This window comes from Lentibacter sp. (assembly GCF_965657785.1).
Taxonomy (GTDB): Bacteria; Pseudomonadota; Alphaproteobacteria; order Rhodobacterales; family Rhodobacteraceae; genus Lentibacter.
The window spans coordinates 1,124-56,464 of record NZ_CBFHPP010000013.1 but is presented as its reverse complement, the minus strand read 5'-3'; the positions used below and the strand labels follow the sequence as shown (position 1 = coordinate 56,464).

57 protein-coding genes (1 of these 57 running past the window's edge) are annotated in these 55,341 nt (G+C 60.4%); 26 read left to right on the top strand and 31 right to left on the bottom strand.

The window, feature by feature from the left end; translation table 11 throughout:
- Window positions 1–301: the beginning of a prolipoprotein diacylglyceryl transferase gene (gene lgt, locus ACTF58_RS09240; protein ID WP_438991689.1), read on the bottom strand. Its footprint begins 605 nt before the window's first position; only the first 301 of its 906 coding nucleotides appear in the window; the start codon lies at window positions 299–301; the stop codon falls past the left edge of the window.
- A 100-nt stretch (window positions 302–401) separates the two neighbouring features.
- Here lgt and ACTF58_RS09235 point away from each other — a divergent pair, with 100 nt between their 5' ends.
- A complete protein-coding gene (locus ACTF58_RS09235; RefSeq protein WP_438991688.1) occupies window positions 402–674 on the top strand; it encodes an accessory factor UbiK family protein in 273 nt (90 codons plus the stop codon).
- Between the two features lie 38 nt (window positions 675–712).
- A complete protein-coding gene (locus ACTF58_RS09230; RefSeq protein ID WP_438991687.1) occupies window positions 713–1,342 on the top strand; it encodes a class I SAM-dependent DNA methyltransferase in 630 nt (209 codons plus the stop codon).
- Window positions 1,343–1,626: 284 nt separating this feature from the next.
- Here ACTF58_RS09230 and ACTF58_RS09225 read toward each other — a convergent pair whose 3' ends face one another.
- The 12 genes from ACTF58_RS09225 to folK all read right to left on the bottom strand — a co-directional run bounded on the left by ACTF58_RS09225 (window position 1,627) and on the right by folK (window position 11,977).
- Window positions 1,627–3,021, bottom strand: coding sequence for an FAD-binding oxidoreductase (locus ACTF58_RS09225; protein WP_438991686.1), 1,395 nt, complete (start codon window positions 3,019–3,021; stop codon window positions 1,627–1,629).
- Between the two features lie 27 nt (window positions 3,022–3,048).
- Window positions 3,049–3,381 (bottom strand): DUF1491 family protein, encoded by a 333-nt coding sequence (locus ACTF58_RS09220; protein WP_438991685.1) that lies wholly within the window; start codon window positions 3,379–3,381, stop codon window positions 3,049–3,051.
- Window positions 3,378–4,286 carry a GTPase Era gene (era, locus tag ACTF58_RS09215; protein WP_438991684.1) on the bottom strand — a complete coding sequence of 303 codons (909 nt, stop codon included), beginning with the start codon at window positions 4,284–4,286 and terminating at the stop codon, window positions 3,378–3,380. The genes ACTF58_RS09220 and era overlap by 4 nt, the downstream gene beginning before the upstream one ends.
- Before the next feature lie 40 nt (window positions 4,287–4,326).
- Window positions 4,327–5,199 (bottom strand): DMT family transporter, encoded by an 873-nt coding sequence (locus ACTF58_RS09210; RefSeq protein ID WP_438991683.1) that lies wholly within the window; start codon window positions 5,197–5,199, stop codon window positions 4,327–4,329.
- A complete protein-coding gene (rnc, locus tag ACTF58_RS09205; RefSeq protein WP_438991682.1) occupies window positions 5,196–5,882 on the bottom strand; it encodes a ribonuclease III in 687 nt (228 codons plus the stop codon). The genes ACTF58_RS09210 and rnc overlap by 4 nt, the downstream gene beginning before the upstream one ends.
- Window positions 5,879–6,718 carry a signal peptidase I gene (lepB, locus tag ACTF58_RS09200; protein WP_438991681.1) on the bottom strand — a complete coding sequence of 280 codons (840 nt, stop codon included), beginning with the start codon at window positions 6,716–6,718 and terminating at the stop codon, window positions 5,879–5,881. The genes rnc and lepB overlap by 4 nt, the downstream gene beginning before the upstream one ends.
- Before the next feature lie 87 nt (window positions 6,719–6,805).
- A complete protein-coding gene (gene acpS / locus ACTF58_RS09195; RefSeq protein WP_438991680.1) occupies window positions 6,806–7,213 on the bottom strand; it encodes a holo-ACP synthase in 408 nt (135 codons plus the stop codon).
- Complete coding sequence (locus tag ACTF58_RS09190; RefSeq protein WP_438991679.1) at window positions 7,210–7,959, bottom strand: pyridoxine 5'-phosphate synthase; 750 nt, start codon at window positions 7,957–7,959, stop codon at window positions 7,210–7,212. Before ACTF58_RS09190 ends, acpS begins: the two co-directional genes overlap by 4 nt.
- Window positions 7,960–8,146: 187 nt before the next feature.
- A complete protein-coding gene (locus tag ACTF58_RS09185; protein WP_438991678.1) occupies window positions 8,147–8,782 on the bottom strand; it encodes a DUF2062 domain-containing protein in 636 nt (211 codons plus the stop codon).
- A 24-nt stretch (window positions 8,783–8,806) separates the two neighbouring features.
- On the bottom strand, window positions 8,807–10,954 hold the full coding sequence (locus ACTF58_RS09180) for a RelA/SpoT family protein (protein WP_438991677.1): 2,148 nt from the start codon (window positions 10,952–10,954) through the stop codon (window positions 8,807–8,809).
- Window positions 10,955–10,977: 23 nt separating this feature from the next.
- A complete protein-coding gene (gene rpoZ, locus ACTF58_RS09175) occupies window positions 10,978–11,331 on the bottom strand; it encodes a DNA-directed RNA polymerase subunit omega (protein ID WP_438991676.1) in 354 nt (117 codons plus the stop codon).
- A gap of 76 nt (window positions 11,332–11,407) precedes the next feature.
- Window positions 11,408–11,977, bottom strand: coding sequence for a 2-amino-4-hydroxy-6-hydroxymethyldihydropteridine diphosphokinase (gene folK / locus ACTF58_RS09170; protein ID WP_438991675.1), 570 nt, complete (start codon window positions 11,975–11,977; stop codon window positions 11,408–11,410).
- Between the two features lie 126 nt (window positions 11,978–12,103).
- Here folK and ACTF58_RS09165 point away from each other — a divergent pair, with 126 nt between their 5' ends.
- From ACTF58_RS09165 to ACTF58_RS09140, 6 genes are all read left to right on the top strand, one after another.
- Entirely contained in the window at window positions 12,104–12,676 is a 573-nt protein-coding gene (locus ACTF58_RS09165) for a LabA-like NYN domain-containing protein (protein WP_438991674.1), read from the top strand.
- Between the two features lie 113 nt (window positions 12,677–12,789).
- Window positions 12,790–13,740 carry a 4-hydroxy-3-methylbut-2-enyl diphosphate reductase gene (gene ispH, locus ACTF58_RS09160; protein WP_438991673.1) on the top strand — a complete coding sequence of 317 codons (951 nt, stop codon included), beginning with the start codon at window positions 12,790–12,792 and terminating at the stop codon, window positions 13,738–13,740.
- Window positions 13,737–14,189 carry a DUF3429 domain-containing protein gene (locus tag ACTF58_RS09155; RefSeq protein WP_438991672.1) on the top strand — a complete coding sequence of 151 codons (453 nt, stop codon included), beginning with the start codon at window positions 13,737–13,739 and terminating at the stop codon, window positions 14,187–14,189. The genes ispH and ACTF58_RS09155 overlap by 4 nt, the downstream gene beginning before the upstream one ends.
- Entirely contained in the window at window positions 14,186–14,779 is a 594-nt protein-coding gene (locus ACTF58_RS09150; RefSeq protein WP_438991671.1) for a class I SAM-dependent DNA methyltransferase, read from the top strand. Before ACTF58_RS09155 ends, ACTF58_RS09150 begins: the two co-directional genes overlap by 4 nt.
- Window positions 14,772–15,239 (top strand): ribonuclease HI, encoded by a 468-nt coding sequence (gene rnhA, locus ACTF58_RS09145; protein WP_438991670.1) that lies wholly within the window; start codon window positions 14,772–14,774, stop codon window positions 15,237–15,239. Before ACTF58_RS09150 ends, rnhA begins: the two co-directional genes overlap by 8 nt.
- Window positions 15,236–15,859: a trimeric intracellular cation channel family protein gene (locus ACTF58_RS09140; protein ID WP_438991669.1), complete on the top strand. Its 624-nt coding sequence runs from the start codon at window positions 15,236–15,238 to the stop codon at window positions 15,857–15,859. The genes rnhA and ACTF58_RS09140 overlap by 4 nt, the downstream gene beginning before the upstream one ends.
- Here ACTF58_RS09140 and ACTF58_RS09135 read toward each other — a convergent pair.
- The 6 genes from ACTF58_RS09135 to def (ACTF58_RS09110) all read right to left on the bottom strand — a co-directional run bounded on the left by ACTF58_RS09135 (window position 15,856) and on the right by def (ACTF58_RS09110) (window position 18,859).
- Window positions 15,856–16,089: a GlsB/YeaQ/YmgE family stress response membrane protein gene (locus tag ACTF58_RS09135; protein WP_263764882.1), complete on the bottom strand. Its 234-nt coding sequence runs from the start codon at window positions 16,087–16,089 to the stop codon at window positions 15,856–15,858. The two genes, ACTF58_RS09140 and ACTF58_RS09135, sit on opposite strands and share 4 nt — an antisense overlap.
- On the bottom strand, window positions 16,090–16,326 hold the full coding sequence (locus tag ACTF58_RS09130; RefSeq protein ID WP_438991668.1) for a hypothetical protein: 237 nt from the start codon (window positions 16,324–16,326) through the stop codon (window positions 16,090–16,092).
- Between the two features lie 127 nt (window positions 16,327–16,453).
- Window positions 16,454–17,362, bottom strand: a complete 909-nt coding sequence (fmt, locus tag ACTF58_RS09125) for a methionyl-tRNA formyltransferase (RefSeq protein WP_438991667.1) — start codon at window positions 17,360–17,362, stop codon at window positions 16,454–16,456.
- Complete coding sequence (gene def / locus ACTF58_RS09120) at window positions 17,359–17,853, bottom strand: peptide deformylase (protein WP_438991666.1); 495 nt, start codon at window positions 17,851–17,853, stop codon at window positions 17,359–17,361. Before def (ACTF58_RS09120) ends, fmt begins: the two co-directional genes overlap by 4 nt.
- The gene (gene def, locus ACTF58_RS09115; RefSeq protein ID WP_438991665.1) at window positions 17,850–18,344 is read right to left on the bottom strand and encodes a peptide deformylase; all 495 of its coding nucleotides are present in this window, start codon (window positions 18,342–18,344) and stop codon (window positions 17,850–17,852) included. The genes def (ACTF58_RS09120) and def (ACTF58_RS09115) overlap by 4 nt, the downstream gene beginning before the upstream one ends.
- Window positions 18,341–18,859, bottom strand: a complete 519-nt coding sequence (gene def / locus ACTF58_RS09110) for a peptide deformylase (RefSeq protein WP_438991664.1) — start codon at window positions 18,857–18,859, stop codon at window positions 18,341–18,343. Before def (ACTF58_RS09110) ends, def (ACTF58_RS09115) begins: the two co-directional genes overlap by 4 nt.
- A 123-nt stretch (window positions 18,860–18,982) precedes the next feature.
- On the opposite strand from def (ACTF58_RS09110), the gene ACTF58_RS09105 reads away from it, so the two are divergent.
- Window positions 18,983–20,152, top strand: a complete 1,170-nt coding sequence (locus tag ACTF58_RS09105) for a MalY/PatB family protein (RefSeq protein ID WP_438991663.1) — start codon at window positions 18,983–18,985, stop codon at window positions 20,150–20,152.
- Here ACTF58_RS09105 and ACTF58_RS09100 read toward each other — a convergent pair whose 3' ends face one another.
- On the bottom strand, window positions 20,153–20,518 hold the full coding sequence (locus ACTF58_RS09100; RefSeq protein ID WP_438991662.1) for a hypothetical protein: 366 nt from the start codon (window positions 20,516–20,518) through the stop codon (window positions 20,153–20,155).
- 198 nt (window positions 20,519–20,716) lie between these two features.
- Here ACTF58_RS09100 and ACTF58_RS09095 point away from each other — a divergent pair, with 198 nt between their 5' ends.
- From ACTF58_RS09095 to ACTF58_RS09080, 4 genes are all read left to right on the top strand, one after another.
- Entirely contained in the window at window positions 20,717–21,691 is a 975-nt protein-coding gene (locus ACTF58_RS09095; RefSeq protein WP_438991661.1) for a glutathione S-transferase family protein, read from the top strand.
- Window positions 21,692–21,811: 120 nt separating this feature from the next.
- A complete protein-coding gene (gene smc / locus ACTF58_RS09090) occupies window positions 21,812–25,267 on the top strand; it encodes a chromosome segregation protein SMC (RefSeq protein ID WP_438991660.1) in 3,456 nt (1,151 codons plus the stop codon).
- A 444-nt stretch (window positions 25,268–25,711) separates the two neighbouring features.
- A complete protein-coding gene (locus tag ACTF58_RS09085; protein ID WP_298806457.1) occupies window positions 25,712–26,617 on the top strand; it encodes a LysR family transcriptional regulator in 906 nt (301 codons plus the stop codon).
- Window positions 26,618–26,805: 188 nt separating this feature from the next.
- Window positions 26,806–28,443: an ABC transporter substrate-binding protein gene (locus tag ACTF58_RS09080; RefSeq protein WP_438991659.1), complete on the top strand. Its 1,638-nt coding sequence runs from the start codon at window positions 26,806–26,808 to the stop codon at window positions 28,441–28,443.
- A 389-nt stretch (window positions 28,444–28,832) separates the two neighbouring features.
- Here ACTF58_RS09080 and ACTF58_RS09075 read toward each other — a convergent pair whose 3' ends face one another.
- The gene (locus tag ACTF58_RS09075; RefSeq protein WP_438991658.1) at window positions 28,833–29,711 is read right to left on the bottom strand and encodes a 3-hydroxybutyryl-CoA dehydrogenase; all 879 of its coding nucleotides are present in this window, start codon (window positions 29,709–29,711) and stop codon (window positions 28,833–28,835) included.
- A gap of 161 nt (window positions 29,712–29,872) precedes the next feature.
- On the opposite strand from ACTF58_RS09075, the gene ACTF58_RS09070 reads away from it, so the two are divergent.
- Complete coding sequence (locus ACTF58_RS09070; protein WP_438991657.1) at window positions 29,873–30,718, top strand: DUF6473 family protein; 846 nt, start codon at window positions 29,873–29,875, stop codon at window positions 30,716–30,718.
- Here the strand turns inward: ACTF58_RS09070 and ACTF58_RS09065 are convergent.
- On the bottom strand, window positions 30,696–31,466 hold the full coding sequence (locus ACTF58_RS09065; RefSeq protein WP_438991656.1) for an alpha/beta fold hydrolase: 771 nt from the start codon (window positions 31,464–31,466) through the stop codon (window positions 30,696–30,698). The genes ACTF58_RS09070 and ACTF58_RS09065 overlap by 23 nt on opposite strands.
- Before the next feature lie 6 nt (window positions 31,467–31,472).
- Between ACTF58_RS09065 and ACTF58_RS09060 the strand changes: the two genes are divergently transcribed.
- Window positions 31,473–31,901, top strand: a complete 429-nt coding sequence (locus tag ACTF58_RS09060) for a hypothetical protein (protein WP_438991655.1) — start codon at window positions 31,473–31,475, stop codon at window positions 31,899–31,901.
- Between the two features lie 73 nt (window positions 31,902–31,974).
- Here ACTF58_RS09060 and ACTF58_RS09055 read toward each other — a convergent pair whose 3' ends face one another.
- The 5 genes from ACTF58_RS09055 to ACTF58_RS09035 all read right to left on the bottom strand — a co-directional run bounded on the left by ACTF58_RS09055 (window position 31,975) and on the right by ACTF58_RS09035 (window position 37,022).
- Complete coding sequence (locus ACTF58_RS09055) at window positions 31,975–33,363, bottom strand: SPOR domain-containing protein (protein WP_438991654.1); 1,389 nt, start codon at window positions 33,361–33,363, stop codon at window positions 31,975–31,977.
- A 77-nt stretch (window positions 33,364–33,440) separates the two neighbouring features.
- Window positions 33,441–34,073, bottom strand: a complete 633-nt coding sequence (upp, locus tag ACTF58_RS09050; RefSeq protein ID WP_438991653.1) for a uracil phosphoribosyltransferase — start codon at window positions 34,071–34,073, stop codon at window positions 33,441–33,443.
- Complete coding sequence (locus ACTF58_RS09045) at window positions 34,070–35,272, bottom strand: phosphopentomutase (protein WP_438991652.1); 1,203 nt, start codon at window positions 35,270–35,272, stop codon at window positions 34,070–34,072. The genes upp and ACTF58_RS09045 overlap by 4 nt, the downstream gene beginning before the upstream one ends.
- On the bottom strand, window positions 35,269–36,576 hold the full coding sequence (locus tag ACTF58_RS09040) for a thymidine phosphorylase (RefSeq protein WP_438991651.1): 1,308 nt from the start codon (window positions 36,574–36,576) through the stop codon (window positions 35,269–35,271). Before ACTF58_RS09040 ends, ACTF58_RS09045 begins: the two co-directional genes overlap by 4 nt.
- Window positions 36,573–37,022 carry a cytidine deaminase gene (locus ACTF58_RS09035; RefSeq protein ID WP_438991650.1) on the bottom strand — a complete coding sequence of 150 codons (450 nt, stop codon included), beginning with the start codon at window positions 37,020–37,022 and terminating at the stop codon, window positions 36,573–36,575. Before ACTF58_RS09035 ends, ACTF58_RS09040 begins: the two co-directional genes overlap by 4 nt.
- Before the next feature lie 104 nt (window positions 37,023–37,126).
- On the opposite strand from ACTF58_RS09035, the gene ACTF58_RS09030 reads away from it, so the two are divergent.
- The 4 genes from ACTF58_RS09030 (at window position 37,127) to ACTF58_RS09015 (ending at window position 43,155) form a co-directional block, all read left to right on the top strand.
- On the top strand, window positions 37,127–39,406 hold the full coding sequence (locus tag ACTF58_RS09030; protein WP_438991649.1) for an NADP-dependent malic enzyme: 2,280 nt from the start codon (window positions 37,127–37,129) through the stop codon (window positions 39,404–39,406).
- Between the two features lie 195 nt (window positions 39,407–39,601).
- Entirely contained in the window at window positions 39,602–41,503 is a 1,902-nt protein-coding gene (prpE, locus tag ACTF58_RS09025; RefSeq protein ID WP_438991648.1) for a propionate-CoA ligase PrpE, read from the top strand.
- Between the two features lie 100 nt (window positions 41,504–41,603).
- A complete protein-coding gene (locus tag ACTF58_RS09020; RefSeq protein ID WP_438991647.1) occupies window positions 41,604–42,854 on the top strand; it encodes a hydroxymethylglutaryl-CoA reductase, degradative in 1,251 nt (416 codons plus the stop codon).
- 121 nt (window positions 42,855–42,975) lie between these two features.
- Window positions 42,976–43,155: a hypothetical protein gene (locus ACTF58_RS09015; RefSeq protein WP_438991646.1), complete on the top strand. Its 180-nt coding sequence runs from the start codon at window positions 42,976–42,978 to the stop codon at window positions 43,153–43,155.
- Window positions 43,156–43,216: 61 nt separating this feature from the next.
- Here ACTF58_RS09015 and ACTF58_RS09010 read toward each other — a convergent pair whose 3' ends face one another.
- A complete protein-coding gene (locus ACTF58_RS09010) occupies window positions 43,217–43,978 on the bottom strand; it encodes an NAD kinase (RefSeq protein WP_438991645.1) in 762 nt (253 codons plus the stop codon).
- Window positions 43,979–44,155: 177 nt separating this feature from the next.
- Between ACTF58_RS09010 and glyA the strand changes: the two genes are divergently transcribed.
- The 5 genes from glyA (at window position 44,156) to ACTF58_RS08985 (ending at window position 50,601) form a co-directional block, all read left to right on the top strand.
- The gene (glyA, locus tag ACTF58_RS09005; RefSeq protein ID WP_438991644.1) at window positions 44,156–45,439 is read left to right on the top strand and encodes a serine hydroxymethyltransferase; all 1,284 of its coding nucleotides are present in this window, start codon (window positions 44,156–44,158) and stop codon (window positions 45,437–45,439) included.
- A gap of 168 nt (window positions 45,440–45,607) precedes the next feature.
- The gene (locus tag ACTF58_RS09000) at window positions 45,608–46,867 is read left to right on the top strand and encodes an aminotransferase class V-fold PLP-dependent enzyme (protein WP_438991643.1); all 1,260 of its coding nucleotides are present in this window, start codon (window positions 45,608–45,610) and stop codon (window positions 46,865–46,867) included.
- Between the two features lie 266 nt (window positions 46,868–47,133).
- Window positions 47,134–47,592, top strand: a complete 459-nt coding sequence (locus ACTF58_RS08995; protein WP_438991642.1) for a (2Fe-2S)-binding protein — start codon at window positions 47,134–47,136, stop codon at window positions 47,590–47,592.
- Between the two features lie 3 nt (window positions 47,593–47,595).
- A complete protein-coding gene (locus ACTF58_RS08990) occupies window positions 47,596–49,842 on the top strand; it encodes a molybdopterin cofactor-binding domain-containing protein (RefSeq protein WP_438991641.1) in 2,247 nt (748 codons plus the stop codon).
- Between the two features lie 246 nt (window positions 49,843–50,088).
- Window positions 50,089–50,601, top strand: a complete 513-nt coding sequence (locus ACTF58_RS08985; protein WP_438991640.1) for a flavin reductase family protein — start codon at window positions 50,089–50,091, stop codon at window positions 50,599–50,601.
- Between the two features lie 57 nt (window positions 50,602–50,658).
- On the opposite strand, the gene ACTF58_RS08980 is transcribed toward ACTF58_RS08985, so the two are convergent.
- On the bottom strand, window positions 50,659–51,744 hold the full coding sequence (locus ACTF58_RS08980) for a sodium-dependent bicarbonate transport family permease (RefSeq protein ID WP_438991639.1): 1,086 nt from the start codon (window positions 51,742–51,744) through the stop codon (window positions 50,659–50,661).
- Window positions 51,745–51,839: 95 nt separating this feature from the next.
- Between ACTF58_RS08980 and ACTF58_RS08975 the strand changes: the two genes are divergently transcribed.
- Window positions 51,840–52,724 (top strand): LysR family transcriptional regulator, encoded by an 885-nt coding sequence (locus ACTF58_RS08975; protein WP_438991638.1) that lies wholly within the window; start codon window positions 51,840–51,842, stop codon window positions 52,722–52,724.
- A 6-nt stretch (window positions 52,725–52,730) separates the two neighbouring features.
- Here ACTF58_RS08975 and ACTF58_RS08970 read toward each other — a convergent pair whose 3' ends face one another.
- The gene (locus tag ACTF58_RS08970; protein WP_438991637.1) at window positions 52,731–53,189 is read right to left on the bottom strand and encodes a hypothetical protein; all 459 of its coding nucleotides are present in this window, start codon (window positions 53,187–53,189) and stop codon (window positions 52,731–52,733) included.
- Window positions 53,190–53,588: 399 nt separating this feature from the next.
- Between ACTF58_RS08970 and ACTF58_RS08965 the strand changes: the two genes are divergently transcribed.
- Window positions 53,589–54,170, top strand: coding sequence for a thymidine kinase (locus tag ACTF58_RS08965; RefSeq protein ID WP_438991636.1), 582 nt, complete (start codon window positions 53,589–53,591; stop codon window positions 54,168–54,170).
- Window positions 54,171–54,313: 143 nt separating this feature from the next.
- Here ACTF58_RS08965 and ACTF58_RS08960 read toward each other — a convergent pair.
- Window positions 54,314–55,341 (bottom strand): beta-ketoacyl-ACP synthase III (locus ACTF58_RS08960; RefSeq protein WP_438991635.1); only part of this gene is annotated, 1,028 nt, incomplete at its 5' end.

The window sequence follows — 55,341 nt, the reverse complement described above, 5'->3', positions numbered from 1 at the left end:
GGATCTGGGAAGGGTTGGCGAGGTAATAGGCCGGCTCGTAAAACAGCACAAAGCCGAGGCGTCCGCCAAGAATGATCCCGAGGATGATCCATGTGAGCAAGTCTTCGAGCTGTGGCTTGGTGAGCGGGGCTGTGCCGCTCCAGAGCGCGGGGCGGCTCACGGCGCGCACACTGACTTGCCATGCAATGATGATCCCGACGATATAGGCGAGCGCATACCAGCGCAGGGCAAACTCCATGCCTGCGATTGGAAGGGTGAATATCTCGGGCGAGATTTCGGGGAAGGGAATTTGTGCCAACATATCTCACCTTGTTGCCTGCCTTGAGGGCGCGGTCAAGCTTGAGAATATGCGCGCGCTGCCCCATATAGGGGATAAGCAATGCGCCAAGGAGGCAAACCCCGTGCAAACACGCAATAAAGTTCTGGATGATATTTCCCAGCTGATGACAAACGCTATGGGCGTGGCCCAAGGCGCAAAGACCGAGGCCGAGACGGCCATGAAGTCGATGATGGACCGCTGGCTGGCGGACCGTGATTTTGTCACGCGCGAAGAGTTCGACGCGGTGCGGGCCATGGCGCAGAAGGCGCGCGAAGAGAACGAAGCGCTGAAAGCGCGGCTGGACGCTTTGGAAGCGGCCAAGCCTGCGGCGAAGAAGGCGGCTGCGAAGAAGTAAGGCTTGCCTGATAGAACAGGGGCTGGTTCACTTCGCGCATGAGTGATGATGAACCAGACCTCGATGCAGCCTACGGGCTAAAAACCCCAGAAGACAGCAAGCGGCTCTATGCGGCTTGGGCCAAGAGCTATGATGCGGGCTTTGCGGCAAGGATGGAGTATTGTCTGCCCGAGCGGGTTGTGCAGGCCTTTGTGGCGCGCGGGCCGCGTGGGCCTGTGCTTGATATTGGCGCGGGCACGGGGCTTGTCGGGACGCATCTTGCGGCGGCGGGGCTTGGGCCAGTGGATGGCGTCGACATCAGCCAAGAGATGCTGGATGTGGCCCGCGTGCGCGGCGTTTATCGGCGGCTTTTTACGGGCGATATGACCGCGCGGCTTGATGTGGCCGACGGGGCGTATGGCAGCATTGTTTCGTCAGGGACATTTACCACGGGGCACGTGGGGCCAGAGGCTTTGGACGAAGTTTTGCGTGTGGCGGCGCGCGGTGCGCAGATCGCGATTTCTGTGAGCCGCGCCCATTGGGAGGCGGCAGGGTTTGCCGCGAAGTTTGAGGCATTGGCAGGGCAGATTGCAGGTTTGGAGCTGAAAACCGTGCGGATTTATGGCGACAAGGCAGAAGGCGACCACGCGAATGACGTGGGGTATGTTGCGGTGTTTGGGAAGGTTTAGGGGCGGTCTGCTCTTCGGACGAAGCCGTCAGTCGCGACGGAGGCTAACGTCAGCCCCTGGGGTGGCGATCCAACGCCGGTTGCAAAGCGCTTTATGTCTGCAAAATACATCCTCAGACCGAATGGCGCGCCTGCATCTGCCAAATCGCCAGCCCAAGGGAGGGGCTGACGATGGCCGGGCCGCTATTGCGGCTGTTAACCGGCTGGGTGCTCCCAATCGAAGGTCTGCTCTGGGCTCAAACTCGCCGTTAACGGATAGCAGCCCGTTCGGATATGACGCCTCTGTCAGTCAGGAATAACTTTCCCGGGATTCATGATGTTTTGCGGGTCGAGCGCCAGTTTGATGGCGCGCATGGCTTCGACAGCCACTTTGTTTTTGCGCCGTGCCATGGAGGGGAGTTTGTAGGTTCCGATGCCGTGTTCGGCGGAGAAGCTGCCGCCGAAGTGAAGCACGCAGTCTTCGATGATTTCTGTCACCTCGTCTTTGCGCGCGGGTGTCATATCAGCGGTTTTGACCGCATAATGCGCGTTGCCGTCGCCGAGGTGGGCGACGATAATGGTGAAAGGGTCGGGGTCGAGTTTGCGGATTTCGCCATCAATCATCTCAAGCGCCGCTTCCATCTTGTCGGTCGGCACGGCGATATCGGCGCTGACCATGGGCATGAAGGGCATACAGATTTCGGCGGCGGCCTCGCGGCGCGCCCACATTTCGCGGCGCTGGGTCTCGTTTTGGGCGATTACGGCGTCAAGCACCTCGCCACTGTCCAGAAGGGTGCCGAGGGTGTCTTCGAGCGTGGCAGAAACGGCGGCGCGACCATCTGCGGCGCGGGCGTCAGAGCTTGCGCCGACTTCGACGAGGATGTTGACATCATAGCTTTCCTCAAACGGGGCGCGCGCGCCCTCAACCACTTTGAGGTGGGTGTCGATAAAGCCGCGCGGCATATATTCAAACGCCTCTACACTGCCGCCTGTGGCGGATTGTAGCGCGGCGAGCAGATCAAGTGCGACAGGCAGGCTTTTGACGGCGACCATGGCTGTGGCGTAGGCGCGGGGCTTGGGTGCGAGCTTGAGCACGGCGCCTGTGATGATCCCGAGGGTGCCTTCGGCGCCGATGAAGAGGTGCTTGAGGTTGTAGCCCGAGTTGTCTTTGTGCAGTTCGCTCATGATATTCATGATCTCGCCATTGGGCAGCACGACTTCGAGGCCGAGGCAGAGATCACGCGTATTGCCATAGCGCAGGACGTTGGAGCCGCCCGCATTGGTCGAGAGGTTTCCGCCGATCATGGCGGAGCCTTGCGCGCCGAAGGTGAGCGGAAAGATGAGATCATGCGCATCAGCGGCCTCGCGCAGGGTCGAGAGCACCACGCCGGCCTCTACCACAGCGATGCGCGCCTCGGGGCGAATTTCGCGGATTGTGTTCATCCGCTCCAGCGAGATCATGAGAGCGCCCTCGGCACTTGTGCCAGCGCAAAGGCCTGTGTTGCCAGAGACAGGGACAATCGCGGTGTGATGCGCGCTGGCGAGCTTTACAACGGCTGCGACCTCTTCTGTGGACGCGGGGCGGACCACGGCGAGGGGGGTCCAGCTTTCGGTGTTCATCCAGTCGTGGCTGTATTTGGCCATATCGGTTGCGGTCAGGACGTTGGCGTCTCCGACTATGGATTTGAGTTCTGTCAGCATAATTGCGCTCCCCTGTTAAAGCGGAGGTTAGTCGGACAATCCTACCTCATCAAGACAATGTCTGCCTTGGCGGTCTTCCACTTCGATGATCCAGAGATCAGGGTCCATGTTGCGCTGTTTGGCGAGAGACGCATCCACCACGGCCTCTTCGCCTTCGGCGAGAAGCTCCCACGCGCGGCTGTCTGTCATGAAGTCAAAGCGGCGCTGAAAGGCCTGTGCGCGGCCATCAAGGGTGTTGAGTTTTATCAGCACGGCGCCTGCGGTATCGTCGCCATGACGCACAACAAAGGCGGGGATATCATAAAGGCGCAGGCGTGTGAGGTAGGCGGAGACCCAGAACTCAGATGTCAGCCGTGTCACGTGTTGCCGTCCTTGAAATCAAGGCCCATCTCGGAGTAGCGCTCGGCTTCGTCCAGCCAGTTGGGCCGCACTTTAACCTGCAAGAACAGGTGAACCTTGCGGCCCAAGAACTCTTCCAGCTCTTCGCGCGAGGCTTTGGAGACAGCTTTGATTGTCTCGCCGCGCTTGCCGAGCAGGATGCCTTTGTGGCCGTCGCGCATCACGTAGATGATCTGGTCAACGCGACAGGAGCCGTCTTTGCGCTCTTCCCAAGCTTCTGTCTCGACGGTGAGCTGGTAGGGCAGCTCTTGGTGCAGACGAAGGGTCAGCTTTTCGCGGGTCATTTCGGCGGCGATCATGCGCATAGGCAGATCGGCGATCTGGTCTTCAGGGTAGAGCCAAGGCCCTTCGGGCAGCTCGGAGGCGAGCCATTCGCGCAGGGCGGGGACGCCATGGCCGCGCTCGGCAGAGATCATGAAGGTTTGCAGGAAGGGATGCAGCGAGTTCATTTGCTCGGTCAGCTGGAGCAGGGAGTCAGACTTAACTTTATCAATCTTGTTGATCGCGAGGGCGACTTTCTGATCAGGGTTGAGGCCTTTGAGGCTTTCAAGGATGTGCTTTACGCCTTCCGAAATCCCGCGGTGCGCCTCGATCAGCAGCACGACGATATCGGCATCAGCGGCACCGCCCCATGCGGCGGCGACCATGGCACGGTCAAGGCGGCGGCGGGGTTTGAAGAGGCCAGGTGTGTCAACAAAGACGATTTGGGCCTCGCCCTCAAGCGCAACGCCACGGATGCGGGCGCGGGTGGTTTGCACCTTGTGGGTGACAATACTCACCTTCGCTCCAACCATGCGGTTGGTCAGGGTGGATTTGCCAGCGTTCGGTTCTCCGATGAGGGCAACAAAGCCTGCGCGTGTGGTCATGTGATCGGCTCCAATAGGGTTGGGCGCTCTTTAACGGGTTTCAGCGCCCGCTGCCAGCACTGCGTGCGCGCGCAAAGCTATAAAGACCTGCGAGCACGATAAGGGCCGCGCCAAGCAGCGTCAGGGGATCGGGGCGCTCGCCAAACACCGTGAAGGCGATCAGGAGCGCAAAGACCAGCCGCGTGTAGCGGTAGGGCGCAACAAAGCCCACATCGCCCGAGCGCATGGCGCGGGTGAGCGCGGCATAGGCCAGCACGCCCACGAGGGCTGCCCCTGCCGTCAGGAGCAGGCTTTGGCCTGTTGGCAAGGTCGGGACTCTGCCCTCAAGGGCTGTGAGCAACAGGCCCGCAGCGCTCAGAACTGCGAAGCCAAGGCTGCCGAGCTGGGCTGTGGACATGGCGGGCGGGCTGGCGCGCGTGGCCAGATCGCGGCCCGCAAAGCCGATTGTCGCGAGAAGGGCATAGAGCGATGTGATCTGAAAGCTCTCAAAGCCCGGACGGATCACCACAAGCACACCGAGAAAGCCCAAGGCCATGGCCAGCCAGCGCCGCCAGCCGACGGCCTCACCAAAGACCAAGATTGCACCCAGTGTCACAACGATGGGCGCGGCCTGGAGGATAGCAGATGTGCTGGAGAGCGGTGCATGGGCAAGGGCGAGGCCGAAGAAGAGCCGCCCCATCAGCTCGAAGGCCGAGCGGATTAGCATGGTGCGCTTGAGGCAGGCGGGATGCCAAACAGGCTCTCCCACACGCAGGGACTGGCTCGCAAAGACCAGAAGCCCGATGAGGCCAAAGGAGATCAGCGCTGTGCCGACCGATGTCAGCTCTGTGGCGGCCTTAAAAAAGCTGTCCTCAAGCGCAAAGGCGGCCATGGCGAGGATCATAAAGCCTGCGCCCGATTGATTGGCGCTCATGAAGCGCTTTCGATCTGGGCCAGCAGGAGGGCGGCGGCGGCTTGCTCGGCGGCACGCTTGGAGTTTGCTGTGGAGGCGGCGGTTTCGCCGCTGGCGAGGCGCACCTCAATTGTGAACTCGGGCGCATGGTCAGGGCCTTGGCGCGCGGTTTCAACATATTTGGGCGGATTTTGCTTGCGGGCCTGCGCCCATTCTTGCAGCGCGGTCTTCGGGTCGCGGGCATCGCTTTCGACTGTTGTGATGCGTTTGGCCCAGAGCCGCAGGATCAGGGCCTTGGCGGCGTCAAACCCGCCGTCGAGATAAACCGCAGCGATCACGGCTTCCATGGCGTCGCCAAGCAGCGCAGTTTTGCGCCGCCCGCCTGACATCATCTCGGAGCGGCCGAGCTTGAGCACGGCGCCGATGTCTATGTCGCGGGCAATATCGGCGCAGGTTTCTTTGCGCACGAGAGCGTTGTAGCGCGGCGCAAGCTGGCCTTCACTTGCGCTCATGTCGTCTTTGAGCAGGGCTTCGGAAATCACGAGGCCAAGCACGCGATCCCCGAGAAACTCGAGGCGCTGGTTATCGGGCCGTGTGGGGGACGACATGGAGCTATGCGTGAGCGCACGGTTGAGCAGCTCGGGGCGCGCAAAGCTATGCCCCAATACGCCCTCAAAGGCTTGAAGATCGGCGGAAAGTTTCACTCTATTCTCTTGAAAAAGCGGTCGCTGCGCCATGTCCAGAAATAGAGCATAGAGCTGCCACCGGATGAAAACATCACACGGTCGGCGCGGCCGATCAGGTTTTCAAACGGAACAAAGCCGACGCCGCCAACGCGCTGGTCAAAGCGGCTGTCGGTGGAGTTGTCGCGGTTGTCGCCGAGGAAGAAGAAATGCCCCGCAGGGACCGTAAACACAGGGGTATTGTCGGCGCGCTGATCGCCAATATTGAGGATCGCGTGCGAGCGCCCGTTGGGCAGGGTTTCGATCTGGCGCGATTTGGTGCATTCGGCGCCCATGCCGACAGAGCCGTTTTCACAGCGCGGGCGCATCCGCTGTGGGCCTTGCAGCTCAAATGTCTCGCTAAAGACGCCGCCATCTTGAAGCTGAACAGGGCTGCCATTGAGGATCAGCACGCCATTGCTGAGCTGCACCGTGTCGCCTGGCAGGCCAATGAGACGCTTGATGAAATCAGAGCCATTGACGGGATGGCGGAAGACCACGACATCGCCGCGCTCGGGCTGACCGGCAAACAGGCGGTTGTTTTCGCCGCGCGACCAGCCGCAGACATCCTCGGCGTCAATATTAATGCCGATCGCGGGGAGGCGCACAGACGGGCAGGAGGCGTAGGAGTAGCCATAGGCCATTTTGTTGACGAAGAGAAAATCGCCAATCAGCAGCGTGTCTTTCATGGAGCCTGACGGGATCCAGAAGGGCTGGAAAAACAGCGAGCGAAACACCCCTGCGATGAGCAGAGCATAGACGATTGTCTTGATCGTTTCGACAAATCCGCCGCTGCGTTTTTTCTCTTCTGTGGTCATTGAGATTATCCCTAAAAGCTAGGGGCTTCATGAGCCGCGCAGGCGGGTCTGTCAACCCAGAGGGGAGGTGAGCGGGCTATTGAGCCATCATATGGCGGCAATCGGGCGCGCTTCAATCACCACAAAGGCCTGCGCCCAGGGGTGATCATCTGTCAGGGTCAGATGAATGATGGCCTCATGCCCTGCGGGGGTCATGGCGTCGAGCCGCTCTTTGGCCCAGCCGGTCACTTCCATGACGGGTTGGCCTGTGGACAGGTTGCTCACGCGCATATCGCGCCAGGCGATGCCCATGCGCAGACCTGTGCCCAAGGCTTTGGAGCAGGCTTCTTTGGCGGCCCAACGTTTGGCGTAGGTTCCGGGTGTATCAAGGCGGCGCTCGGCTTTGGCCTGTTCTGTCTCGGTGAAGACACGGGTGCGGAACCTGTCGCCAAAGCGCTCCAGCGTGGCGGCGATCCGCTCGATATTGGCAAGATCGGTTCCGATACCAAGGATCAAGCGCGCGCCTCATCCATCAGGCGCCGCATCTCTGCAATCGCGGCGTCCATGCCGATAAAGAGCGACTCCGCCATCAGGAAATGCCCGATGTTGAGCTCCATCACCTCGGGAATGGCGGCGATGGGCTTTACGGTTTCAAAGGTGAGGCCGTGGCCTGCATGAACCTCAAGACCGAGCGAATGGGCCAAGGCTGCACCCTCCCTCAGAGCGGCGAGTTCAGCGTCACGTTTGGCGAAAGCGCCGTCGTAATGATAGTCGCAATAAGCGCCTGTGTGAAGCTCGACGACGGCGGCACCGATGCGGGCGGCGGCTTTGATCTGGCTTGGCTCATGGCCGATAAAGAGCGACACGCGGCAGCCGGCGTCTCGCAGTGGCGCGATAAAGCTTGCGATCCTGTTGTCATCCCCCCCCACATCAAGGCCCCCCTCGGTTGTGCGCTCTTCGCGCTTTTCAGGGACGATACAGACGGCGTGGGGCTTGTGGGCGAGCGCGATCGACTGCATCTCGAGTGTTGCGGCCATCTCGAAGTTGAGCGGTGTGGTGAGCGCCGCCATCAACCCGTCAATGTCAGCGTCACGGATGTGACGGCGGTCTTCGCGCAGGTGCGCCGTGATGCCATCCGCACCCGCCGCCTCGGCGAGCTTGGCGGCGCGCACAGGGTCAGGATAAGCGCTGCCGCGCGCGTTGCGCACGGTGGCCACGTGGTCAATATTCACACCGAGACGTAATTTGGCAGCATTCACCATGACGGGTCCTATGTTTTTTTGATTCGGATGGATTGGCTTGATTTGATCAAATTCTTACGCCAAGCCCAACCTTTTTCTTTCTAGAAATATCCCAGGGGGTCTGGGGGACTGGTCCCCCAGCTTGGCTGAGGTCTGGGGGACGGGTCCCCCAGCGGGTCGGATTGCACGCAGTGCAATTCGAATGCGGTTAAGGCGCATCCTTAGCCTTCTTTTTGCGCAGGGCGGCGAGCTTTTCCTTGATCCGGCCTTTGCGACGGTTTTGGTAGGCGCGGATCAAGGGCACGGCCATGTAATAGCAGATCGAGGCCGTGATCACGCCCGGGATGATTCCGCCGACAAGATAGGGAAAAAACACCTCGTCATAAAAGATTGCCAGCCCGTGCCAATCGGCGGTTCTTGAGGTGAAGATCGCCAGAAAGTTGTGCCAGAGGTCGCCGCCCGCTTCGGAGAATTTGCCGCCGAGTTTCTGTTCGGCGACTTCAAACTCTGTTCCCAGAAGCCAGTGGCCCGTTTTGAGCGAGGCGACGCCGATCGGAATATAGGTCAGCGGATTGCCAAAAAAAGTCGCCAAGAGCGCTGCAATCAGATTGCCTTGCATCACGCGCGAGATGAGGGCCGCCACGATAAAGTGCATTCCGTAGAACGGTGTGAAGGTTGTGAACACGCCAGCCCAGATGCCGCGGGCAATCTTGTGGGGCGGGTCGGGAAGTCTGTGAAGCCGGTGGCGGACATAGTGAAAGGCGCGTGCCCATCCCCCTTTCGGGTAGAGGAATTCGGTGACAATTTGCCACCACGCCCGTTTGTCTCGCCGTTTAAAGACCAAAACTTCTGTCCTTGCCGTATTTTGTTACTGCGCCTCGGCCCCGTTTTCAACGTTGCTGGCCTCGGGGTCAACAACACGTTCGAGAAGTGCGACATCATTCTCCGCTTCCAGCACCGAGCTGAGCGTGTGCAAATGCTCGGCGTCGCTTAAGTCAGCATCAATCCGCAGTTTGTAAAAGTCTGGTTTGCGGTCCAGAAAGACCAGATTTGAGATATTGGCCCTGGCCTCGCCAATCAAGGTGCAGACCCGCCCTAAAACGCCAGCGTCATTGCCAATCGTCAATTCAAGGGTCACAGGATAGATGGCGGGGTGGTTTCCGGCCTGCCAATGGAGATCGAGCCAGCGCTCCGGCTGGTCTTCAAAATCTGTCAGCCTGTCACAATCAATGCGATGCGCGACAACCCCTTTGCCACGATAGGTGATCCCGACGATGCGTTCTCCCGGGAGCGGCTGGCAGCAGGTGCCGCGCTGGAAGTGTTGATCGGAAGAGAGGCCGATCACGGCGCGTTCGGGCGCCACGGCTTCGGCGCGGTCTTCGATCAGATCGGGGTAGACCGCCTGCACAACGCTGCGGGCCTCGATTTCGGCGCTTCCAAGGCGGGCGAGCACTTCGTCACGGCCTTCAAGGCGCAGTTTTTTGGCGGCGGTGTCGAGGACTTTGTCTGTGGCTTTTTTGCTCACGTTTTCAAAGGCGGCGCGGGCGATTTCGCGGCCCAGTTTGATGAAGCGGTCACGGTCCATTTCGCGCAGGGCGCGGCGGATGGCGCTTTTGGCTTTGCCCGTGACGGCCATATCAAGCCATGTCGGCTGGGGCGTCTGGCCTTCGGCTGTGATGATTTCGACAGATTGGCCGTTGCGGATACGGGTCCAGAGCGGCACCCGCATATGGTCGATCTTGGCGCCGACGCAGGCATCGCCAATTCGGGTGTGAATGGCATAGGCAAAATCAAGCGGCGTTGCGCCACGGGGCAGTTTGATCACATCGCCCTTGGGCGAAAAGCAGAAAACCTGATCGGCATACATTTCGAGTTTGACGATTTCGAGAAAGGCGTCGTGGTCTTCCTCGGCGTCAAACTGCTCTGTGAGGCCCGAGACCCATTTGACAGGATCAACGGCAAAGGGATTTTCTGTGCGCACACCGTCGCGGTAGGACCAATGCGCCGCCACGCCGCTTTCGGCGACATCATGCATTTGCTGGGTGCGGATCTGGACTTCGACACGTTTGCCGTCACGGCCCGAAACGGTCGTATGGATCGAGCGATAACCGTTGGATTTGGGCTGGCTGATGTAGTCTTTAAAGCGGCCCGGAATCGCGCGCCAGCGTTGATGGATCACGCCAAGGATACGGTAGCAATCGGCTTCGGTTCGGGAGATGATACGAAAGCCGTAGATGTCGGACAGGCGGGAAAAGGCGAGTTCCTTTTCCTGCATTTTGCGCCAGATCGAATAGGGCTTCTTGGCGCGGCCAATAATCTGGGCCTCGATCCCTGCTTTGTCGAGTTCTAGTGTCATATCGGCTGTGATTCGTTCGATTACATCGTCGGTTTCGTTTTGCAGCGTGATGAAGCGGCGCATAATGCTGGCGCGGCCTTCGGGATTGAGGACTTTGAAGGCGAGGTCTTCCAGCTCTTCGCGCATCCACTGCATCCCCATGCGGCCTGCGAGGGGCGCATAGATATCCATTGTTTCACGCGCTTTTTGGGCCTGTTTGTCAGGGCGCATGGCCTTGATCGTGCGCATATTGTGCAGACGGTCAGCGAGCTTGACCAGAATGACCCTGAGATCGCGGGACATGGCGATAAACAGTTTGCGAAAGTTTTCGGCCTGTTTGGTCTCGGTGGAGGAGAGCTGAAGATTGGTCAGTTTGGTGACGCCATCGACAAGATCGGCGACTTCGCGGCTGAACTTGTCGCTCACGATTTCATAAGAGGCGCCCGTGTCTTCGATTGTATCGTGCAACAGGGCGGTGATCAGCGTGCTGTCATCCAGCCGTTGGCCTGCCAGAATTTGAGCAACAGCAAACGGATGGGTGAAGTATGATTCGCCAGAATGCCGCTTCTGGCCGTCATGTGCGGCCTTGGCAAACTCGTAGGCCTCGGTGATGAGGCGTTCATTTGTTTTCGGGTTATATGCGCGGACGAGGCTTAGAAGCTCATCGACTGGAGGAATCATCCGCTAGATCACCTTCTGGCAGGTTAGCCCTGACCTTGTGCTTCCATCAACTGGCGCAAGAGCTGCTCTTCTGTCATGTCGTCATCAGACGGCTTGTCAGCCTCGGCCCCCATCAGAAGCGCCATAGCATCATCTTCAGGCTCATCAACTTCGATCTGGGTCTGGTTGCTTTCGATCAGACGCTCGCGCAGATTGTCGGCTGTCTGGGTTTCGTCAGCGATCTCGCGCAGGGCCACAACGGGGTTTTTGTCGTTGTCGCGCTCTACTGTGAGCGATGCACCAGCAGAGATTTCGCGGGCACGATGCGACGCGAGCATGACAAGCTCAAAACGGTTTGGAACTTTGTCTACGCAATCTTCAACGGTCACACGGGCCATGGGTCACTCCAGATCAGTCTTGTGAAGGCCCGTATTTAGGGGCCTTGCACCTGAAACACAAGGCCAAAAAGCCACCTTAACAGGGAAGAACCGAGTCTTTTTCTTTGGCAGGGAGCGCGGCAAGCATCTCGCGCACGGTGCGCCGCAAGACGGGGTGGGCCCAATCGGGCGCAATATCGGCGAGCGGAACGAGGACAAACGCGCGCTCTGACAGCCGGGGATGGGGCAAAATAAGCTCGGTGGGGGCGGTGGTGCGCTGCGCCTCGACGCCGAGCGTTTGCCAGTGATCATAGGTTTGCTGATCGGGCAGCACAGTTTGCCCTGCGGCGAGGATATCAAGATCAAGGCTGCGCATCCCCCAACGCTGAATGCGCTCGCGGCCAAACTCGGCCTCGATCTGGTGCAAGATATGCAAGACTTCTGCAGGCGATTTGTTAGACGACAGGCGGGCGGCGGCATTGACATAATCCGGCCCCGCCCCGACGGGAAAGCAGGGGGTCTGGAAAAAGCGGCTCACGGCCTCCAGTGTGAGGCCTGTTTCGGGCAGGCGCGCGAGCGCTGCGCGCAGGGTCACTTCGGGGCCTCCGAGGGCGGACGGCATATTGCCGCCGAGGGCGATCAGGTATGTTTGCGCTTTTGGCTCCAACGCCCTATCCTTCTCTTGATTAGATGCCTGTAACCGGTTTTTATAGTGTTACCAAAGTGTTTTGGCCCTGCTTGCCTTTCAACCATCCGACCCTGAGCAAGCCTGCGGTTTTTAGAGGGACTGTTTATGTTTTACAAGGATGAGCGCCTTGCGCTTTTTATTGATGGCTCAAATTTATACGCGGCGGCGAAGTCGCTCGGGTTTGACATTGACTACAAGCTTTTGCGGAGCGAATTTATGCGCCGTGGCAAGCTTCTGCGCGCGTTTTATTACACGGCCTTGCTTGAAAACGACGAGTATTCGCCTATTCGCCCGCTGGTCGACTGGTTGAATTACAACGGGTTCAATATGGTTACGAAGCCCGCCAAGGAATTTACCGACAGTCAAGGGCGGCGCAAAGTAAAGGGCAATATGGATATCGAACTGGCTGTCGATGCTATGGAGCTTGCGCCTCATGTGGACCATATTGTGATATTCTCAGGCGATGGCGACTTTCGCCCGCTTGTGGAGAGCCTTCAGCGTCAAGGCGTGCGGGTCTCTGTTGTCTCCACGATCCGAAGCCAGCCCCCTATGATTGCGGACGAGCTGCGCCGTCAGGCGGATAATTTCATCGAGCTAAACGATCTCAAAGACGTCATTGGACGCCCGGCGCGCGAGGATGCTCAAGGGGATGACGGCGATCTTGATGATCTTGACTAGGTTTTAGGCCAACGCGGGGCGCGGTTGTCTTGGGGCATCGCGCCCTTTTTTTGTCCGTAGGTCTGGACCTGCGCAGGCGCATCGCTTAGCTCAGGGGGACGAGGAGCGCGCCGATGACAAAACCACCTCTCAAAGTTATTCTTGCCGCCCCGCGCGGCTTTTGTGCGGGGGTTGACCGCGCCATCAAGATTGTCGAGCTGGCAATCGAGAAATGGGGCGCCCCTGTTTATGTGCGCCACGAGATTGTGCACAACAAATATGTGGTCGACGATTTGCGCGCCAAGGGGGCCGTTTTTGTCGAGGAGCTTGAAGACTGCCCTGATGATCGGCCTGTTATTTTCTCGGCGCATGGTGTGCCCAAGGCTGTGCCGGCCGAAGCGGCGCGCCGCGAGATGGTTTTTGTCGATGCGACCTGCCCGCTTGTGAGCAAGGTGCATATCGAGGCCGAGCGTCATCATGTGGCTGGCTTGCAGATCATTATGATTGGCCATGAGGGGCACCCTGAAACCGTCGGCACGATGGGCCAGCTGCCTGAGGGCGAGGTCTTGCTTGTGGAGACAGAAGCGGATGTGGTCGGCGTGACGGTGCGCGACGCGTCCAAGCTTGCCTTTGTGACGCAGACCACTCTGTCTGTTGATGACACAGCGGGGATCGTGGCGGCGCTTCAGGCGCGCTTTCCCGCGATTGTGGGGCCGCACAAAGAGGACATTTGCTATGCCACCACGAACCGTCAGGAAGCCGTGAAGGCCATGGCGGAGCGCGTGGAGGCCATGCTTGTGGTGGGGGCGCCAAATTCGTCCAATTCGCAGCGGCTTGTCGAAGTTGGCTCTAATGCGGGGTGTGGCTATTCGCAGCTTGTGCAGCGGGCAGCCAATATCGACTGGCGCGCGCTTGAGGGGATCGGCTCGATCGGGATCACCGCAGGCGCCTCGGCGCCTGAGCTTCTGGTGCAGGAGGTGATTGACGCTTTGGGCGAACGTTATGCGCTTGAGATAGAAGTGCTCGAAACGGCCAAAGAGAATGTCGAATTCAAAGTGCCGCGTGTGCTGCGGATGCCCGCATGAGGGCGGCTTTGCTGCGGGTTCCGCGTGCGCCGCTTGTCTTGGGGCTTGCCGGGCTGTTGCCCTTCCTTTGGGGGGCGCTTACGGCGCATCTGGGCAGTTTTGGGGCTGATGCGCTGTTGGGCGCGCGGCTCGTCGGGGGGGCGGCGCTTGTGTCTTATGGCACGGTGATTTTGTGTTTCATGTCGGGCGTCTTGTGGGGCTTTGCCACGCGGCTCACTGGGGCGGCAGCCCTGCGCGGCTACATTTATTCTGTTATACCTGCGCTTTGGGCGTTTTTCTGTGTCGGCGGTGCAGGATCGCTTCTGGCTTTGATGCTGGGCTTTGCGGCGCTGCTTGCGCTGGATATGTGGTTTGTGCGCGCGGGCGCTGCGCCTGACTGGTGGATGCCATTGCGTTTGGTGCTGACTTCGGTTGTGCTCGCCTGCCTTGTTTTGGGGGCGTTGGCATGACAGCGGATGCGCAAACACTGGCGATTTATGATGCGAAGGCCGAGGACTATGCAAAAATCGTTGTGAGCAAGGCCGAGCACAAGAGCCTGATCGGCTTTGTCGATGATCTTCCTGAGGGCGCTTATGTGCTCGATCTGGGCTGTGGGCCGGGGCATTACGCCGCCGAGATGCTCAAGCGGGGATGTAAAGTGGATGCAACGGATGGCTCTGCTGAAATGATCGCTCTGGCGCGGCAGGTCGAGGGGCTGAATGTTGCGCAGGCTTTGTTTGACGATCTGGAGTCTGTTGATACATACGATGGCGTATGGGCAAGCTTCTCGCTGCTTCATGCGCCGCGGAACAAGCTGCCGCAGCATCTGGGCCAAATCAAGCGCGCCTTGAAAGCGGGCGGTGTGTTTCACATTGGCATGAAGCTTGGCGACAGCGAGGCGCGGGATGCGCTGGGCCGCGCCTATACATATGTCAGCGAGGCCGAGCTTCTCGGCCTTTTGGCTGATGCGGGCTTTGAGCCTTATGATATTTTTAAAGGAGAGGGGGCCGGCTTGTCAGGATCCGTCGATAAATTCATTCTGGTGCGCGCCCATGGCTGAGCTTTTTGCCTACACGGACGGGGCCTGTTCGGGGAATCCGGGGCCTGGTGGCTGGGGGGTGCTTTTGCGCGCGGTTGAGGGCGGTGCTGTGCTCAAGGAACGTGAGTTGAAGGGCGGTGAAGCGGATACGACGAACAACCGTATGGAGCTTTTGGCCGCGATCAACGCCTTGGAACGGCTGGAAAAACCCTCACAGCTCACTGTCGTGACGGATAGCGCTTATGTGAAGAACGGGGTCACGGGGTGGATCTTTGGCTGGAAGCGCAACGGCTGGAAGACTTCAAACAAGAAGCCTGTGAAAAACGTCGATCTCTGGCAACGCCTTGACGCGGCGCAGGAGCGCCATAGCGTGACGTGGAAGTGGATCAAGGGCCATGCGGGGCACGCCGAAAACGAGCGCGCCGACGCTTTGGCGCGTGCGGGTATGGCGCCGTTCAAGCCCGCGCGGAACGAGGCATGAGCGCGCTTGCTCTGCTGGATTATGCCTCGGTTTTTATCTTTGCGCTGACGGGGGCTTTGGCGGCGTCACGGGCGCAGCTTGATATCATTGGATTTGCGTTTCTGGCCTCTTTGACAGCCGTTGGCGGCGGCACGTTGCGTGACCTTTTGCTCGACAGGAACCCTGTATTCTGGATCGCGCAGCCCGAACATATCGCGATTGCTTGCGGCGCTGCGGGGCTTATTTTCTTTACAGCACATCTGTTTGAAAGCCGTGCGCGGCTCTTGCTTTGGCTTGATGCTCTGGCGCTTGGTGTTGCGGTTGCTGCGGGTGTGGGTGTGGCGATGTCGCTTGGCCACGGCGCGCCGGTTGTGCTGATGATGGGCATTATGACGGGGACATTTGGCGGGCTGATGCGGGATGTTGTGGCCAATGAGGTTCCCTTGGTGCTCAGGCAGGGAGAGCTATATGTGTCGGCGGCCTTTGGCGGCGCGATTGTGGCGCTTTTGGCGGCGGGTATTTCGGGCGCGCCGCTGGTTGTCTTTGGGTCTTGTGTCGTCAGCACGTTTGTTTTGCGTGCGGGGTCTATCGCCTTTGGCTGGCGGCTGCCTGTCTATCGCGCGAGGCCGCCAAAACTTTAGCGCTTAAAGTATTTCTGCCAGACCCATATGACGAGCATCGCGCCCATGACTGCGCCGATGAGGCCGCCGAGCATCCCCATGACGCTGAGTAAGAAGCGCAGAAGAAACCCGCCGATCAGCGCGCCTGCGATACCGATGGCCATGGTTGTGACAATGTCGGTTTCAAGGCGCATCATGCGGGTTGCAAGGAAGCCCGCTGCCGCGCCGATGATGATCAGATAGAGCGCCATTTACCTTCTCCAGTGGGTTGGAATGATGACGAGCGCGCCGATGGAGGCGGCAATTGCGTTCATGCCGTGGCTTTTGAAGCCTATGTTGAACATAAGGCTGATGAAGTAAAAAACAAAGGCTCCGCCAACGCAGATGATGATGGATTGAAGGATGCCGTTGCGCGTGAAGCCCGAGCGTTCGCTCAGATAGCCGACGATACCAGCGATTACGACGGTTCCGATCATGGAGGGAAACATAGGGTTTGCTCCTTAAAGCGTTTCGAGTTTAAGTCGAGCCATGGCTTAGGCTCGAAACGCGCGAAACCTAATTCATGTAGAGGCCGTTTTGAATTAAATTCGAGATCCGATTTTATTTCAAAACGCTTTAGCTGAGGCGCGTTCCCTTGGGGAGGGGTGTGCCGCGTGTGAACTCTGAGATATCTTGCGCCTGACTGCCTGCTTTTTGCAAGCGAAGCAGTTCTATTGCGCCTGTTCCACAAGCAACATACGCAGGGGTATGGACCACTTCGCCCGCCGCGCCATGGCCCTCTGACAGACGGGAGGCCAAAATCTTGAGGCGCGTGCCGTTCAACTCGCACCATGCGCCCGGGAAGGGGGACAGGCCTCTGATCTGGCGGTCTATCTCTTCTGCGGGACGGGACCAGTCTATGCGGGCTTCGTCCTTGCTGATCTTTTCGGCATAGGTGACGCCCTCGTCGGGCTGTGTAACGGGCGTGAGGCCTGACAAACTGTCGAGCGCTTTGACAATTGCCGCAGAGCCAAGAGCGGAGAGGCGATCATGGAGCTGGAGTGTGGTTTCTTCTGGGCCGATCGCGGTCACTTCGCGCAGCAGCACAGGGCCTGTGTCAAGACCTGCCTCCATTTGCATGATGCAGACGCCTGTCTCAGCGTCGCCCGCCATGATCGCACGATGAATGGGCGCTGCGCCGCGCCAGCGCGGCAAGAGGGAGGCGTGGATATTGAGGCAACCATACGTAGGCGTACCTAAAATGGCTTGTGGCAGGATCAGCCCGTAGGCGACGACCACGGCCACTTCAGGCGCAAGGCTGGCGAAGTCTTTTTGCGCCGCCTCAGACTTGAGGCTGACGGGGTGTCGCACGTCTAAGCCCAGCTCCAAAGCGCGTGCATGAACCGCTGTGAGGCGTTCCTTTTTGCCACGCCCAGCGGGGCGCGGGGGCTGGCAGTAGACGGCCACAATCTCGTGGCCTGCTGTGACCAGCGCCTCAAGAACGGGAACGCTGAAGTCTGGAGACCCCATAAAAACAAGTCTCATGACAGCTTCCTTGCGCGGCGCAGAAGCATATCGCGCTTCACTTTTGAAAGCCGGTCAAAATACATTTGGCCGTTGAGGTGGTCGAGTTGGTGTTGGACGGAGGTGGCCCAGAGGCCGACGAAGTCGCGGCGTTCGGTGATGCCTTCGGCGTTAAGGAAGCGCACGCTGACCCCGCGGGGGCGTTTGATGACGGCGGAGACGCCGGGGAGATTCGGGCTGGCCTCGTCATGTTCGCGAAAGACGCCGCTGGCGTCGATGATCTCGGGATTGGCCATGAGAACGGCTTTGCCGCGCTCTTCGCTGGCGTCCACGACCGCAAGGCGCAGCATCACGCCGATTTGGGGCGCGGCGAGGCCGACACCGGGCATGGCTTCCATTGTGTCGACCATATCGGCCCAGATGACGCGGATCTCGTCGGTGACGGCTTCTACGGGTGCGGCCTTGGTGCGCAGGCGCTTGTCGGGCCACGGAATGCAAAGTCTGGCTGTCATGAGTGCGCTTTCAGGTAGGGCGTTTCTAGGTCTGCGCGCAGCTCGGGGGATACGCGGTCAAAGTGGAGCTTGCCATCGAGATGATCAAACTCGTGCTGGATAATGCGGGCCTCGGCGCCCTCAAAGAGGGCCTCATGCGTGCCGCCGTGCTCATCCTGCCAGCGCACAAAGACGCGAGGCGCGCGCGCGACAGGCACAGCCACATCAGGCACGGAGAGGCACGTTTCCGCGAGCGGCACCGCCGCGCCACGTGGCTCGATGTCAGGATTGATCATGACGCGCGGTGTGGGTGTGCCGTCTTTCCAGCCCGCGTCCATCACAAAGAGCCGCTCCAGCACGCCAACTTGCGGACCAGCGAGGCCACGGCCCTTGGCGGCATACATTGTGTCAAACATATCTGTCAGGCGCGTGCCAAAGTCGGGCCGATCAACAGGCGTGCAAACCGTAGAGAGGCGCGGATCAGGCCACTGAACGATAGGCAATACGCTCATGCGCGCATCATCTCGCGTTTGAGCTTTTGCATTTTGCGGGTGATCATCTGGCGGCGCATGGCCCCGAGATAATCAATGAAGAGCTTGCCATTGAGGTGGTCAATCTCGTGCTGCACGCAAGTCGCCCAGAGGCCATCGAAGGTATCGCTTTGCGCGTGTCCGTCGCGGTCGATCCAGCGCACATCAACGGTCTTGGGGCGGGTCACTTCGCCGTATTGATCGGGGATCGAAAGGCAGCCTTCTTCGTAGGTATTGGTCTCGTCGGAGGCGGCCACAATCTCGGGATTGAACATCACCATCGGTTTGGGCGTCTCGCCCTCTTCCTTGACACAATCGAGCACGATCACCCGCGAGAGAACGCCGATCTGGGGCGCGGCAAGGCCAATGCCCGGCGCGTCATACATTGTCACGAGCATATCGTCGCCAAGTTTGCGCAGATCATCCGAGAGGTCTGGCACAGGCGCGCAGACCTTTTTGAGGCGGGGGTCGGGGTGTATCAGAATGGGCCTTTTCATAAGGCTCATTTAGGCGATGCGGCGGGGCACTGCAACACGCTGTGCAACATGGCCTTGCGCTCGGTTTTTAATCGGCTAGCTTTTGCCCAGATGAAATGCGCGCCCAACATCGGAGAGCACCCCATGAATTTTGACGAGATCATTGACCGCAAGGGCACCCATTCTGCGAAATGGGACATGATGGACAAGCTTTATAATGTGCCTGCGCAAGACGGGATCGCGATGTGGGTTGCGGATATGGATTTTCGCCCGCCTGCCTGTGTGCAGGGCGCCTTGGAGAAGATGCTTTCGCACGGCATTTACGGCTATTATGGCGGCGATACGGAGTATCGTGCGGCGATTTGTTGGTGGATGAAAACCCGCCACGGCTGGGAGGTTGACCCTGCCGCGATTTTTACGACCCACGGGCTTGTCAACGGCACGGCGCTTTGTGTGGATACATGGACCGAAAAGGGCGACGGGGTCGTGCTCTTTACGCCCGTCTACCACGCGTTTGCCAAGGTGATTAAGGCCAATGGCCGCCGCGTTGTCGAGTGCCCTATGGTGCTTGAGAACGGGCGCTATGAAATGGATTTTGACAGCTATGATGCGCTGCTCGATGGCTCGGAGAAGATGGTTATTCTGTGCTCACCCCATAACCCCGGCGGGCGGGTCTGGAGCGAGGCCGAGCTGCGCGAGGTGGCTGAATTTGCCAAAAAGCATGATTTGATTTTGGTGTCAGACGAGATCCACCATGATCTTGTGATGCCTGAGGCCAAGCATACGCCGATGGCCAATATCGAGGGGATTGAGGACCGTCTTGTCATGATGACGGCGACGACCAAGACCTTTAATATCGCGGGCGGGCATTCGGGCAATGTGATCATCCCCGATGAGACGTTGCGTGCGCAGTTTGGGGTGAAGATGGCGGGTCTGGGGATTTCGGCGAACTCCTTTGGCCTTGAGATGGCCGAAGCGGCCTATAGCCCTGAGGGGGCGGAATGGGTGGATGCGCTTGTGACGTATATCAACGGCAACCGCGAGATATTTGATGCGGGGATCAACAGCATTCCGGGCCTGAAGTCTATGCCGCTTGAGGCGACCTATCTGGCGTGGGTTGATTTTGAAGGCACGGGCATGAGCCGAGAGGAAGTGACCCGCCGCGTGGAGGAAGACGCCAAGATCGCGGCGAACCACGGGCCGACATTTGGCACAGGCGGCGAGAGCTTCATGCGCTTTAATCTGGCCACGCCACGTGCCTATGTCGAGCAGGCGGTCGAGCGGCTTCAGAAGGCCTTTTCCGATCTTCAGTGATCAATGCGGTGAGGGCGCGGCCTTGCCTATGAGAGCTACGGGCGCGTTTGTATCGCGCTCGTAATCCAGCGGGGCTTTGTCATGGGCTTGGGTGACGCGTTTGAACTCGTAGTGCATCATGTCGCCCTCTTCTTCGGTGGCAATGATCAGACCGTTCATCAGATGTTTGGTGCCATCAAAGATATCGACCAGCCCGCGCAGCTTGGGCGCGCCTGAGACATCCAGCGCAAAGCCTTTGTCCCAGAGTTTGAGAACGGGATATTGGGCCTCGCCCATCTGCACGCGCAAGCGCGAGGACTTTTTCATGGCCGCTTTGCGGGCGGCTTTGAGCGCCGCCTCGATCTCGGGGGATAGATAGTCTGTCATTTTTCGCGCCTTTCCTGTGACCCATAGATTTGCACGGTTTGGTTGAGAAACAAGTAACGAATTCTTTCTAGAGGTTTAATGTTGCAGCTGTGTGACTCTCGCTCTGTGCGTCAGCGCAGGGGCGCTGCGCGGGGGCGGGTGTTTATCGTGCGGGGCTGTGGGGCTAGGTAGGGGCAACACCGAAATGAGGAGACCCCGATGGGACAGTTGGTAGACGGCACATGGCATGATGTTTGGTATGATACGGCGTCAACGGGCGGTGCGTTTGAGCGCACGACAGCCAAGTTTCGCAACTGGATCACTGCGGATGGCGCGGCGGGTCCGACAGGCGAGGGCGGATTTGAGGCCGCGAGCGGGCGCTATCATCTTTATGTCTCCTATGCCTGCCCTTGGGCGCATCGCACGCTTATTTTCAGGGCGCTGAAAGGGCTTGAGGCGCATATCAGCATATCGGCTGTGCATCCTGATATGCTCTCTGAGGGCTGGACCTTTGAGAAAGATGCGCATGGGGCCACGGGCGATACACTCTATGGGCTTGAGTTTGCGCGGGATGTTTATCTGAAGGCGGATCCGCAGATATCGGGGCGGGTGACGGTTCCGATTTTGTGGGACAAGGAGCGCGAGACGATTGTGAGCAATGAAAGCTCGGAGATCATCCGTATGCTGAACTCGGCGTTTGACGGGCTGACGGGGAACAGTGACGACTATTGGCCTGAGCCGCTGCGCGATGAGATTGAAGAGGTCAACGCGCGGATTTATGACACGCTGAACAACGGTGTTTACAGGGCGGGCTTTGCCACCACGCAGGCGGCCTATGATGCGGCGATTGATCCGTTGTTTGAGACGATGGACTGGCTTGAGGCGCGGCTTTCCCAGCGGCGCTATCTGATGGGGGATCAGCTCACCGAGGCGGATTTGCGGTTGTTTACCACGCTTGTGCGGTTTGATCCGGTCTATCATTTGCACTTTAAGTGCAACCGCGCGCGGCTGATTGATTATCCCAATCTCTGGGCTTACACACGCGCGCTTTATCAGACTGCGGGCGTCGCGGAGACGGTGAATATGGAGCATATCGTGCGCCATTATCACTACAGCCACGACACGATTAACCCCAATCGGATTCTTCCGACCAACCCTGTGCTCGACTTTATGGAGCCGCATGGGCGGGGTTAAACCCCGTTATCTTGTGGATAACTTCTGTTGAGGCCCCACATGAAGGGCTGAAACGTTGACAAGGCGCAGCTGTGCCCCTCAGACTGGCAAACAGTCAGAATCAAGGGCGCAAAACGGGCAGTGCGATTTCATAAGCTCAGACTTACGGGGTTTAAAAGCTTCGTCGATCCGACCGACCTGATTATTCAGGACGGTCTGACAGGCGTTGTCGGCCCCAATGGCTGCGGCAAGTCCAACTTGCTGGAAGCCCTGCGCTGGGTGATGGGCGAAAACCGCCCCACCGCCATGCGGGGCGGCGGGATGGAAGACGTGATCTTTGCGGGCGCATCCTCGCGGCCTGCGCGCAACTTTGCCGAAGTTTCGCTACATATCGACAACCAAGACCGCCTTGCCCCTGCGGGCTTTAACGACATGGACAACCTCGAAGTTGTCCGCCGTATCACCCGCGATGTGGGTAGCGCCTATAAGGCCAACGGCAAGGACACCCGCGCGCGTGATGTGCAGATGCTGTTTGCCGATGCTTCGACAGGTGCGCACAGCCCTGCTCTTGTGCGGCAGGGGCAGATCAGCGAGCTGATCAACGCCAAGCCCAAGAGCCGCCGCCGCATTCTGGAAGAGGCGGCAGGGATTTCGGGCCTTTATCAGCGCCGCCATGAAGCCGAACTCAAGCTCAAGGGCGCGGAAACAAATCTGACCCGTGTCGACGATGTGCTTGAGCAACTGGCGGCACAGCTGGCGCAGCTTGCGCGCCAAGCCCGCCAAGCGGCACGCTATCGCGAGATCGGGGAGGAGTTGCGGCGGGCGGAGGGGTTGCTCCTTTATCGGCGGTGGAAGGAAGCGCAAGTATCGCATCTTGAGGAGCAGAACGTCCTAAAGGAGCGCACGGTGGCGGCGGCGCAGGCCGAATCGGCGGCGCGGGAGGCGACAAAGCTGCGCCAGAGCCGCGAAGACGCCTTGCCCGCCCTGCGCGAAGAAGAAGCCATTGCAGCGGCCGTGCTTCAGCGCCTTTCAGTGCAGCGTGACACGCTGCAAGATCAAGAAACCCGCGCGCTCGCGACGATTGAAACGCTGGAGGCGCGGATCCGCCAGCTTGCGGCGGATATGGAGCGTGAGGAAGCGCTCAACCGTGACGCAGGCGAAACCATCGCGCGGCTTGAATGGGAGGCTGAAGAGCTGAAAAAGGCCGGCGCGGGCCATGAGGCCAAGCTGGCGCAAGCGGCAGAGGCGTCTCAAGAGGCCGCCCAAGTCTTGCAGGCGCGTGAGAATGCCCTCTCCGAGCTGACCGAAGATGTGGCCCGCTTGGCCGCACGGCACCAATCCGCGCAGCGCTTGCTTGAGGACAGTCGCAAGACCGAAGCCCGCTCCAGCGAAGAGGCCGAAAAGGCCAAGCGCGCCGCAGGCGAGGCCAAGGCGCTGTTGGAAAAAGCAGCGGTCGATTTTGAAGCGGCCCAGCAGGCCGAGAGCGCGGCGAACAAGCGCTCGCAGGAGGCCGAAGAGGCGCTCATCGCCGCCGAAGCGGCGCGGGCGGCGACGCAAGCGCGCGAGGCAGATGCGCGGGCCGAGCTGAGCGAAGCCGATGGCGAAGTCAACGCACTCTCCGCAGAGGCCAGCGCCTTGGCGCGGCTTGTGGAGCGCGACACCGCCGAGGGCGGGCAGATCATTGACCAGCTGCAAGTGACGCCGGGCTATGAGAAGGCGCTGGGCGCGGCGCTGGCGGATGATTTGCGCGCGCCTGAAGTGGCAGAGGACGGGCCGTCTGGCTGGGCGAGCCTGCCTGCCTATAGAGAGGCGCAAGCCCTGCCTCAGGGCGTCGAGCCGCTGTCGTCTCATGTCAATGTGCCTGCGGTTCTGACACGGCGGATGGCGCAGATCGGGCTTGTGGAGGCCGAGGCGGCCGCTGCTTTGCAGGCCGAGCTGAAGCCCGGGCAGCGGCTTGTGAGCCTTGATGGCGATTTGTGGCGCTGGGACGGATTCCGCGCTTGGGCCGAGGATGCGCCGAGCGCGGCGGCGCTGCGTCTGGAGCAGATGAACCGTCTTGAAGCGCTCAAGCAGCAGATGGAAGCGGCCACCTCAAAAGCGCAGGGCGCGCGGCTGGCGCATCAGGTTCTGACCGAGCAACTCAAGCGCGACGGCGAGGCCGATAAGGCCGCCCGCGAGGCGCGGCGCGCTGCCGATACAGCCGTGGCAGAAGCGGCGCGGGCCCTCAGCCGCGCGGAAGCGGACCGCACCTTGGCGGAGTCGCGGCTGGACTCTTTGGGCCTTGCTGTAAAGCGTCATGAGGAGGAAGCCATGGCGGCGCGGCGCTCTTTGCAGGAGGCGGAGCGCGGGCTTGCTGGGCTGGGCGACCTTGAGACGGCGCGGGCCGAAGTCGAAGATGTGAAGATGACGGTTGAGGCGGCGCGCATGACCATGATGGCCAAGCGCTCAAGCCACGACGAGCTGCGCCGCGAGGGCGAGGCGCGCACGCGGCGGGGGCAGGATGTCACCAAGGAGCTGTCGGGCTGGCGTCACCGTCTGGAGACGGCGGGCAAGCGGATCGCCGAGCTGGGCGAGCGTAAGACGGCGAGCGAAGCCGAGCTGAAAGACGCCACGGCGGCACCAGAGGAAATCGCCGCCAAGCGCGAGGAGCTGGGCCACTCGATTGCGCAGGCCGAGGCGCGCAAGGCGAAGGCCTCTGATGCGCTCTCCACCGCCGAGGGCGCAGAGCGGGACGCGACGATCGCCGAGCGCGAGGCCGAACGGGCGGCCAGCGAGGCGCGCGAGGCGCGGGCGCGCTCGGAGGCCCGCTCGGATGCGGCGGGCGAGACAGTGGCCTATGCTGCCGAGCGGATCGAGGAGGAGCAGGAGACAACGCCAGAGGCGCTTTTGGAGAGCCTTGGGGCGGACCCCGAAAAGATGCCCGCTTCGGAGATGATCGAGCAGGATGTGAACCGCCTCAAGCGCCAGCGCGATGCGCTGGGCGCGGTCAACCTGCGGGCCGAGGAAGACGCCAAGGACGTCTCGCTGGAGCATGACGGGCTATTGCTTGAAAAGACCGATCTGGAAGAGGCGATCCGCGCGCTGCGCACAGGGATTGCCAGCCTCAACCGCGAGGGGCGCGAGCGGCTTTTGACCGCATTCGAGCAAGTGAACGACAACTTCTCGATGTTGTTCAAGCATCTGTTTGGCGGCGGCGATGCCAACCTTGTTTTGGTGGAAAGCGACGATCCGCTGGATGCGGGGCTTGAGATTATGTGTCAGCCGCCGGGTAAGAAGCTGGCGACGCTTTCGCTTCTGTCGGGGGGGGAACAGACGCTGACGGCGATGGCACTGATCTTTGCGGTGTTTCTTGCGAACCCTGCGCCTATTTGTGTGCTCGACGAGGTCGATGCACCTTTGGATGACGCCAATGTCACGCGGTTTTGTGACCTGCTTGACGAGATGTGCCGCCAGACCGACACACGGTTTTTGATCATCACGCATCATGCTGTGACGATGAGCCGGATGGACCGTCTGTTTGGGGTCACGATGCAGGAGCGGGGCGTGAGCCAGCTTGTGTCTGTGGACCTGAAAAAGGCGGCGGCGATGGTCGCTTAGGGGCTGGTGGGCCGTGGTTTTGGCGGATGTTCTCAAATGCAATTGTTAACGCAGCGTCCCGATTGGTTAACGGGGCGAAAACGGCCTGATTCTAGGGGGGTGTTTTGTGTGCACCGGGCGTGCACCATGCGTGCACCGGGGGATCGCCGGCTTTGTTAAGAGAAAATTAGGTAATGGGGCGTGCGCTGGTGTGTGCAGATGGGTGTTGCCCACTCTCGGGGGCGGCGCGCGTTGGATCTGTTGGATTTGGATATTTAAGGCAAAAAGAAAGGGGCGGGGGCGTTTATGGGAACAGGGGGCGTTTTGGAAACCTCTGTTTCGTTGTTTCGCGGTCTTGAACGATCCTTGGGAAAACCCTGATATTATCTCATGAGCGCCCAGATTGTGCCTGATTGTGCGGCGATACCTTGGTTTGAGAAAAGAATAATCGAGGGATTGTCGCGCATGGACCGACTGACTGAAATGGAAGCCTTTGCTATGGTCGTGGACCAAGGCGGCTTTACCGACGCTGCGAAGAAGATGGGGATTTCCAAATCTGCGGTTTCAAAGCACGTTTCCAGCCTTGAGGCCCGTTTGGGGGCGCGGCTTTTGAACCGCACGACGCGGCGGGTCAGCCCGACCGAGATTGGCCTTGCTTACTATGACCGAGCGCGGCGCGTGCTGAATGATGCGGGGGAGGCGGATGCGCTTGTCTCTTCGATGCAGTCTGATCCTTCGGGGCTGTTGCGCATTTCTGTGGCGACGGACTTTGGCGTGAACCATCTGTCGCCTGTGCTGGGCGAGTTCCTTGCGGATTTTCCTGATATCACCGTCAATATGGTGCTTAACAACCGCTATGTGGAGCTGATTTCGGAGGGCTTTGATATGGCGATCCGGATTGGCGAGCTTGAGGACAGCTCTTTGCGGGCGCGCAAGCTCACCGAGACAAGTATGCGCATGATTGCCAGCCCGAGCTATTTCCAGCGCCACGGGCGGCCACAGAAGATTGACGATCTCAACGACCACAAGCTGTTGCATTACTCCAACCATTCGGCGGGCAATGTCTGGAAGATCACGGCACCCTCGGGCGAGAAGCGCCAAGTGCGCACGGCGGGGTGGCTGACTGTGAATGACGGGCAATCGCTTCTGAATGCGGCTGTGTCGGGCCTTGGGATCGCGTATCTGCCGAGTTTTCTCTATGCGGAGGCGCTTGAAAAGGGGCTTGTGGAAGATGCGATCCCTGATCTGCCGATGGAGACGCAGGGCATCTATGCGGTGTATCCGCCCGGGCGCTTTACGCAGCCCAAGGTGCGCGCCTTTATCGACTTTCTGGTTCATGCCTTTGGCGACAAGGGGCCGAGCGACTGGTGACATTGACGTTTTGATTTTCCCTGCGGTTGTTCCGCACCTGGCCCCGGTTGATCCGGGGCCTTTTTTTGGGCTGAGGTCAGGCTCTGGACAGCTCTGTCCAAAAAGAGTTTCTGCGAATCGGCTAAGTTGGCGTAGCCTGTGAGGACCGCCGCACGCATGACGGCGGACATCCAACGGGAGAAACCTCAATGAAAGACGATTTTCAAAATCCATCGGTACGGTCACAAGTAAAGGACTGGGCGAAAGCCACACGCGCGGGTAAAATGGAGCGCCGCGAATTTCTTGCGCTGGCAAGCACCTTTGGCGCGAGCGCAGCTGTCGCTTATGGTCTCTTGGGGCAAGCGCGCCCCGCATTGGCGGAAGGCGAAGGCAAGCCGGGCGGAATATTGAAAGTCGGGATGCGCATTTTGGCGATGAAGGATCCGCGCTCGTTTGACTGGACAGAGCATGGCAATGTGGCCCGCCAGTATCAGGAAACGCTGGTGCGCTGGAACAGCGACTTTACCTTCTCGGGCTTGCTGCTGGAAGACTGGACTGTGTCGGACGACTCCAAGACCTATACGCTCAATGTGCGCCGAGGGGCCACATGGAGCAACGGCGACACCTTCACGGCGGATGACGTTATTTTCAACCTCAACCGCTGGTGTGAAAAGAACGCCGAGGGCAACTCAATGGCGGCGCGTTTTACGCCGCTGATTGACGAGGCCACAGGCATGGCCCGCGCGGGCGCGATCCAGAAGATCGACGATATGACGGTCCAGCTCAATCTTGAGGTGGCCGATATCAGCCTGATTGCCGGTATGGCAGATTATCCTGCGATGATTGTGCCGCAAAATTATGACCCTGAGGCCGACTTTGAGAGCAATGCTGTTGGCACAGGCCCGTTTGAGCTGACCAACTTCGAGATCGGTGTGGGCGCGAGCTTCAAGCGCCGCGAGAGCGGCTGGTGGGGCGGCAAGGCGCTTTTGGACGGGATCGAATTTATCGATTATGGCACGGACCAGTCCAATATTCTGGCGGCCTTTGAGGCGGGTGAAATCCACCTCAACGATGAAACGGCGGCGGATTATATCGACATTTTGAACGGGCTTGGGCTTGAGCATAAATCACAGGCGACGGCGAGCACGATTGTGGCGCGGATGCGGGCGGACACTGCCCCTTACGACAGCAAGATGCTGCGCAATGCTGTGCAACTGGCGGTCGATAATTCTGTTGTGCTTGAGCTTGGCCGCAATGGTCAGGGGCTTCCTGCAGAGAACCATCATGTCGGCCCGATGCACCCAGAGTATGCCGCGCTTCCCAAGATTGCGCCTGATGCGGCGAAGGCGAAAGCCATGCTGGAGGAGTCGGGCCATGGGGATACGGAAATTGAACTGATTTCGATCGACGGGGATTGGCGCACTGTCACAACCGACGCCATTGGCGCGCAACTGCGCGATGCGGGCTTTAATGTAAAGCGCACGGTTATTCCAGGGAGCACCTTCTGGAACGATTGGACCAAATATCCGTTTTCGACCACCAACTGGGGCGCGCGGCCTTTGGGCGTTCAGGTGTTGACGCTGGCCTATACCTCTGGCGCGGCTTGGAACGAAAGCGGGCATGAAAACCCCGAGTTTGACGCCAAGCTTGCCGAAGCCTCGGGGGTGTTTGATCCGGATGCGCGGCGCGAGATTATGAAAGACCTGCAGGCGATGTTGCAAGACAGCGGCGCGGTTGTGCAGCCGTATTGGTATAATCTTGATTTGCACCATGTGGCGGCTGTGAAGAATGTGACGCGCCACCAGTTCCGCGAGATGCATCTGGAAAACGTCTGGATCGACGCGTAAGTTTTGAGCCGAGAAAAAGAGAGCCGCCGAGGGAGACTTCGGCGGCTTTTTTTGATCTGAAGGGTTGGTGCGCAGGGAATGCGCACCCTAGGGGATGTGAGGGGGCGGATTTGAGGCGGGAGCGAGACCTCTGTTGGAAACACCGAGCCGTTTAACAGCCGCGCAGCGGCCCGGCTATCCTTTGCCACGGCAGGCGAATTGGCTACGCCAATTCTGCTGAGAGTGGGTCAGCCCCTCCCTTGGGCTGGCGATTTGGCAAATGCAGGCGCATCATTCGTTCTGAGGTGGTATTTGGCAGACATAAAGCGCATTTTCAAAACCTTCGGATCGCCACCCCAGAGGCTGACCTTGAATCTGTTGTGAATTTACACTTCGTGCGCCTGAGTGGCTCAGCGTGTTGGGACAGGCGCGCCTTCGCCGCGATAGTCGTAAAAGCCACGGCCTGTTTTACGGCCCAACCATCCGGCGGCGACATATTTTGTGAGCAAGGGACATGGGCGATACTTGGTATCGGCGAGGCCGTCGTGCAGCACATTCATGATCGCGAGGCAGGTATCAAGGCCGATAAAATCGGCAAGCTCCAAGGGACCCATCGGATGATTGGCGCCGAGCTTCATGGCGTTGTCAATCGAGGCGACATTGCCGACGCCTTCATAGAGCGTATAGCAGGCCTCGTTGATCATGGGGATCAGGATCCGATTGACGATAAAGGCGGGGAAATCTTCGGCGCTTGCTGCTGTTTTGCCCAAGCGCTCGACCACGGCGAGGCAGCTCTGATAGGTTTCGTCATCTGTGGCGATGCCACGGATCAGCTCGACCAGCTGCATGAGCGGCACGGGGTTCATGAAGTGAAAACCCATGAATTTTTCGGGGCGGTCCGTGCGCGCGGCGAGGCGGGTGATCGAGATTGAAGAGGTGTTGGAGGTCACGATGGCATGGTCGGGGAGATGCGGCACGAGGCCCTCGAGGATCTTGATTTTGATCTCTTCGTTTTCAGTGGCGGATTCGATCACGAGATCAGCGGTGCCGAGCGCGGCGACGTCGAGCGCGGGGCTGATACGGGCGAGGCCGGCTTGCATATCGGCCTCTGTGATCAGATTGCGCGAGACTTGGCGCACCATGTTTTTCTCGATCTTGGCGAGCGCGGCTGTGAGCGCGTCTGGACTGAGATCATTGAGGGTCACGTTATAGCCTGCGAGGGCCATGACGTGCGCGATACCATTGCCCATCTGGCCTGCACCGATGACGCCGACTGTTTTGATATCCATGATGCTCTCCTTCAGGGTTAATCACGACAATAAGCCGCGCCTTGAGCGGGCTGCAAGGCGAAAGATCGGCCATTAAATCCTGCGTATTTTATCTGTTAGGGAATTCGCAACAGCTCTGGCGCATCCTCGATTTTGGGTGAACTAAAATTGTGGTGGGAACTATGTCCTATGAACGAATAGGGGGCGCAGCCCTTGACTATCGACTCTGCGAATATGACGGATCGCGGCTGAGCTTTCGCGGCCCCAAGCGGAACCTTGAGGCGCCTTATGTGGCCCTATTGGGGGGCACAGAGACGTTTGGCAAATTTGTGCCGCGTCCTTTTGCCGACCGGCTGGAGGACAAGCTCGAACTGCCCTGTGTCAATCTCGGGGTGATGAGCGCGGGGCTGGATGCGTTTGCGAGCGATCTTGGTGTCTTGAGCATGGCGGCGCGGGCCGAGGCTGTGATTGTGCAGGCGATGAGCGCGCATAATCTGTCGAACCGTTTTTACACGGTGCATCCGCGCCGCAACGACCGCTTTTTGCGGGCCTCCGAGCAGATGAGAAAGCTGTTTCGTGGTGTGGATTTTACCGAGTTTCACTTTACCAATCATCTGTTGCGCCATCTGGCGCGCTATCACCCTGAGGGGTTTATTCTGCTGATGCGGGAGTTGCAGCAGGCTTGGGTTGCGCGGATGAAGCTTTTGGCGGAGCGGGTGGGCAAGCCTGTGGTGCTGTTATGGTTTGCCGATCATGAGCCTGCGGAGAAGCGCGGATTTGTCCATGCGGCGAGCGCGCCTTTTGCTGTGACCGAGGATATGATCGAACAGCTTGGCGGGGATGTGGCGCAGGTTGTGATCTGTCGGGTCAGCCCTGCGGCTCTGGCGCATGGTCAGGAGGGCATGGTCTTTGCCGATCATGAGGCTCTGGCGGCGATGCAACTTCTGGGGCCAGCGGCGCATGAGGAGGCGGCCGATGCACTTTTGCCTGCGGTGCAGCGGGTGCTTAAGCAGTCTTGGCGGCGTTGAGCCATGTGCGCAGCGCGGCCTCAAAGGCGCGGGGGCGCTCGGCGTGAAGCCAGTGTCCCGCCTCCGGGATTTTGGCAAAGCGGGCCTCGGGGAAGAGCGCCTTGATCTGGGGGCGGTGCTCGCGCGTGACGTAGTGCGAATTGGCCCCTGTGAGAAAGAGTGTGGGGCCAGTGAAGCGGGCGTCGATCTCGGGGAAACCGAGAATCTGAGGCATATTGGCCTCAAGCGCCGCTAGATTGAGCCGCCATTCCTGCGCTTTCACATCCAGAGACTGAGTGAAAAAGGCTGCGAGGGTCGGGTCTTTGACCAGCTCGAGCAGGGCCGTTTGGGCCTCGGCGCGGCTGTGGAGCGCGGCCAGATCAAGCGCGCGCATGGCGTTGATATATTGCTGCTGGGAGTGGGTATAGCTCACGGGGGCGATGTCGGCGACAGTGAGGCGGATGACGAGATCGGGGTGGCGTAGGGCGAGCACCATGGCCGCCTTGCCGCCCATCGAGTGGCCGAGCACATCGGCGCGCCCGCCCTGCGCCGCGATCACGTCGGCCAAGTCGTCGGCGAGAGCGTGATAGCTGTGATCATCTGAGTGCAGCGAGCTGCCATGGTTGCGCATATCGACGGCAATCACCTGACGCTCGTCAGACAGGCGCTTGGCGATAACGCCCCAGTTGCGGCCTGATCCGAAGAGGCCATGGGCGATCAGCAGCGGGGGCTTGGCGGTGGCGGTGCCATGGAAGATAGTGTGTAACATAGGTGCGTGATACGCTATTTTCCAGAGGAAGGAAAAGGCGCAAGTGAGACGGGGTGTGACGTGATCGAGCCGAGCCGTTTGAGCGAGATGGAGCGTGAGCTGCGCGGGCTGATGGCGGCGCATCTGGGCGTGGAGCGCGCCAGTTTGGCCGAGAGCTTGCGCGCCGTCGGGCGGGGGCTTCCTCTGCGGCACAGACGGGACGCTGCGCGGATCACCGAGGCGCTTGAGAAGGCCACGCATCCGAAGCTTTATGCGCAGCTCGACGCGGCGGCCATCATCAAGGCGCATGGCCGCTTGAAGGCTTATCTGGAACGGATCGACCGTGGCGAAGTGAGGCGCCGCCAGTGGATAAGGGGCGGCGCGGGGCTGGCGTTCAATCTGTTGATTGTGATCACGGCTGTGATTGTTGTGCTGCGGTTGCGCGGCTTTGTTTGAGGCTTGGACCTGCCAGACAGAAAAGCCCGCGTTTGAGAAACGCGGGCTTGTGTTGTTTTGAGAGGGGCGTGGCTCAGCGCGCGTAGGCGTCAGAAAAGCCTGCGCGGCGGGCTGTGGCAACAGCGGCCTTGAGTTGATTGGACGGGAACGGCCCTGCCATCACCAAGCGGTAGGATTTGCCGCCTTTTTTCAGGGTGCCGAAGCGGGCGGGCAGGCCTGCTGCAGTGATCTGCTGTGCGGCGCGCTTTGCGTTGTTTTCATTGGCAAACATTCCAACCTGAACGTAGCGGTTGCCCGTTGCTTTGGGTGTGGCTGCGGCGGCCTGTGTGCGCGGCGCGGCCGCTTTTGCGGGCTTGCTGCGCGAGGAGGCGGTCAGGCCCATGGCGGCGTTCTGATCGGCCATGCTTGTGTAGGGGTAGCGCAGATCGGGAAAGAGGGTGTTGACCACGCGGCCTGTGTCTTTGATGTAGAGCCTGCGCGGGATCGTGCGGGTCCAGATCAGATCGGACTGGCGAATGCCCTCGACGGTCATTTGGCCGCGGTTCGGATTGAGGCGGTCATCGTCCCACGCCTTGCGATAGCCTTTGGGAATTTTGGTGCCGACTGTTGAGCGCGTTTGCTCTGTATTGGCATGGCGCGGCATGACGCGGGCTTGGCCTGTATTTTTGATCTGGGCTGTCTGGCCACTTGTCTGTGCGGCGGGCTGTTGCTTGGCTTGCGCGCGGCCTAAGGGCGACTGTGATTGCGGGCCACAGCGCACATTTTTACCGGAGCCTGCATACTTGGCGCTGATGCCTGTGAAATTGGGGCAGCTTGTGGTGCGGGTCTTGCGCTGGGCGGATTGGGCTGCCGCGGCGGGGGCAAGAGGCGCGACTTTGGCTTTTTGCGCGACAGGCTGCACAGGCATCACAGGCTTTGGTGCTGGCTTTTGCGCAGGCTGAAAGAGGCGGGCTTGCTGAACGCGCTGGGGCGCGGGGCGTGTTGTCGGGGTTGCGTCAATCACGCGGGGCTGCGCGGCTTTGGCAACGCGCGGCGCAGGGGCCACGGGCTTGGCTTTGGCAGCCACTGGCTTGGGGGCCGCCACGGGCGCTGGCGCTGGCGCGACGGCGGCAGGCGCTTCGTTGTTTGTGATCTGCACCGGAGCCTCGGCGGTCTGGGCGGAGGCGATATTGGCCTCTGCGCCTGAGAAAGTCGGCTTGAGCCCGCAGAGGAGCTTGCGGGAGCGTGACACCCGCGGAATCCAGTTGACGCGGCCATCAATGCCTGCGCGCACAAAAGCGCAGCCGTCATTGTCGACAAATTGCTTGCCCTTGTAGGAGGCGGGCGGGTAATTCACCGGCCCGTCAACATCACGCAGCGCTTGGGCCTGTGCCGTTGAAAGGGGCGCTGTTGAAAGTGACAGTGACAGAAAAAACAGCGACAGAAAAAAGGCGCCAGGCGCGATAAAACGGTTCATACTCATACATTGTCCCCACAAGTCTGCGGGAAATATGCCTGATCACCCAAGACGTGTCTAGGAGCGAATACCGAAAATATGCGCTATTTTGTGCCGAACATCCTGTCACCCGCATCCCCTAGACCCGGGACGATATAGCCTTGGGCATTTAGGCATTCATCGAGCGAGGCTGTGATGATATGCACATCGGGGTGGGCTTCTTGCATACGGGCAACGCCTTCGGGGGCGGCGAGCAGGCAGAGAAAGCGGATACGGCGCGCGCCTGCGGCTTTGAGCAGATCAATCGCGGCGACAGAGGAGTTGCCTGTGGCGAGCATCGGATCGACCACGAGCACATCGCGGGCGGCGATATCTTCGGGCACTTTGAAATAATATTGAACGGGTTTGAGCGTGGCTTCGTCGCGGTAGAGGCCGACAAAGCCGACGCGGGCCGAGGGGATGAGGTGTAGCAGGCTGTCGAGCATCCCGTTGCCAGCGCGCAGGATCGAGACAAGCGCGAGCTTTTTACCGGCAAGATAGGGCGACTGCATGGCTTGCAGCGGGGTTTCAACCTCGCGCATTTCCAGCGGCAGATCGCGGGTGGCTTCATAGGCGAGGAGCTGGGCGATTTCGCCCAAGAGCTGGCGGAAGTGCGCGGAGGGCGTGGCTTTGTCGCGCATGAAGCTGAGTTTGTGCTGGACCAGCGGGTGATCAACGACTGTCAGGTTTTGGCTCATCTTTTGTCTCGCTTTCGGTTTGCGCCTGAGAGGAAGCTCGCCCCTGATCCGCGCTCATTTAGGCCAAGATGGGCCGCGATTGTGGCGGCGACATCTTTCATTTGGACCTGTCCTATCTCACCTTGACCCGCACCTGCAACCAGAACGGGCACGCGCTCGCGGGTATGGTCAGAGCCGTGCCATGTCGGGTCATTGCCGTGATCGGCGGTGAGAATGAGCAGATCGTCGGGTTTGAGCGCAGCGAGGATCTGCCCCAGCTCGCTGTCAAACCACTCCAGATGGCGGGCATAGCCCTTGGCGTCGCGCCGATGGCCGAACTCTGTATCAAACTCGACAAAATTGGCGAAGGTGAGCGCGCCGTCGAGGGCTGTCTGGAGGCGCGCTTGGAGGTCTTTCATCAGCTCTGTGTCGCGGCCCTTGGTGGCGGTGTCTATGCCACGGCCTGAGAAAATATCGCTGATCTTGCCGATGGCGTGGGTCTGGTGGCCTGCGCTTTGGGCCCAGTCAAGCAGGGTGGGCGCGGGGGTGGCGATGGCGTAGTCGCGGCGGTTTTTGGTGCGTGTATAGCTGCCGTTTGCGCCTGTGAAGGGGCGGGCGATGACGCGGCCGACTTTGAGGGCGTGCAGATGTGGCGCGAGGTCTGTGCAGAGCTTTAGCAGGCGTTCAAGGCCGAAGTGTTCTTCGTGCGCCGCGATCTGGAAGACGGAATCAGCGGAGGTGTAACAGATCGGCCAGCCAGTTTTGATGTGCGCGTCTGCGAGCGCCTCAATGATCGCGGTGCCTGAGGCGTGGCAATTGCCGAGGATTCCGTCTGTGGCGGCGAGGCGCTGCACCAGTGCTGTGATCTCGTCGGGAAAGGCGGGCTCTGTGTCGGGGAAATAGTGCCATGCCCAAGGGACGGGCACGCCCGCAAGCTCCCAATGGCCTGAGGGGGTGTCTTTGCCGAGGCTGGTTTCTGTGGCGGCCCCAAAGCGGCCTATGAGGGGCGCGCTGGGCGGTAGGGCGAGGCCAGAGGCGAGCGTGATCGCCTGCTTGAGGCCGAGGCTTTCCAGATGGGGCAGCGCGGGGGCGCAGGCCTCATAGATATGGCCCAGCGTGTTGGCGCCTGTGTCGGGCAAGGCCCCGTTGAAGAACCGGTCGGCATCTGGCGCGCCGCCGATGCCGGCGCTGTCGAGCACGACAAGAAAGGCGCGGCTCATGCCGTGACCCTTTCCAATACGAGCGGCTTTGCGGCGGGCGCTGCGCCGATCTGTGTGGCTTTGAGGACGTCTTCTGCAGCGCGCTGGGCGGCGTCTTCGCGGCTGGCGTGGACGCGGGCTATGGGCTGGCCTTTTTCGACGCGGGTGCCGAGCGGGAGCATATCCGAGAGGCCGACGGCGTAATCAATGCTATCGCTTTCGACCTGCCGCCCGCCGCCGAGAGCGACCACGGCAAGGCCGAGCGCCTCGCCGTCATAGGCGGCGATATGGCCCGCTTCGGGGGCTTTGACTTCGCGGATGATATTGGCTTCTGGCAGGTAGCGCGCCCAATTGTCGGCAAAGCCGAGCGGGCCGCCTTGGGCTGCGCACATCCGCGCGAAGGCTTCGGCGGCGCGGCCTGAGGCGATGGCATGGCTGATCTGGGCGGTGCCGTCCTCCAGCGTTGCTGCGAGGCCAGCATCACAGAGGAGCTGGCCGCCGAGGGCCGCAGTGATTTCGGCAAGGCGCGAGGGCGCGGGAGAGGTGAGCGCGCGCATGATTTCGCAAATTTCGAGCGCATTGCCGAGCGAGGCCACCAGCGGCTCGTTCATATCGGTGATCAGGGCGGATGTTTTGCAGCCTGCGGCATTGGCTGTGGAGACGAGAGACTGCGCCAGCGCACGGGCCTCTTCAGGGGTTTTCATAAAGGCACCCGAGCCGCATTTGACATCGAGCACCAGCGCTTCAAGCCCTGCGGCGAGCTTTTTCGAAAGGATCGACGCGGTGATCAGATCGAGGCTTTCGACCGTGCTTGTGACATCGCGGATGGCGTAGAGGCGCTTGTCGGCGGGGGCGAGATTGGGCGAGGCGGAGACAATGGCGAGGCCGTTGTCGCGCACAGAGCGTTGGAACTCTTCCATACTGAGCGCGGTTTTGAAGCCGGGGATGGCGTCGAGCTTGTCGAGTGTGCCGCCGGTATGGCCAAGGCCACGGCCCGAGACCATGGGCACAAACGCCCCGCAGGCGGCGAGCGCGGGGGCGAGCAGAAGCGAGACACAGTCCCCGACCCCGCCTGTGGAATGTTTGTCAACGATGGGGGCGGGCAGATCCCAGGCCGTCACATCGCCGCTGTCGCGCATGGCGAGGGTGAGCGCGACGGAATCTTCATGCGAGAGTTTGGAAAGCACCACGCCCATGGCGAAGGCCCCTGCTTGGGCATCAGACACGGAGCCATCGGCCAGCCCCTGAGCAAAGCCGCGAAGCGCCGCCGCGCCTATGGGCTGACCACGGCGCAGCGCAGCAAGCAGAGCACGGGTGTTGCTCATGCCTTGTCCATATGGGCGTTGGCAAAGGCACCGGGGAGCAGCTCGGCCAGCGTGTAGCTGGCTTCGCGGCCCTCTGTCGTGGCGAGGGTCACGCGGGTGTCGGCCTCGCCGAACTCCATCAGCTTCTGGCGGCAGCCGCCGCAGGGCGGCACGGGCGCAGGGCTGTCGGCGATCACATAGACCTCGGTGAGGCGTGTTTGCCCCGCCGCGACCATGGCCGCAATCGCCCCTGCCTCGGCACAGGTGCCTTCGGGGTAGGCGACATTTTCGACATTGCAGCCAGAGAAGACCTCGCCCGAAACGGCGCGAATGGCGGCCCCCACTTTGAAGTTGGAATAGGGGGCATAGGCATTGGCGCGCACGGCGCGGGCGGCATCAGCGAGGGACATTGTGTGTCTTTCCGTTTGTTTTACGGTATCTTGGGAGAGGCGGGTGTCAAAGTGCAAGAGGAGATTCGCAGCGCTTTGAAAACGGGTATGAAATTTGGCTTCACATTAATTAGTTTAATGTTAAACTACTTTTGAAAAGGCTTTGGGCCGAGGGAGATATTATGTCGGTTGATAAGAATGAAACAGTCCGCGAAGCGGCGCTGAACTATCATGAATTTCCGCGCCCCGGGAAGCTGGAAATCCGCCCGACCAAGCCGATGGCAAACGGGCGCGACCTTGCGCGCGCTTACTCGCCCGGCGTGGCCGAGGCCTGTCTTGAGATTGCCAAAAACCCTGCGGATGCAAGCCGTTATACGGCGCGGGGCAATCTTGTCGCGGTGGTGACAAACGGCACCGCTGTGCTTGGGCTTGGCAATATCGGCGCGCTGGCCTCCAAGCCTGTGATGGAGGGCAAGGCTGTTTTGTTCAAGAAATTCGCTGGGATTGATTGTTTTGATATCGAAGTGAACGAGACCGACCCTGTGAAGTTGGCCGAGATTGTCTGTGCGCTGGAGCCGACCTTCGGGGCGATCAACCTTGAGGACATCAAGGCGCCTGATTGCTTTATTGTCGAGAAAATCTGCCGTGAGCGGATGGGTATCCCTGTGTTTCATGACGATCAGCACGGCACAGCTATTGTTGTTGGGGCTGCGGCGACGAATGCTTTGCACGTGGTGGGCAAGAAATTTGAAGACATCAAGATTGTCAGCACCGGCGGCGGGGCGGCGGGGATTGCCTGCCTGAATCTGCTTTTGAAGCTCGGTGTGAAGCGTGAAAATGTCTGGCTCTGTGACATTCACGGCCTTGTTTATGAGGGCCGTGAGGAGGACATGAACCCGCAGAAGGCGGCGTTTGCGCAAAAGACAGACAAGCGCACGCTTGATGAGGTTGTTGACGGCGCGGATCTGTTTTTGGGCCTGTCGGGGCCGGGGGTTCTTAAGCCTGAGCACGTGAAGCGGATGAGCCAGCGGCCTGTGATCTTTGCTTTGGCGAACCCGACCCCCGAGATTATGCCTGACGAGGTGCGCGCTGTGGCGCCTGATGCGGTGATTGCGACGGGGCGGTCCGACTATCCCAACCAAGTCAACAATGTGCTGTGCTTTCCGTTTATCTTCCGTGGCGCGCTCGACGTGGGCGCGAGCGAGATCAATGATGCGATGCAGATCGGCTGTGTCGACGGGATCGCGGCGCTGGCGCGGGCGACCACAAGTGCCGAGGCGGCAGCGGCCTATAAGGGCGAGGCGCTGACCTTTGGCGCGGACTACCTGATCCCCAAGCCGTTTGATCCGCGTCTTTCGGCTGTTGTCAGCTCGGCTGTGGCGAAAGCGGCTATGGAAACGGGCGTAGCGACCAAGCCTCTGGCCGATCTGGAGGCCTATAAAGAGCGGCTCAATGCGTCGGTCTTTAAGTCGGCGCTGTTGATGCGGCCTGTGTTTGACGCGGCGAGCCATGCTTCGCGGCGGATTATCTTTGCCGAGGGCGAAGACGAGCGCGTGCTGCGCGCGGCGCAGGCGATTTTGGAAGAGACAACGGAGCGGCCCATTCTGATCGGGCGGCCAGAGGTGATCGAAGCGCGCTGCGAACGCTTTGGCATTACTGCAAAGGCGGGCACGGACTTTGAACTGATCAACCCCGAGAACGACCCGCGCTATCGCGACTTTTGGGGCAGCTATCACGAGATCATGGCGCGCAAGGGCGTGACGCCAGACTTGGCGCGCGCGATCATGCGCACCAACACAACAGCGATCGGCGCGATTGCGGTGCATCGCGGCGAGGCGGACAGCCTGCTGTGCGGGACATTTGGCGAGTTTCGCTGGCATCTCAATTATGTGCAGCAGGTTTTGGGCGGTAAGGGGCTGCGCCCGCACGGGGCGCTGTCGATGATGATCTTGGAAGACGGGCCGCTGTTTATTGCGGATACGCACGTGCATACGCTTCCAACGCCCGAGCAGATCGCCGAGGCGGCGATCGGGGCGGCGCGCCATGCCAAGCGCTTTGGCGTTGAGCCGAAAGTGGCGCTGTGCAGCCAGAGTCAGTTTGGCAACCAGCCGCATGGGTCGGGCGAGCGGATTCGCGCGGCGATTGAGATACTGGACGCCGCCCCACGGGACTTTCAGTATGAGGGCGAAATGAATGTCGATGCGGCGCTTGACCCTGAGCTGCGCGAGCGTTTGCTTCCATCTGGCAGGCTTGAGGGCGTGGCGAATGTGCTGATCTTTGGTCATGCCGATGCGGCCTCGGCGGCGCGCAATATTCTCAAGATGAAGGCGGGCGGTCTGGAAGTTGGCCCGATCCTGATGGGGATGGGCAACCGTGCCCATGTTGTCAGCCCGGGGATCACGGCGCGGGGCCTGCTCAATATGGCGGCGATTGCGGGGACGCCTGTGAAAAGCTACGGCTGAGTATTCAGGCGGGGCTTCGCAAGTTTGCAAATGAGGCAATATTGCCTGCAAAGATTAGGCTTAACCCACGTGTTTGCAAAAATTTGCAGGTGGAATTGCAAAATATTTGCGCCAAACTGCCGCGCCACGTGACTCCTTGCTTGCCTAGAGGTCGGGCGGGCCTTTACCTCTTTTGTCAAAGTGGAGGAGAACACTATGGGTAAGACTGCGGGCTATAAAGCGCTTTATGAGGGCTGGAAGGCCGACCCCGAAGCCTTCTGGATGACGGCGGCTGAGGCGATTGACTGGGACGTGGCGCCCTCAAAGGCGCTGTTTGACAAGGGCGATAACCTCTATGAGTGGTTTGCCGACGCCAAGTGCAACACCTGCTACAACGCGGTGGACCGCCATGTGGAGGCCGGGCGCGGCGAGCAGACGGCCATTATTTATGACAGCCCGATCACCCAGACCAAGCGCGAGATTTCCTATGTCGAGCTGCGCAACCGCGTCGCGACACTGGCGGGCGCACTGCGCGCCAAGGGGATCGAGAAGGGCGACCGCGTCATTATCTATATGCCGATGGTGCCTGAAGCGCTGGAGGCGATGCTTGCCTGCGCGCGGCTGGGCGCGGTGCACTCTGTGGTGTTTGGCGGCTTTGCGGCGAGCGAGCTTGCCGTGCGGATTGATGACGCCAAGCCCAAGGCCATTATCGCGGCCTCCTGTGGCCTCGAGCCGGGGCGCGTTGTGCATTATAAGCCGCTTCTGGACGGGGCCATCGACATGGCCGAGCATAAGCCTGAGTTCACCGTTATTTTTCAGCGCGAACAAGAGGTTGCAGAGCTGAAAGAGGGGCGTGACTTTAACTGGCACGGGTTTCAATATGGCGTTGAGCCTGCCGAATGTGTGCCTGTGGAGGGCAACCACCCAGCTTATATCTTGTATACCTCGGGCACGACGGGCGCGCCCAAGGGCGTGATCCGCCACACGGCGGGCCATATGGTTGCGCTCAACTGGAGTATGAAGAATATTTACAACGTCGACCCTGGCGATGTCTTTTGGGCGGCGTCGGATGTGGGCTGGGTTGTGGGGCATAGTTATATTGCTTATGCGCCGCTCATACACGGCAACACGACGATTGTCTTTGAGGGCAAGCCCGTGGGCACGCCTGATGCGGGGACATTCTGGCGGGTTATTTCCGAGCATAAGGTAAAGAGCTTTTTCACGGCTCCCACGGCCTTCCGCGCTGTGAAACGCGTCGATCCGCAGGGCGAGTTTGTCGCGAAATACGACCTGAGCTGTCTGAAGACGGTTTATCTTGCGGGCGAGCGGGCCGACCCTGATACGATTGTCTGGGCGCAGGACCAGCTTAAGGTGCCTGTGATTGACCATTGGTGGCAGACCGAGACGGGCTGGGCCATTGCGGCGAACCCTGTTGGCGTTGAAATGTTGCCTGTGAAGCTTGGCTCTCCGTCTGTGCCGATGCCGGGGTATGATGTGCATATTCTGGATGAGGCGGGGCATGAGATGCCTGCAGGCGAGTTGGGCGCGATTGCCGTCAAGCTGCCGCTGCCGCCCGGAACGCTGCCCAACCTGTGGAACGCCGAGGCGCGCTTTCAGAAAAGCTATCTCAACACCTTCCCTGGCTATTACGAGACGGGTGATGCGGGGATGATTGATGAGGATGGCTATCTTTATATCATGGCGCGGACCGATGATGTGATCAATGTGGCGGGCCACCGTTTGAGCACGGGGGGCATGGAAGAAGTTCTTGCGTCGCACCCTGATGTGGCGGAATGCGCTGTGATCGGGGTGAGCGACGAGCTGAAGGGGCAGTTGCCTGTCGGGTTTGTCTGTCTCTCCAATGGGGTGAACCGTCCGCATGAGGAGATCGTCAAGGAATGTGTGACGCTGGTGCGCGAGAAGATCGGGCCTGTGGCGGCGTTCAAGCTGGCTTGTGTTGTCGAGCGTTTGCCAAAGACACGAAGCGGCAAGATTTTGCGGGGCACGATGGTGTCGATTGCTGATGGCAAAGAGTTCAAGATGCCGGCGACGATTGATGACCCCGTGATTTTGGACGAGATCAAGGTTGCGCTGCAAGGGATTGGCTTTGCGAAGTAGGCATCGGATTTGAGCTTGAACGAGGCCCGTCCTTTGAGGCGGGCCTTTTCTTTTGGGGCGGTGTCGGTAAGCTCTCTTGCAACAGGGTTGGGAGGCTTTGATGACAACGTCACGGATTGCAGGATTTCACAATTTGAGCCGCGCGGAGAGGCTTGAAAAGCTTGTCGCGCTTGGGCTTTTGAGCGGACGTGAGGCCGCTGAGCTTGCGCTTGAGGCGGGGCCGCTCGCGGAGCTGGCCGAGAACCTTTCGGAGAATGTGATCGGGGCTGTGGCTGTGCCGCTGGGTGTGGCGACGAACCTGACGGTGGATGGCGCGGATGTGCTTGTCGCGATGGCGACGGAGGAAAGCTCTGTTGTTGCGGCGGTGAGCAATGGCGCGCGGGCGTGCCGCGACACGGGCGGTGTGGTCACCGAGGCCGATGACCCCTGCATGATTGCGCAGGTGCAGATCACGGGGCTGGCGGACTTGGCGACGGCGAAGGCTGTTGTTGAAGGCCACGCGGACGAGATCGGTAAGCTCTGTGATGCGTGCGATCCGATGTTTGTGAAGCTTGGTGGGGGGTTTCGCGCGCTTGAGGTGCGCATTTGTGGCCCGTTTCTTGTTGTGCATCTGATTGTCGATGTGCGCGATGCGATGGGGGCGAATGCGGTGAACACCATGGCCGAGGCGCTGGCGCCCAAGCTGGAGGGCTGGACGGGCGGCAAAGTGGGCCTGCGCATTTTGAGCAATCTGGCCGACCGCCGGCTTGTGCGCGCGAGGGCTGTGTGGCGGGCCGACGTGATTGGCGCGGAGATGGTCCGCGGGATTGTCTCGGCCTATGAATTTGCGGCGCATGACCCTTACCGCGCGGCGACGCACAACAAGGGCATTATGAACGGGATTTCGGCTGTGGCGCTGGCGACGGGCAATGACACCCGCGCGCTGGAGGCGGGGGCGCACGCCTTTGCGGCAACCAAGGGCAAGGCGGGCGGCTATGGGCCTTTGAGCCGCTATGGTGTGACCGAGGCGGGCGACCTCTGGGGCGAGATCGAGCTGCCTATGGCTGTCGGCATTGTCGGCGGGGCGACGCGCGCCCACCCGACGGCGCAAAAAGCGCTCAAGATCATGGCGATCACGCAGGGGGGGCGGCTGGCGCGGGTTATGGCGTCTGTCGGGCTGATCCAGAACTTTTCGGCGCTGCGCGCTTTGGCGGGTGAGGGAATCCAGCGCGGGCATATGGGGCTTCATGCGCGCAATCTGGCGATTGTGGCAGGGGCCAAGGGCGCGGATATCGAGCGGATTGCCAAGCTGATGATCGAGCGGATGGAGATTCGCGAGGATGTGGCACGGGCGCTTTTGCAAGACAGCTGAGCGTCTGTGGCGGGCCGGCCCTTCGGGGAGGATATTTGGCGCAAAAAGAAAGAGCGGGCGGACAAAGCGAAAGGCGGCTCTGCTGTTGCAATAGGGCGCGGGGCGGCCTAGGCTTGATTTTATGAAACACGTTCCAAAAGAAACCACGGATGATGCGCTTATTCAGGAATTTCTGAACAAGGGCGGCGAAGTGAAGGTGGGCAAGACCAAGCCTGCGAACCCCGAGCTTGGCCTGAGCAACAACCAGTGGAACAACAAGCTGACCCGTGAGGAAAAAGCGGCGCGCGACAAGAAAGCGTAAGCGGCCCAGCGGCGGCGTGCGGGCGGCCTTCGGGGCGGGCGCGGCTCGATGATGTGTTGATTTAGACGAATTGCTCGCGGATCAGGCGCTCTTCGAGGCCGTGCTCTGGATCAAACAGAATGTGGTGGGTGATGTCGGGCTGGGAGCGGATCTGGACCTGCGCGACATTGAGAAACGAGTTGCTGTCGGCGTCGGCCATGACGGGGCGCTTTTCAGGCTCTGTGACTTCTATTGTGACCATGGCGGTCTTGGGCAGCAGCGCGCCGCGCCAGCGGCGGGGGCGAAACGGCGCGATGGCTGTGAGGGCGAGCACATCCGAACCGATCGGCAGGATCGGGCCATGGGCGGAGTAGTTGTAGGCTGTGGAGCCTGCGGGCGTGGCGACGAGCGCGCCGTCACAGACGAGCTCTTCCATGCGCAGGCGGCCATCCACGGTGATTTTCAGCTTTGCGGCTTGTGGGCCCATTCGCAGCACGGAGACTTCGTTGATCGCCAGTGCTTCGTGCACTGTTCCGTCTGTGCAGGTGGCGCGCATGGCGAGCGGGTTGATTGTAGTTTCTTCGGCGGCTTCAAGGCGCGCCATCAGCTCGGCTTCGTTATATTCATTCATCAAAAAGCCGACGGTGCCACGGTTCATCCCGTAGACGGGGGCGGGGAGCGCTTGTGTTCTGTGCAGGGTCTGGAGCATGAAGCCGTCGCCGCCGAGCGCCACTATGATATCGGCGTCGGCCTCGGGCGTCTCACCATAGCGGCTGATCAGGGCGGCGCGCGCCGTTTGGGCCAAGGGCGCCTCTGAGGCGGTGAAGGCAATTTTCAGGGCCATAATGGGCGCGTCCTCGTTTCCTATAGGCGGCAAGATTAGCCTATAAAAACGGCTTGTCCACCGCAGGGGGCCGCTTTTGGCGCGCTGGTGTTGGGATTGGTCGCAATTGGTGTTCCTTTTCGCAAAAGTTTCCAATAGGAAACGCTGGAATCGGAAGTCATTTCATAAGGAAGCACCATGTCTGATAAAGGTTTCTTCACCGAGGCGCTGGCCTCGCGCGACCCTGAGCTTTGGGGCGCAGTCGAAAGCGAACTGGGCCGCCAGCGCGACGAGATCGAGCTGATCGCGTCCGAGAATATTGTCTCGGCTGCCGTGATGGAAGCGCAGGGCACTGTTCTGACCAACAAATACGCCGAAGGCTATCCGGGCCGTCGCTATTATGGCGGCTGTCAGTATGTGGATGTGGCCGAAGAGCTTGCCATCGAGCGCGCTTGCAAGCTCTTTGACTGTGGCTTTGCCAACGTTCAGCCGAACTCGGGCTCGCAGGCCAACCAAGGTGTTTTCACGGCGCTGTTGCAGCCTGGTGATACGATTTTGGGCATGGACCTTGCCTCGGGCGGCCACCTGACACACGGTGCCAAGCCGAACCAGTCGGGCAAGTGGTTTAACGCTGTTCACTATGGTGTGCGCGAGAGTGACAATCTGATTGATTATGATCAGGTTGCGGCGCTGGCGAAAGAGCATCAGCCCAAGCTGATCATTGCGGGCGGTTCGGCTGTGCCACGGGTCATCGACTTTGCCCGCTTTCGCGAGATTGCCGATTCTGTGGGCGCATATCTTCATGTGGACATGGCGCATTTTGCGGGCCTTGTGGCGGCAGGCGAGCATCCGTCGCCTTTCCCTCATGCCCATGTTGCGACAACCACCACGCATAAAACCCTGCGTGGCCCGCGCGGCGGCATGATCCTGACCAATGACGAGGCTTTGGCCAAGAAGTTCAATTCGGCGATCTTCCCTGGCATTCAGGGCGGCCCGCTGATGCACGTGATTGCAGCCAAGGCTGTGGCCTTTGGCGAAGCGCTGCGCCCCGAATTTAAAGACTACATGAAGCAGGTGCGCGCCAATGCGGTGGCTCTGTCAGACCAGCTGATCAAAGGCGGGTTGGATATTGTCACGGGGGGCACCGACACCCATGTGATGCTTGTGGATCTGCGGCCCAAGAAAGTCACCGGCAATATCACCGACGCCGCTCTTGGGCGTGCGCATATCACCACAAACAAGAACGGGATCCCGTTTGACCCGGAAAAGCCGATGGTGACATCGGGGATCCGTCTTGGCACGCCTGCGGGCACGACACGCGGCTTTAAGGAAGCCGAGTTCCGCCAGATTGCCGATTGGATCGTCGAAGTGGTCGACGGGCTGGCCGCCAACGGGCCAGAGGGTAACGAGGCTGTGGAAGCCAAAGTGCGCGGCGAAGTGGCCGAGATGCTCAAGGGTTTCCCGCTGTATCCGAACCTTTGAGATTGCGCATGGTGGGTTAGCACCCACCCTACGGATTGGCCCCTCGCGGAAACGCGGGGGGCTTTTCTTTTGGCTTGAAAGCGGCGTTGCGGCGCTGTTTTGTGACGCAAAGGGCAAATTCAATCTGCGGCGTTTGGAGCAGGATGTGGGCAAGCAAGGGAGCAAATGATGCAGAACGGTTTTTCAGACGGGGTGATGGAGCAGGTGCGCGGGCGGTTTGCGCATGTGGACAGCTGTCCTTTTGAGGGGCGTCGGGTCTTCTTTGAGAACGCGGGGGGGGCATTGACGCTTAACTCTGTGGTTGAGACCAGCGCGAAGTTTGCCGCTATTCCTGACAACCAAGGCCGCGCCAACGGGGCGAGCCGTGCGCTTGTCGAGATTATTGACCGCGCCAAGGCGGATATGGCCTTGATGATGAATGCGCCTGAGGGCGGGCAGTTTTTTGTGGGCGAGAGCGGCACGGAGCTTTTGTTTCGTCTCATTATGAACGCTTGTCTGGCGCGTAAGGGGCAGGGGCAGGTTCTGAGCTCGTCTCTGGAGCATCCGGCGAGCCGCTCGGCGGCGGCGCGCTGGGCGGGAGAGGCAGAGCTGCATCATGTTGTGATCGCCCATGACGACGGGCGCGGCACGATTGAAGCGGCCGCTTACGCCGAGGCTGTGACGGAGGACACGGTTGTGGCGACGATAGTGCACACCTCGCCTGTGACGGGAATGGGGGTGGATGTGGGCGCTGTGAGCCGCGCCATTCGGGCCAAGGCGCCCGACTGTCTGATCATTGTGGATGGGATCCAGCACGCGGCGCATGGTGCGATTGATCTGGCGGCTTATGATGTTGATGGCTATGTGATCAGCCCTTACAAGATGTTTTCCCGTCATGGCTTCGGGCTTGCTTGGATGTCGGAGGCGCTGGAAAGTGTGGCGCATAATGCGCTCGATGGCGGGCCGGCGCTCAACTGGGAGATGGGCACGCGCGACACGGGGGCTTATGCGACTTTGAGCGATGTTTGCGGGTATCTGGAGTGGCTTGGGGGGGAAGTCTCGGGCGAAAGTGACCGCCGCGCGCGGATCATTGCGGCGGGGGAGGCGATCCATGCGCAGGAAAAAGCGCTCACGGATGCGATGATTGACGGGGTTGGCAACCTTGCGGGGCTGCGCGAAATGGAGCGTGTGACGATCCTTGGCGGGGCGGACAACGACGCGCGCGAGGGGCTTGTTTCGCTTGTGGTCGAGGGCGTGCCGTCTGTTGAGGTTGTCGAGCGGTTGAATGCGGCGGGGATCCGCACGCATTTGCGCAAGGCGGATCATTACTCGGGCAATATTCTGACGCCGCTTGGGCTTGAGGGCTGTGTGCGGGTGTCTTTGTGTCACTATAATTCGCGACAGGATGTGAGCCAGTTTCTGGCGGTGATGAAAGAGATTGCGGAGTAAGGGCTTTCTTTTCGAATTTTGCTTCGCAAATCCGACCGTCTTGGGGGAGTGAGCTGGGGGGCAGCGCCCAAGGCCGCAGTTAAGCTGGGGGGCTGGCCCCCCAGACCGCAACCTAGCTGGGGGGCCAGCCCCCCAGACCCCCCGGGATATTTCTGGAAAGAGGAAGACGGGGCGGCGTTTGACGCCACGGTAGGGCTGTGTTGTTTTGACCTTTTGCGAGGGATCTGACGTAATAAGACAAAAGTGATGTGCGCAAGGAGACGGATATGCAACTGACGGTGGATGGAACGACGCATGATCTCGATGTTGAGGGCGAGATGCCGCTTCTTTGGGTTTTGCGCGATGCGCTCAACATAAAGGGTGTGAAATACGGCTGTGGTATTGCGGCCTGTGGCGCTTGCACTGTGCATATTGATGGGGAAGCCGTACGCTCTTGTCAGGTGGCTGCTGAGGATGTTTGGGGCGAAGTGACGACGATCAACGGGCTGGGTCGCCCTGAGGCGATGCACGCGGTGCAGGCGGCTTGGGCGGCGCATCAGGTGGCGCAATGTGGCTATTGTCAGGGCGGGCAGATGATGCAGGCGGCGGCTTTGCTGGCCGAGGTCGCGGCGCCGAGTGATGGCGAGATCGATGCGGCGATGCGCGGGAACCTCTGTCGCTGTGGCACCTATCCACGGATCAGGGCGGCTGTGAAGACAGCGGCCAAGACGCTGGCGGAGGGCTGAGATATGGGCAAGGTCAAAACGATTGCGCGGCGCTCTTTTCTCATCGGGTCTGCGGCGCTTGCTGGCGGTGTGGCGTTTGGGGTCTGGCGCGCCAAAACGCCTTACGCAAACCCGCTTCTTGACGGGCTGGGCGCGGGGGAGGCGGCGCTGACGCCCTATGTGAAGATTGACGGCAATGGTGTGACGCTGATCACCCCGCGCGCGGACAAGGGGCAGGGCGCCTATCATGTGCAGGCGGCTTTGATTGCCGAGGAGCTGGATGTGGCGCTGGAGGCTGTGGCGATCGACCCGGGCCCACCGGATCGGGCCTATTGGAATACGGCCCTTGCGCCTGAGGCCGCCGAGTTCAGCGCGCCTGAAGACGGCTTTATGCGCGAGGCTTTGACGGGTGTTCTCGGCTCTGTGATGAAATTTGCAGGGGTGCAGATTACCGGCGGGTCAACCACTGTGCCGGACGGATTTGTGAAGCTGCGCGCGGCGGGGGCGAGTGCGCGGGAGACGCTGAAGCTTGCGGCGGCGGCGCAACTCGGTGTGGCTGTGGGCGATTTGCGCACCGAGGCGGGGCAAGTGATTGCGCCCGATGGGCGCAGGATCCGCTATGAAGCGCTGGCCGAGGCTGTTGCAGGCATGGAGCCTGTGCAGGATGTGGCGCTGCGCGATCCGAGTGCGTGGCGGTATCTTGGCAAGCCGATGCAGCGGGTGGATATGCTTGCCAAGTCCACAGGCACGCAGGCCTACGGGATCGACTTTGAGATCGAGGGTATGGTCCATGCGGCTGTGACGCTTGCACCTGCGCAGGGCGGTGGGCTTGTGGGCTATGATGCAACTGCGGCACTTGCGATGCGCGGGGTGCTCGGGGTTTATCCTGTGAGCGGCGGTGTGGCTGTTGTGGCAGACAACACGTGGCGGGCGTTTCAGGCGGCGGAGGCCATTGAGGCCGAATGGAGTGCGCCCGAGATGCCACAAAGCATGGCCGACCATTGGGCGGCGCTTGAGGCCGCATTTGTGCCCAGCCAGCAAGACAGCCGTGTGCGCGACGACGGCGATGTGGAGGCGGCTCTGGAGGAGGGCGTGGCTGTGAGTGCGGCGTATCGCGCACCCTATTTGGCGCACGCACCGCTTGAGCCTGTGAACGCGACTGTTCTGGTGGGCGAGGGGCGTGTGGATGTCTGGACGGGGACGCAGATCCCCCGATTTTTGCAGGCCTCTGTGGCCAAGATTGCCGGGGTTGAGGCGGAGGCCGTTCATGTGCACGTCTTGATGATGGGAGGCAGTTTTGGCCACCGTCTTGAGGATGATGTTGTGCGGCAGGCGGCAGAAGTCGCTGTAAAGATGCGCGGCGTGCCTGTGAAACTTACGTATAGCCGAGAGACCGATATGGCGCATGACTATACCCGCCAGATTGCGGCGGCAAAGATGCGCGGCACGGTGAAGGACGGGCGCGTGGAGGCGTATGACCTTGCGATTGCCATGCCCAGCGTGATTGTGAGCCAGATGGGGCGGCAGGGGCTGAGTGTTCCCGGGCCGGACAGCCAGATTGTGGCCGGGGCGTTTGAGCAGCCCTTTGCGATCCCGCATCATCGGGTCACGGGGTATCGCGCCGCGCCGCTGGCGCCGATCAGTTCGTGGCGCTCTGTGGGGGCTTCAACCAACGGGTTTTTCTATAACCTCGGACTGGATGAGCTGATCGAGGCAGCGGGGGCTGACCCGCTGGAAGAGCGGCTGCGGCTTGCGCGCGACCCGTTGGCGCAGAAAGTGCTTGAGGCCGTTGGCGAGATGTCGGGCTGGAGCGGGGCCAGTCTGGGGCCGCGGCGGGGGCGGGGCATTGCGATGACGCGCTCTTTCGGGGTGCATTGTGCTGAAGTGGTGGACGTAACGGATACGGACGCGGGGCTCAGGATCGACAAGGTCTATGTGGCGGCTGAAGTTGGCCGTGTGCTGGACCCTGTGAGTTTTGAAAATCAGGTGCAAGGCGGCGTTGTCTGGGCGCTGGGCCATGCGATGAATTGCGAGATCACCTATGAGGGCGGGGTGGCCGAGCAGCTCAATTTTGACAGCTTTGAGGGGATGCGGATCAGCCAATGTCCCGAGATTGTGGTGCGTGGGCTGGAGAACGGCGCGGCCGTAAGGGGCGTGGGCGAGCCGCCTGTGCCGCCTGCGGCCCCTGCGCTGGCGGGCGCGATTTATGCGGCGACGGGTGTGCGGCTGAGGGAGATGCCGTTTTCCAAGTTTGTGGCGTTTGCGGGCTAGGGATCGAATTTCGCTTGTGCGAAATCCGACCCACAGCGAGGGGCAAGATGGGGACAGACCCCAGACCGCAACCTAGCTGGGGGGCCAGCCCCCCAGACCCCCCGGGATATTTTTGGAAAGAAAAAGGCGAGCAGGGGCTATGGGTTGGGAGGTGTTTGGCTGTTCTTGAGAGGGTTGCATGGGTTGTAACCTTGCCGAGGGCGTGGCAGAGCGAAGGCGAAAAATGGAGCAGGCAGGACAGGCGCTATGAGCATTGAGGCAACGGGCGATTTGCGCGGGGATTTTCTGGAGGCGATGAGCCGTTCTGCGAATTCTGTGTATATCGTGACGACGGATGGTGTTGCGGGGTGCGGTGGCGCCACAGTGACGGCGTTTTCCAGCGTGTCTGCGGATGTGGCGGAGCCACGCTTGCTCATTTGTTTGCATCATGAGAGCAGCACTGCGCAGCTGATCCGCGCCAATGGTGTGTTTTGCGTCAATGTTTTGAGTGCGGCCCATGAGAGCCTGTCGGAGCGTTTTGCAGGGCGCAGCGGGCAGGGCGAGGACCGCTTTGCCGAAGGGCGTTGGGCGCGGTCTCGCAATGGTGTTTTGCGGCTTGAAGACGGGCTGGCGAGCTATGATTGCCGCTTGAGCGAGCAGAGCCTTGTGGGCACGCATCATGTTTTGTTCGGGGCTGTACAGCAGGTGATTTTGGGGCCGGATGCAACGCCGCTTTTGCACACCCGTCGCGGCTATGGGGCGGTGGCGGAGGGGCGCTAGGGCCCCGTTCTTGCCTCCGCCCCCGCCCCGCTTGACCGCGTGGTGAGGCCCGCGACCCTATGTGCCGATTATGATCTCGGCGAGGGCCATGAAGAGCGGGATGCTCAGTATGGCGACCGGCGTTCCGAGGCCTGTTGAGGTTCCGACATAGGCCGAAGCGTTGGCCTCGGGCAGGGAGGCGCGCAGGGTGGGCGGCCCCGAGATGTCAGAGCTGGAGGCGGCCATAACCGCGAGCAGAACAACCCCGCCTGCGGAGAAGCCTGTCAGCGCGTGGGCGGCGAGACCGACGCCAAAGCCGAGCAGGCCATGGAGGAGCGGGGCGGTCAGCCCGTAGAGGATATAGGCGTGGGCGACGCGCCTTAACTCGGAGAGGCGCGCCCAAGCCTCCATGCCCATGATCAGCATGAGGATCGACAGCAGGCCCCGAAAGAGCGGTTCATAAAAGCTAGTGTAAACGCTGTCGGGCTGGGCAAACGTGCCAATGGCGAGGCCGACGAGAAGGGCCGAGATGGCGGGGCTGCGAAACGTATCGAGCGCTATGGCTTTGACCATGCCCTGTGCAGCATCGCTCCGGGGGGCAAGGCTCGGGCCCCTGCCGCCGCCACCGAGGGCCAGGGTGCCGCCGCTGGCGGTTGTGCTATTGGCTGTGCTGGCGGCTCTGCGCGCCAGAGAGAGCTTGGCCAGCACAATCGCCGTGACAAGAGCGGCGATGTCCATGAAGGGGTAGAGCGCACCGATGAAGCCTTCATAGTAGATCCCGCTGTCATCAAGCACGGTCATACCTGCGGCGAGTGTGGAGGCGGAGACGGCGCCGAACAGCCCTGCTGTGGCGAGAGCATCAACCTCTGACACGCCGCGCCATTTGGCGAGGGTGAGCGTTCCGAGCAAGACAATAGCCACACCGACAGCGGCAGCGCCGAGGGCGGGTATGAGAAGCTCTGTCAGATTGGCGTCGCGCACCGACATACCCGCGCCGAGACCGACCTTGAGCAACAAGAGGATCACGATAAATTTGTAAACCGGCTCGGGGATTGCAAAGCGGCTGCCCAGCGCGGCGAGGAGCATACCGCCGATGAGAAAGGCGAGTGTGGGCTTTTGCAGCTGATCTGCGAGGGTGCTTGCGATGGTGAGAAGGCTGTCCATTTGGTGTCCCTTTTTTTGACTGCCTGTGTGATAGCGGGGCCAATTTGCTAATAAAAATATATCTTTTATCAGAATTTGATATATTTAGTAAAAGAATGAGCCAGTTGAACTATCATCATTTGCGCTATTTTCGCGAGGTTGCGCGCGAGGGGCATTTGGGGCGTGCGGCTGCGCGGCTCAACCTGTCGCAACCGGCGTTGTCGATCCAGATCAAGCAGCTTGAGGAGCGGCTGGGTCATGCGCTGTTTGAGCGGATCGGGCGGGGGCTTGTGCTGACCGAGGTGGGGCGGATTGCGCTCGATCATGCCGAGCAGATATTCGGGGCGGGGGAGGAGCTTGTCGCGCGTCTGGCGCAGCGATCACAGGCCAGCCTGCCGCTGCGGGTTGGGGCGCTCTCGACCTTGTCGCGCAATTTCCAGCTTCAGTTCTTGCGCCCGCTTCTGGAGAAGGGGCAGTGGGGCATTGACCTTAAATCCGGCAATATGAGCGGCCTGTTGAGCGAGCTTGAGGCGCTCTCTCTGGATGTGGTGTTGAGCACGGAGGTGCCCAAGAATGAGGGCGCTGCCCTCTTTGCAAGCCAGCGTATTGCGCAACAGCCTGTGGGGCTACACGGGGTGGCCAAGCGGCTTGGCCATCAGAGCCTGAAAGCGCTGTTGCGCTGTGAGCCGTTGATTTTGCCGCAGGAGAAGACCATCCGCACGGGTTTTGAGGGGCTTGTGGCGCGGCTGGAGATCGAGCCGCGCATCGCGGCTTATGTGGATGATATGGCGATGGTGCGTCTGCTTGCGCGCGAAGGCGTTGGTGTGGCGGTCGCCCCTGCTGTTGTGCTGGCAGACGAGATTGCGGCTGGCACTGTCACCACGGCGCCCTACGAGCTTGGAATTGTCGAGACCTTCTATGCGGTCAGCACGCCTCGCAAATTTGCCCACCCTGCCCTCGCCGGGCTGTTGCGCGAGCATGGGGAGGGCATCACGGGGTAGCGCGGCTTAGAGCGGGCCGTCTTCCAGATGAAGCTTCATCTCGATCAGAACCTGCTGCAAGGCGGTTGTTTCTTTGAGCAGGCGTTTGGCCTCGTTGACCGTGATCACCCCGTCTTGAATGGATTGCTGGTATTCGGCCATGAGCATGGCAAAGCGCTGGCTGAGCGCGATGACATCGGCGTTGATGCCGCCTTTGTCTTCAGTGTTGCGGCGGCGATCGTCGTAGGAGAGGGTGATTCCCTTGAGATCGGCCAAGGCCGAGGTGACGTGAGGAAAGCTTGCGGCCTCTTCAAGAGCGGCCACGGCGTCAATCGGCATGAAGCGGTCTGCGTGTTCGTCATTGTCTGAATAATAACGGCCCAAAGTGGCCTTGGACTTGCCTGTCAGGGTGCAGGCGGGCTCTATGCCGACATCTTTTACCAGAGCTTCTGTGTGCTTTTTTAAGTAGCTGCCAACGCCTGTCATTAACTCTTTCCCAACTTTTCCCCTGTAGACCAATCATAGGGGAATTGAACAATGGGTTTCCCATTAAACGGTTTGTTGGTAAATGTCATGGTGTATTAACCTGCGGTTTTCAGGTGTTAGTGAGTGGGCGACGTATGGTATAGTCGCCAAGCGTAGGGGCTTTGCGCAAGACTTGTATGCGTCTTGCTGAAGCCCTCGGGGTCGCGTGGTGCGTGTATGCTCCATCCCCAGTGGCCTGTCTGCACGGATAAGCCGCGCGGCCCCAGCACGTAACGAGTGCGCCCTGTTGTCTGTTTGCTCAGACAGCAGGGTTTTTTATGGGCCGTCCTAAAGCGGGGAGAGGGCTTGTTTTTCGCGCCAATCGGCTTGAAAAGCTGTGGTTTGGAGCTAAAACACCTCATGGCTAAGCTTTATTTCAATTACTCGACCATGAATGCAGGAAAATCTGCTGTGCTGTTGCAGGCGGCGCATAACTATCGCGAGCGCGGGATGGTGCCTTATCTTATGCTGGCGGCGTTTGACGAGCGTGCGGGCAAGGGGCGGATCGCAAGCCGAATCGGAATCGGCGCGGATGCGGATACGTTTTCTCAGGGCGATGATCTCTATGGGAAGATCAAATCACGTCTGGAACAAGGGCCTGTGGCCTGTGTGTTTATTGATGAAGCGCATTTTATGGAGAAAAAGCAGGTCTGGCAGCTGGCGCGGGCGGTGGATGACCTTCACATTCCTGTGATGTGCTATGGGCTGCGGGTTGATTTTCGGGGTGAGCTTTTCCCGAGTTCGGCGGCCCTGCTGGCTTGGGCCGACGAGATGCGCGAAGTGCGCACGATCTGTCATTGCGGGCGCAAGGCCACCATGGTTGTGCGCAACGGGCCAGACGGCACGCCGCTGATGGACGGGGCACAGATTCTGGTGGGCGGCAACGAGACTTATGTGAGCCTTTGCCGTCGCCATTGGCGCGAGGCCGTGGGCGACGTCTAGAGGCCAGCCGCCAGACCGCAGGACAGCGGGGGGCCAGCCCCCCGGACCACAGGCTAAGCCGGGGGGCCAGCCCCCCGGACCACAGGCTAAGCCGGGGGGCCAGCCCCCCGGACCCCCCGGGATATTTATAGAAAGAAAAAGGGTTAAAGGCGTTCGAGCAGGACCGAGCCAACCGAGTAGCCCGCGCCGAAGGAGCAGATCACGCCGATGTCGCCGCGCGCGAGGCCTGACTGGTGCTTTGAGAAGGCGATGATGCTGCCTGCGGAAGAGGTATTGGCATAGTCTTGCAGGATATTGGGCTGTTCTTCAGGCTCTGGCACGCGGCCAAGGACCTTGCGGCCGACAAAATCGTTCATGCTCTTGTTGGCCTGATGCAGCCACATCCGCTTGAGCGCCGCTGGGGTGATGTTTTCGGCGTCCAGATGGGCGAGGATATGGTCTGAGACCATGGGCACGACTTCTTTGAAAACCTTGCGCCCCTCTTGCATGAACTGCATATCACGGCGGTCCTCAAGGTCCTGCTCTGAGGTGCGGGTGCGGCGCAAAAAGCCGTTGTTGTTGCGGATATTGTTGGAAAACTCGGTGGCGCAGCGTGTGGAGCGGATTTTGAAGAGCGGCTTCGCGGCTTCGGCTTCGCGCTCGATCAGGGTGGCTGTGCAGACATCGCCAAAGATGAAGTGGCAGTCGCGGTCGCGCCATTCGAGATGCCCCGAGCAGATCTCGGGATTGACCACGAGGGCTTTCTTGGCAGAGCCTGCGCGGATCATATCAGACGCCGCTTGAATGCCGAAAGTGGCCGAGGAGCAGGCGACATTCATATCAAAGGCAAAGCCGCCTGCGCCGAGGAGCTTCTGGATTTCGACAGCTATGGCAGGGTAGGCGCGCTCGTGATTGGAGGCGGCGCAGATGACAAGATCAACTTCGCTGGCCGCGACGCCCGCTTGGGCGAGGGCTTTTTGGCAGGCTTCCAGCGCCATTTCGGCCATGATGCCCGGCTCTTCATCAAGGCGCTCGCGCAAGACGGGGTGCATGATGGCGGGGTCGAGCACGCCTTTTTTGTCCATGACGTGGCGCTGCTCGATGCCTGAGGCCTTGAAGATAAACTCAACCGAGGAGCCAGCCTTGGCCTCGATCTCGCCTGCGGCGATGGCTTCGGCGTGGTCTTTATTGA

Bases quoted from the DNA above. Each gene is read 5' to 3' on its own strand.
- ACTF58_RS09230 (WP_438991687.1), top strand. From the start codon at position 713: ATGAGTGATGATGAACCAGACCTCGATGCAGCCTACGGGCTAAAAACC.
- ACTF58_RS09225 (WP_438991686.1), bottom strand. From the start codon at position 3,021: ATGCTGACAGAACTCAAATCCATAGTCGGAGACGCCAACGTCCTGACC.
- era (WP_438991684.1), bottom strand. From the start codon at position 4,286: ATGACCACACGCGCAGGCTTTGTTGCCCTCATCGGAGAACCGAACGCT.
- ACTF58_RS09210 (WP_438991683.1), bottom strand. From the start codon at position 5,199: ATGAGCGCCAATCAATCGGGCGCAGGCTTTATGATCCTCGCCATGGCC.
- lepB (WP_438991681.1), bottom strand. From the start codon at position 6,718: ATGACCACAGAAGAGAAAAAACGCAGCGGCGGATTTGTCGAAACGATC.
- ACTF58_RS09190 (WP_438991679.1), bottom strand. From the start codon at position 7,959: ATGGTGAATGCTGCCAAATTACGTCTCGGTGTGAATATTGACCACGTG.
- ACTF58_RS09180 (WP_438991677.1), bottom strand. From the start codon at position 10,954: ATGATTCCTCCAGTCGATGAGCTTCTAAGCCTCGTCCGCGCATATAAC.
- rpoZ (WP_438991676.1), bottom strand. From the start codon at position 11,331: ATGGCCCGTGTGACCGTTGAAGATTGCGTAGACAAAGTTCCAAACCGT.
- ACTF58_RS09165 (WP_438991674.1), top strand. From the start codon at position 12,104: ATGTTTTACAAGGATGAGCGCCTTGCGCTTTTTATTGATGGCTCAAAT.
- ispH (WP_438991673.1), top strand. From the start codon at position 12,790: ATGACAAAACCACCTCTCAAAGTTATTCTTGCCGCCCCGCGCGGCTTT.
- ACTF58_RS09155 (WP_438991672.1), top strand. From the start codon at position 13,737: ATGAGGGCGGCTTTGCTGCGGGTTCCGCGTGCGCCGCTTGTCTTGGGG.
- ACTF58_RS09150 (WP_438991671.1), top strand. From the start codon at position 14,186: ATGACAGCGGATGCGCAAACACTGGCGATTTATGATGCGAAGGCCGAG.
- rnhA (WP_438991670.1), top strand. From the start codon at position 14,772: ATGGCTGAGCTTTTTGCCTACACGGACGGGGCCTGTTCGGGGAATCCG.
- ACTF58_RS09140 (WP_438991669.1), top strand. From the start codon at position 15,236: ATGAGCGCGCTTGCTCTGCTGGATTATGCCTCGGTTTTTATCTTTGCG.
- ACTF58_RS09135 (WP_263764882.1), bottom strand. From the start codon at position 16,089: ATGGCGCTCTATCTGATCATCATCGGCGCGGCAGCGGGCTTCCTTGCA.
- ACTF58_RS09130 (WP_438991668.1), bottom strand. From the start codon at position 16,326: ATGTTTCCCTCCATGATCGGAACCGTCGTAATCGCTGGTATCGTCGGC.
- fmt (WP_438991667.1), bottom strand. From the start codon at position 17,362: ATGAGACTTGTTTTTATGGGGTCTCCAGACTTCAGCGTTCCCGTTCTT.
- def (WP_438991666.1), bottom strand. From the start codon at position 17,853: ATGACAGCCAGACTTTGCATTCCGTGGCCCGACAAGCGCCTGCGCACC.
- def (WP_438991665.1), bottom strand. From the start codon at position 18,344: ATGAGCGTATTGCCTATCGTTCAGTGGCCTGATCCGCGCCTCTCTACG.
- def (WP_438991664.1), bottom strand. From the start codon at position 18,859: ATGAAAAGGCCCATTCTGATACACCCCGACCCCCGCCTCAAAAAGGTC.
- ACTF58_RS09105 (WP_438991663.1), top strand. From the start codon at position 18,983: ATGAATTTTGACGAGATCATTGACCGCAAGGGCACCCATTCTGCGAAA.
- ACTF58_RS09100 (WP_438991662.1), bottom strand. From the start codon at position 20,518: ATGACAGACTATCTATCCCCCGAGATCGAGGCGGCGCTCAAAGCCGCC.
- ACTF58_RS09095 (WP_438991661.1), top strand. From the start codon at position 20,717: ATGGGACAGTTGGTAGACGGCACATGGCATGATGTTTGGTATGATACG.
- ACTF58_RS09085 (WP_298806457.1), top strand. From the start codon at position 25,712: ATGGACCGACTGACTGAAATGGAAGCCTTTGCTATGGTCGTGGACCAA.
- ACTF58_RS09080 (WP_438991659.1), top strand. From the start codon at position 26,806: ATGAAAGACGATTTTCAAAATCCATCGGTACGGTCACAAGTAAAGGAC.
- ACTF58_RS09075 (WP_438991658.1), bottom strand. From the start codon at position 29,711: ATGGATATCAAAACAGTCGGCGTCATCGGTGCAGGCCAGATGGGCAAT.
- ACTF58_RS09070 (WP_438991657.1), top strand. From the start codon at position 29,873: ATGTCCTATGAACGAATAGGGGGCGCAGCCCTTGACTATCGACTCTGC.
- ACTF58_RS09065 (WP_438991656.1), bottom strand. From the start codon at position 31,466: ATGTTACACACTATCTTCCATGGCACCGCCACCGCCAAGCCCCCGCTG.
- ACTF58_RS09055 (WP_438991654.1), bottom strand. From the start codon at position 33,363: ATGAGTATGAACCGTTTTATCGCGCCTGGCGCCTTTTTTCTGTCGCTG.
- upp (WP_438991653.1), bottom strand. From the start codon at position 34,073: ATGAGCCAAAACCTGACAGTCGTTGATCACCCGCTGGTCCAGCACAAA.
- ACTF58_RS09045 (WP_438991652.1), bottom strand. From the start codon at position 35,272: ATGAGCCGCGCCTTTCTTGTCGTGCTCGACAGCGCCGGCATCGGCGGC.
- ACTF58_RS09040 (WP_438991651.1), bottom strand. From the start codon at position 36,576: ATGAGCAACACCCGTGCTCTGCTTGCTGCGCTGCGCCGTGGTCAGCCC.
- ACTF58_RS09030 (WP_438991649.1), top strand. From the start codon at position 37,127: ATGTCGGTTGATAAGAATGAAACAGTCCGCGAAGCGGCGCTGAACTAT.
- prpE (WP_438991648.1), top strand. From the start codon at position 39,602: ATGGGTAAGACTGCGGGCTATAAAGCGCTTTATGAGGGCTGGAAGGCC.
- ACTF58_RS09020 (WP_438991647.1), top strand. From the start codon at position 41,604: ATGACAACGTCACGGATTGCAGGATTTCACAATTTGAGCCGCGCGGAG.
- ACTF58_RS09015 (WP_438991646.1), top strand. From the start codon at position 42,976: ATGAAACACGTTCCAAAAGAAACCACGGATGATGCGCTTATTCAGGAA.
- ACTF58_RS09010 (WP_438991645.1), bottom strand. From the start codon at position 43,978: ATGGCCCTGAAAATTGCCTTCACCGCCTCAGAGGCGCCCTTGGCCCAA.
- glyA (WP_438991644.1), top strand. From the start codon at position 44,156: ATGTCTGATAAAGGTTTCTTCACCGAGGCGCTGGCCTCGCGCGACCCT.
- ACTF58_RS09000 (WP_438991643.1), top strand. From the start codon at position 45,608: ATGCAGAACGGTTTTTCAGACGGGGTGATGGAGCAGGTGCGCGGGCGG.
- ACTF58_RS08995 (WP_438991642.1), top strand. From the start codon at position 47,134: ATGCAACTGACGGTGGATGGAACGACGCATGATCTCGATGTTGAGGGC.
- ACTF58_RS08990 (WP_438991641.1), top strand. From the start codon at position 47,596: ATGGGCAAGGTCAAAACGATTGCGCGGCGCTCTTTTCTCATCGGGTCT.
- ACTF58_RS08985 (WP_438991640.1), top strand. From the start codon at position 50,089: ATGAGCATTGAGGCAACGGGCGATTTGCGCGGGGATTTTCTGGAGGCG.
- ACTF58_RS08980 (WP_438991639.1), bottom strand. From the start codon at position 51,744: ATGGACAGCCTTCTCACCATCGCAAGCACCCTCGCAGATCAGCTGCAA.
- ACTF58_RS08975 (WP_438991638.1), top strand. From the start codon at position 51,840: ATGAGCCAGTTGAACTATCATCATTTGCGCTATTTTCGCGAGGTTGCG.
- ACTF58_RS08970 (WP_438991637.1), bottom strand. From the start codon at position 53,189: ATGACAGGCGTTGGCAGCTACTTAAAAAAGCACACAGAAGCTCTGGTA.
- ACTF58_RS08965 (WP_438991636.1), top strand. From the start codon at position 53,589: ATGGCTAAGCTTTATTTCAATTACTCGACCATGAATGCAGGAAAATCT.